Annotated in this window: 40 protein-coding genes and 1 tRNA gene (2 of these 41 only partly in view); 8 read left to right on the top strand and 33 right to left on the bottom strand. The window is 40.3% G+C overall.

Annotation, left to right across the window (positions count from 1 at the left end):
* The 3 genes from WG989_RS14845 to WG989_RS14835 all read right to left on the bottom strand — a co-directional run.
* On the bottom strand, window positions 1-238 hold the 5' portion of the coding sequence (locus tag WG989_RS14845) for a 4-alpha-glucanotransferase (protein ID WP_340430507.1). 2,453 nt of this gene lie to the left of the window's left edge; the window shows 238 of its 2,691 coding nt (coding positions 1-238); it begins with the start codon at window positions 236-238; its stop codon lies beyond the left edge, outside the window.
* Between the two features lie 159 nt (window positions 239-397).
* Window positions 398-482: transfer RNA gene (locus WG989_RS14840), tRNA-Ser, on the bottom strand.
* A 110-nt stretch (window positions 483-592) separates the two neighbouring features.
* Complete coding sequence (locus tag WG989_RS14835; RefSeq protein ID WP_445298483.1) at window positions 593-2,707, bottom strand: endonuclease MutS2; 2,115 nt, start codon at window positions 2,705-2,707, stop codon at window positions 593-595.
* Window positions 2,708-2,855: 148 nt separating this feature from the next.
* Between WG989_RS14835 and WG989_RS14830 the strand changes: the two genes are divergently transcribed.
* A complete protein-coding gene (locus tag WG989_RS14830; protein ID WP_340430503.1) occupies window positions 2,856-3,434 on the top strand; it encodes a DUF1684 domain-containing protein in 579 nt (192 codons plus the stop codon).
* Here the strand turns inward: WG989_RS14830 and WG989_RS14825 are convergent, their stop codons facing one another.
* Window positions 3,435-4,088 (bottom strand): transmembrane-type terpene cyclase, encoded by a 654-nt coding sequence (locus WG989_RS14825; protein WP_340430501.1) that lies wholly within the window; start codon window positions 4,086-4,088, stop codon window positions 3,435-3,437.
* Between the two features lie 179 nt (window positions 4,089-4,267).
* On the opposite strand from WG989_RS14825, the gene msrA reads away from it, so the two are divergent.
* On the top strand, window positions 4,268-4,951 hold the full coding sequence (gene msrA, locus WG989_RS14820; RefSeq protein WP_340430499.1) for a peptide-methionine (S)-S-oxide reductase MsrA: 684 nt from the start codon (window positions 4,268-4,270) through the stop codon (window positions 4,949-4,951).
* Between the two features lie 48 nt (window positions 4,952-4,999).
* Here msrA and WG989_RS14815 read toward each other — a convergent pair whose 3' ends face one another.
* A complete protein-coding gene (locus WG989_RS14815) occupies window positions 5,000-6,703 on the bottom strand; it encodes an ABC transporter substrate-binding protein (protein WP_340430497.1) in 1,704 nt (567 codons plus the stop codon).
* Between the two features lie 30 nt (window positions 6,704-6,733).
* Between WG989_RS14815 and WG989_RS14810 the strand changes: the two genes are divergently transcribed.
* The gene (locus tag WG989_RS14810) at window positions 6,734-8,455 is read left to right on the top strand and encodes a M1 family metallopeptidase (RefSeq protein ID WP_340430494.1); all 1,722 of its coding nucleotides are present in this window, start codon (window positions 6,734-6,736) and stop codon (window positions 8,453-8,455) included.
* A gap of 15 nt (window positions 8,456-8,470) precedes the next feature.
* Window positions 8,471-9,964 carry a lipopolysaccharide biosynthesis protein gene (locus WG989_RS14805; RefSeq protein ID WP_340430493.1) on the top strand — a complete coding sequence of 498 codons (1,494 nt, stop codon included), beginning with the start codon at window positions 8,471-8,473 and terminating at the stop codon, window positions 9,962-9,964.
* A 1-nt stretch (window position 9,965) separates the two neighbouring features.
* Here WG989_RS14805 and hisA read toward each other — a convergent pair whose 3' ends face one another.
* The 12 genes from hisA to WG989_RS14745 form a co-directional block, all read right to left on the bottom strand.
* Window positions 9,966-10,682 carry a 1-(5-phosphoribosyl)-5-[(5-phosphoribosylamino)methylideneamino]imidazole-4-carboxamide isomerase gene (gene hisA, locus WG989_RS14800; protein ID WP_340430492.1) on the bottom strand — a complete coding sequence of 239 codons (717 nt, stop codon included), beginning with the start codon at window positions 10,680-10,682 and terminating at the stop codon, window positions 9,966-9,968.
* A gap of 27 nt (window positions 10,683-10,709) precedes the next feature.
* Complete coding sequence (gene hisH, locus WG989_RS14795; RefSeq protein ID WP_340430490.1) at window positions 10,710-11,369, bottom strand: imidazole glycerol phosphate synthase subunit HisH; 660 nt, start codon at window positions 11,367-11,369, stop codon at window positions 10,710-10,712.
* On the bottom strand, window positions 11,366-12,136 hold the full coding sequence (gene trpA, locus WG989_RS14790; RefSeq protein WP_340430488.1) for a tryptophan synthase subunit alpha: 771 nt from the start codon (window positions 12,134-12,136) through the stop codon (window positions 11,366-11,368). The genes hisH and trpA overlap by 4 nt, the downstream gene beginning before the upstream one ends.
* Window positions 12,137-12,208: 72 nt before the next feature.
* Window positions 12,209-13,393, bottom strand: coding sequence for a tryptophan synthase subunit beta (gene trpB, locus WG989_RS14785; RefSeq protein WP_340430486.1), 1,185 nt, complete (start codon window positions 13,391-13,393; stop codon window positions 12,209-12,211).
* 86 nt (window positions 13,394-13,479) lie between these two features.
* Window positions 13,480-14,442, bottom strand: a complete 963-nt coding sequence (locus WG989_RS14780; RefSeq protein ID WP_340430484.1) for a hypothetical protein — start codon at window positions 14,440-14,442, stop codon at window positions 13,480-13,482.
* Window positions 14,443-14,724: 282 nt separating this feature from the next.
* Window positions 14,725-15,360 (bottom strand): phosphoribosylanthranilate isomerase, encoded by a 636-nt coding sequence (locus WG989_RS14775; RefSeq protein WP_340430483.1) that lies wholly within the window; start codon window positions 15,358-15,360, stop codon window positions 14,725-14,727.
* An 89-nt stretch (window positions 15,361-15,449) separates the two neighbouring features.
* A complete protein-coding gene (locus tag WG989_RS14770; RefSeq protein ID WP_340430480.1) occupies window positions 15,450-16,076 on the bottom strand; it encodes a phosphoribosylanthranilate isomerase in 627 nt (208 codons plus the stop codon).
* A complete protein-coding gene (gene trpC, locus WG989_RS14765) occupies window positions 16,073-16,864 on the bottom strand; it encodes an indole-3-glycerol phosphate synthase TrpC (RefSeq protein WP_340430479.1) in 792 nt (263 codons plus the stop codon). Before trpC ends, WG989_RS14770 begins: the two co-directional genes overlap by 4 nt.
* Window positions 16,865-16,957: 93 nt before the next feature.
* Window positions 16,958-17,953 carry an anthranilate phosphoribosyltransferase gene (gene trpD, locus WG989_RS14760; RefSeq protein WP_340430478.1) on the bottom strand — a complete coding sequence of 332 codons (996 nt, stop codon included), beginning with the start codon at window positions 17,951-17,953 and terminating at the stop codon, window positions 16,958-16,960.
* Window positions 17,950-18,393 (bottom strand): GxxExxY protein, encoded by a 444-nt coding sequence (locus tag WG989_RS14755; protein ID WP_340430476.1) that lies wholly within the window; start codon window positions 18,391-18,393, stop codon window positions 17,950-17,952. The genes trpD and WG989_RS14755 overlap by 4 nt, the downstream gene beginning before the upstream one ends.
* A gap of 59 nt (window positions 18,394-18,452) precedes the next feature.
* Window positions 18,453-19,031, bottom strand: a complete 579-nt coding sequence (locus WG989_RS14750; protein ID WP_340430475.1) for an anthranilate synthase component II — start codon at window positions 19,029-19,031, stop codon at window positions 18,453-18,455.
* A gap of 21 nt (window positions 19,032-19,052) precedes the next feature.
* Window positions 19,053-20,468 carry an anthranilate synthase component I family protein gene (locus WG989_RS14745; RefSeq protein WP_340430474.1) on the bottom strand — a complete coding sequence of 472 codons (1,416 nt, stop codon included), beginning with the start codon at window positions 20,466-20,468 and terminating at the stop codon, window positions 19,053-19,055.
* Window positions 20,469-20,797: 329 nt separating this feature from the next.
* Here WG989_RS14745 and WG989_RS14740 point away from each other — a divergent pair, with 329 nt between their 5' ends.
* Entirely contained in the window at window positions 20,798-21,247 is a 450-nt protein-coding gene (locus WG989_RS14740) for a DUF2147 domain-containing protein (RefSeq protein WP_340430472.1), read from the top strand.
* A gap of 93 nt (window positions 21,248-21,340) precedes the next feature.
* Here the strand turns inward: WG989_RS14740 and WG989_RS14735 are convergent, their stop codons facing one another.
* Window positions 21,341-22,705 (bottom strand): exonuclease domain-containing protein, encoded by a 1,365-nt coding sequence (locus WG989_RS14735; protein WP_340430471.1) that lies wholly within the window; start codon window positions 22,703-22,705, stop codon window positions 21,341-21,343.
* A gap of 469 nt (window positions 22,706-23,174) precedes the next feature.
* Here WG989_RS14735 and WG989_RS14730 point away from each other — a divergent pair, with 469 nt between their 5' ends.
* Entirely contained in the window at window positions 23,175-25,847 is a 2,673-nt protein-coding gene (locus WG989_RS14730) for a valine--tRNA ligase (protein WP_340430469.1), read from the top strand.
* Between the two features lie 18 nt (window positions 25,848-25,865).
* Window positions 25,866-26,336, top strand: coding sequence for a hypothetical protein (locus tag WG989_RS14725; protein ID WP_340430467.1), 471 nt, complete (start codon window positions 25,866-25,868; stop codon window positions 26,334-26,336).
* A gap of 12 nt (window positions 26,337-26,348) precedes the next feature.
* On the opposite strand, the gene WG989_RS14720 is transcribed toward WG989_RS14725, so the two are convergent.
* From WG989_RS14720 to WG989_RS14650, 15 genes are all read right to left on the bottom strand, one after another.
* On the bottom strand, window positions 26,349-27,389 hold the full coding sequence (locus WG989_RS14720) for a UDP-glucose--hexose-1-phosphate uridylyltransferase (protein ID WP_340430465.1): 1,041 nt from the start codon (window positions 27,387-27,389) through the stop codon (window positions 26,349-26,351).
* Between the two features lie 2 nt (window positions 27,390-27,391).
* Complete coding sequence (gene galK / locus WG989_RS14715; RefSeq protein WP_340430463.1) at window positions 27,392-28,591, bottom strand: galactokinase; 1,200 nt, start codon at window positions 28,589-28,591, stop codon at window positions 27,392-27,394.
* A gap of 204 nt (window positions 28,592-28,795) precedes the next feature.
* Entirely contained in the window at window positions 28,796-30,382 is a 1,587-nt protein-coding gene (locus tag WG989_RS14710; RefSeq protein ID WP_340430460.1) for a RagB/SusD family nutrient uptake outer membrane protein, read from the bottom strand.
* A 5-nt stretch (window positions 30,383-30,387) separates the two neighbouring features.
* Window positions 30,388-33,444 (bottom strand): SusC/RagA family TonB-linked outer membrane protein, encoded by a 3,057-nt coding sequence (locus tag WG989_RS14705; RefSeq protein ID WP_340430458.1) that lies wholly within the window; start codon window positions 33,442-33,444, stop codon window positions 30,388-30,390.
* Between the two features lie 324 nt (window positions 33,445-33,768).
* The gene (locus tag WG989_RS14700; protein WP_340430457.1) at window positions 33,769-35,289 is read right to left on the bottom strand and encodes a sulfatase; all 1,521 of its coding nucleotides are present in this window, start codon (window positions 35,287-35,289) and stop codon (window positions 33,769-33,771) included.
* A gap of 57 nt (window positions 35,290-35,346) precedes the next feature.
* Window positions 35,347-36,849 carry an alpha-L-fucosidase gene (locus WG989_RS14695; protein ID WP_340430456.1) on the bottom strand — a complete coding sequence of 501 codons (1,503 nt, stop codon included), beginning with the start codon at window positions 36,847-36,849 and terminating at the stop codon, window positions 35,347-35,349.
* Window positions 36,850-36,933: 84 nt separating this feature from the next.
* Entirely contained in the window at window positions 36,934-38,079 is a 1,146-nt protein-coding gene (locus tag WG989_RS14690) for a formylglycine-generating enzyme family protein (RefSeq protein WP_340430453.1), read from the bottom strand.
* A gap of 37 nt (window positions 38,080-38,116) precedes the next feature.
* Window positions 38,117-39,649, bottom strand: coding sequence for a sulfatase family protein (locus tag WG989_RS14685; protein ID WP_340430451.1), 1,533 nt, complete (start codon window positions 39,647-39,649; stop codon window positions 38,117-38,119).
* 5 nt (window positions 39,650-39,654) lie between these two features.
* Window positions 39,655-42,801 (bottom strand): beta-galactosidase, LacZ type, encoded by a 3,147-nt coding sequence (gene lacZ, locus WG989_RS14680; RefSeq protein ID WP_340430449.1) that lies wholly within the window; start codon window positions 42,799-42,801, stop codon window positions 39,655-39,657.
* Between the two features lie 179 nt (window positions 42,802-42,980).
* Window positions 42,981-47,078: a hybrid sensor histidine kinase/response regulator transcription factor gene (locus WG989_RS14675; protein ID WP_340430447.1), complete on the bottom strand. Its 4,098-nt coding sequence runs from the start codon at window positions 47,076-47,078 to the stop codon at window positions 42,981-42,983.
* A 241-nt stretch (window positions 47,079-47,319) separates the two neighbouring features.
* Window positions 47,320-48,774 carry a sulfatase-like hydrolase/transferase gene (locus tag WG989_RS14670; RefSeq protein WP_340430445.1) on the bottom strand — a complete coding sequence of 485 codons (1,455 nt, stop codon included), beginning with the start codon at window positions 48,772-48,774 and terminating at the stop codon, window positions 47,320-47,322.
* A 38-nt stretch (window positions 48,775-48,812) separates the two neighbouring features.
* Entirely contained in the window at window positions 48,813-50,252 is a 1,440-nt protein-coding gene (locus WG989_RS14665; RefSeq protein WP_340430443.1) for a sulfatase-like hydrolase/transferase, read from the bottom strand.
* A 16-nt stretch (window positions 50,253-50,268) separates the two neighbouring features.
* Entirely contained in the window at window positions 50,269-51,918 is a 1,650-nt protein-coding gene (locus tag WG989_RS14660) for a right-handed parallel beta-helix repeat-containing protein (protein WP_340430442.1), read from the bottom strand.
* A 157-nt stretch (window positions 51,919-52,075) separates the two neighbouring features.
* Window positions 52,076-53,473: a sialate O-acetylesterase gene (locus WG989_RS14655; protein ID WP_340430441.1), complete on the bottom strand. Its 1,398-nt coding sequence runs from the start codon at window positions 53,471-53,473 to the stop codon at window positions 52,076-52,078.
* A 65-nt stretch (window positions 53,474-53,538) separates the two neighbouring features.
* The gene (locus WG989_RS14650; RefSeq protein ID WP_340430439.1) at window positions 53,539-54,381 is read right to left on the bottom strand and encodes a glycoside hydrolase family 16 protein; all 843 of its coding nucleotides are present in this window, start codon (window positions 54,379-54,381) and stop codon (window positions 53,539-53,541) included.
* Window positions 54,382-54,694: 313 nt separating this feature from the next.
* Between WG989_RS14650 and WG989_RS14645 the strand changes: the two genes are divergently transcribed.
* Window positions 54,695-57,671, top strand: partial view of a glycosyl hydrolase gene (locus tag WG989_RS14645; RefSeq protein WP_340430437.1) — the 5' portion only. 935 nt of this gene lie beyond the right edge of the window; 2,977 of the gene's 3,912 nt are visible here — the first part of the coding sequence; the start codon lies at window positions 54,695-54,697; its stop codon lies off the right edge, out of view.

The raw sequence follows: 57,671 nt of genomic DNA, 5'->3' as shown, positions 1-57,671 counted from the left end.
GGTCATCGCCCCATTCAATTACCTGCTCACCGTCCTCGTTTTGAAGAATATAATTGTATTGAAGGTGGTTTTCGAAATCTTTATTTAATTCAATGGTTACTGTCCAGAATTCATCCGTCAGGTATTGCATGGGTAGTGCGGCAGCTAAATCGTTATTACCAAGCCCGTCGCAGTTTCCTGAAACAAACAGGGTTTGGCCATACTGCGTAGAGAAACGCAGATAGAATTGAATCTTCATAATCAACAATTGGGCAGTAAAATAGTGAAATTCCGATGGTTATACTGCATTAATTCAACAAAAAAACGGTTGCTGTGCAAATAAAAAGTCAACAAACGTTTGCGGGCAGAAGTACAAAAAAGCCGACCGGTTTTCTACACCGATCGGCTTGTAATTCTGCGGAGAGTTAGGGATTCGAACCCCAGGAGGCTTTCACCTCAACAGTTTTCAAGACTGCCGCAATCGACCGCTCTGCCAACTCTCCGGCGCAAAAATACATTTACAGGTTATACGCCCCAAATATTCATCGAAAAGAAAAAGAAAAGGCGGCTGAAACAGCCGCCAGTAAAGACTTTCAGAAGAAAATTAATTTTATTATTTCGTTTCCGTTTCCTCCACTTTATCAACCACCACCACCAAATCATTCAAACTAACAGTGATGGGGATAGCACCTAACTGTACCACAGCATTCTTGCCTTTGATCTCTTTTACAATACCTACCTGGCGATTCTTCGTCATTTTCACCTTTACGCCGGGCTTTATTTCGCCGCCCACTTCCTGGAATTTTTCGTTGAGCTTTTTATCTTTTTTCTCGGCTACCTGTTTTTGTCGTTGATCGAACAGTAATGCATTCATCTGCTTCATTACTTCTTCTTTCTTATCGCTGCGTTTCCACTCATGTACCAGAGCCTTGAGTTTTCGGTCCATGTCTTTGAGGTAAGCCAACCGGTCTTCAGTAATTTTATTCTGCTGCTTCAACAATTCAACCTGTTGCTGATGTTTTTCTTTGTTGAGCACCTGCTCCATTTCTTTTTTTAACCGTTCATTTTCTTTCAAAAGGCGATGCAGGTCTTTTTCTTTCTTTTCAATTTGTCGCAGATCACTCTCCGCCGTATTCAATAATTTATCCAATCGAAAATGATCTTCTTCTACCAGTGCTCTTGCCCGATCGATCAATTGTTTACTCAACCCGATACGTTCGGCAATGGCAAATGTGTACGAACTGCCGGGCTTGCCCAATATGAGTTTGTACAAAGGCTGCAAACTTTTTTCATCAAAACTCATGGCACCGTTCACAATACCGGGTGTATGGTTGGCCATTACTTTTAAATTGAGATAGTGCGTTGTAACAATGCCGAGGGAATGTTTTTTTACCAACTCCTGTAAGATCACTTCTGCAAATGCGCCGCCCAGGTTGGGATCACTACCACTACCTAACTCATCAATAAAAAATAATGTGCGACCATTCGCTGTTTCCATGAAATGTTTCATGTGCAGCAAGTGACTACTGTATGTACTCAAATCATATTCGATGCTTTGTGTATCACCAATATGGATCATCACCTGTTTGAAAATACCAAACTCACTATCCGGATGCACCGGCACCAGCAAACCACTCTGCACCATCAACTGCATCAAACCAACCGTTTTCATGGTTACTGTTTTACCACCGGCGTTGGGCCCCGATATAACGAGTATCCTGCTCTTTTCATCCAAACGTATTTGTGTTGGAATGGTTGGCTTTTGATTTTTCTTATTGTACAACAGCAATAATGGATGATACGCATCACGCAACGAAATCAATGCTTTATCAGTAAGCATGGGAAAGTTCGCCTGCATGTCTACTCCCAACTTCGCTTTCGCTTTTATAAAATCATATTCACCTAATACGGTATGGTACGTTGCAAGCAACGATGCATATACAGAAAGTTGTTCTGTCAATACTCGCAGAATACGATATACTTCCCGTCGCTCTTCATTTTCCAAACTGAAGATGTCATTATTCAGTTCAATCGTTTCTTCCGGTTCAATAAAAACAGTTCTTCTTGTTTCACTTTCGCCATGTAGAATTCCTTTCACCTGCCGCTTCTGTTCAGCAAACAAAGCCACTACCCTTCTTCCACTTAAAAACGATTCTTCAATATCTGCTACATAACCTTGCTTCTGTAATTTCTTCAACACCTTTTCAAACTCACGACGCAACTCATTCCGTTTGCGATACAAACTCATCCGAATATCACGTAACTCTTCACTGGCATCATCTTTTACAACACCTCCATCATCCAGCACATCATTGATCAATTCAAGGATTACTTTTTCGTAATACGTTCCTTCAATTACCTGTGTTAATGCAGGATAAGCCGACCTTCGATCTGCATCAAACCAACGGAAAATGCTTTGTGTATTCTCTGCCAGTTTACGGATATGCACCAACTGCTCTTCTGTTAACACTGCCCCGGGAATTGATAACAACTTCAACTCTCTTCCTAAATTCAAAATATAATCAACGGGGAAATATTGGCCTTGCTGTTGCAGCAGCATCATTTCATAACTCTGCCGCAACTCTGTGTGAATATATTCTTTTCGGGTATGGATACGGAGATTCTCTGCCTTGTCTTTCGCATACTCCGTTTTGCAATGCGCATGTAACAAAGCCTTCACTTTATCAAACTCCAACTGAACCAAGGCCGAATCGGGAAAAAACTTAATCACTGAAAACCACTTTTTTGTTGCCGGCAAAGGTAATTCTATTCATCGTTCCTTGCGTCGCACTCTTTTACTGCAACAAGCGCAGCAGCGAACGGCTTCTACCTTGAATTGCTGACTGTTTCTTAAATTGCCTCAAATAACAGCACCCATGCGATTTTGTTTACTTGTTCTGCTTTCTCTTCCCTGCCTTGGATTTGCACAGAGCAGCTATGAAGATTCGCTGAACCTGTTTCAGGAAAAATATATTGCCGATCATGAAGTGGTAACCGGTGCCGACAAAAAGAACCTGAAGTTTTATCCAGTCCGGAAACAATACAGGATCACAGCAGCATTTGAACGAAAAGAAAACAGTCCGTGGTTTTTAATGAACAGCACCGGAACTGAAAAGAAACAATACCGGGTGCACGGCATTATACGATTTAACATACATGATACCGCTGTTGAATTGCAGATCTACCAATCACGTTCATTACTGACTTCAGAAAAATATCGTGAACATTTATTTATTCCGTTTACCGATAAAACATCCGGCATCGAAACCTATGGCGGCGGACGATACATTGACCTCAACATTTCCGACATACAAAACACAGTGTATGTGCTCGACTTTAACAAAGCATACAATCCCTATTGTGCTTATGCTGCGGGTTACAACTGTCCTATTCCACCAAAGGAAAACGATTTACCTGTTGCAATAAAAGCAGGCGAATTGAATTTCATGAAATGATCAGGCTTTCAAACGTCGGGTTATCAAATGCAGATTTAGTTTTTTGTACCGGTCTGTCATTAATATAATGTAGATCATATCCAGTATAAAACAGAGTACACCCATCATCTGCAAAAACTGACTGTAACGTAGAAATAAAATAATGGTTGCAGCAGCCGTGCCGAGCATTTTAAAAAAAGCAATGCCAAATGCCTGCCCTTTTAAGTCCTGCTGTTTCAGGAACATTGTAATAAACATCCACGACATTAACACATTCATGGTAAAAGCAGAATAAGTGATTGCACTGTCGCCAAAATCAAGCTGCAAGAAGTACAGCAACGAAAAAGCTGCCAGTACCATGGCTACTGCATACGGAAAGAAAAACTTTTGATACAATTTGTTCCACTGTTTGGCTCCGTACATCAGAAAAGCAACAAAAATGAGCACATCAAATACAAACCACACCCGGTTGATCCATAACTGCAGGTTCGATTGGGCATCGTAAAACATAAAGGAGTACAGAAATTCCCAGGAAAGGTTAAAGGCCATGGCCACTGAAGGCATACCGCACTGCTTATCTTTAAACGAACGATAAATCACGAGAAGATATACAATTGTCCAGGATAATCCCATGGTGGCAGCTACCAGCAGGGATAGCAGTTCGGTTGACTCCATACGTTGTAAATGCGGTGATGAATGTATCTGTGCGGAAAGATAAAAGATGCAAGCCAAAATTCAACACAAACGTTAAAGCATTTCTAAAATCCCTAAATTGTCATCCGTACTACAAGGCAATCAAAACTTTCGGCACAGTTTTACACGTAAATTGCATGTTGCTTAAAATTACAAACGATATGTGGAGTAAACTTCTTTTCAATACAAGTGTGGCACTAGGTTCGTTCCTGTTTTTTTCCTGCGTTACCAGTGAACCGAATAATAAAATGATGAACGACAATTTAAATACAGTTGCCTTTACCGGCAGCACAGGCAATGAAGCCGCAATTGATACCGCCACGTTTGGTGCCGGTTGTTTTTGGTGTGTGGAAGCTATTTTTCAACAGGTGGAAGGTGTGTTGAAAGTTACCAGTGGATATTGTGGCGGACACGTAGTAAACCCAACGTATGAACAGGTAAATACAAAAACCACCGGTCATGCAGAAGTAGCACAGATCGTATTTGATCCAAAGAAAATTTCGTTTGATGAACTGTTGGAAATTTTCTGGCAAACGCACGACCCTACTACATTAAACCGTCAGGGTAACGATGCAGGTCCGCAATACCGCAGTGCAGTTTTTTATCATAATGCAGAACAAAAACAAAAAGCAGAACAATATAAAGCAGCCTTGGATAAAAGTGGCGCCTTCGATAACCCGATTGTTACGACCATTGAAGCATATAAAAATTACAGTGAAGCAGAAAACTATCACCAGAATTATTACAACAACAATAAAAATTCAAACCCGTATTGTTACTATGTAATTAAACCTAAACTGGAAAAGTTTGACAAAGTGTTTAAAGACAAGAAGCGGAAGAATTAAGTTTAAAGGAATCAGGAATTCGTGATTAGTAATTGGGACTGATACTCACTATTCACCTCTCACCAACTTTACTCGTCGCAGCTCCAGCCAGTTCAATGCATTGGGCTGAAATCCTGTTACCTCCGGTTGTACTAAATGAATCACCATATCATACCAAAGGGGAACAACCGGCGCATCGTTCATGAGTAATTGATCCATTTGCTGGTATAAACGATAACGGAAGGAATCGTTGGGTTCTTTATTCGATTGTTCGTACAAGGCATCAAACACAGGATTCTTGTAGCGGGTATAATTCGGTGGTGCTGGATTTTTCCCATAGAACACGCTCAGGTAATTTTCTGCATCCGGATAATCAGCGATCCAGCTACCACGAAAAAACAACGCTTCGCTCTTCGCCGTTTGAGTCAACAGCAAACTTTTTTGAACGATCTCCACTTTTACATTCAATCCAATATCCTGCAACTGTCGGGCAATATAACTTCCCAGATCAGCATAGATCGGAATCGTCAACAATTTTATTTCAGGAACTTCCTGTATGCTTTTGAATCCGGCCTGCTTTAGTAAAGCAGCAGCTTTCGCCGGATCATAATGATAACCTTTTACAACAGCGGTATCAAAACTGGGCAAGCCCATCGGCACAAAACCACTTTCTGCAGCAGTACCAATGGAGTTGCGCAAATACAACATCATCTTGCGTCGATCAAACCCATAGTTGATCGCCTGCCGAATTGCTTTTAACCGCAGCGGCGAATTCTTCACCACATCTTTCGATGAATCAACCAATATGCCGAGATATTCGATATTGAGATACGGATGTTTGTTCAACTGCACTTTGTTTTTCCAACTTTCACGCAACTCACCTTTCTTACTTAATACTTCATCTTTAAACGAAGGATCAATATCGTTGATGAAATGCAAACGGCCTTGCCGGAATTCCATAAACTCCGCTGCTTTGCTTTCAAGAAAGCTTACTTTAATTCCATCGACATACGGTAATCGATCTCCTGCACTATCTTTTTCGAAATAGTTTTTATTCTTCACAAGTATCAATGCCTGCCCTTCTTCCCACGCTTTGAATTGAAACGGACCGGTACCGCAAGGGTTCCGACGAAAATCAGGTCCATATTTTTCCACCACCTCTCTCGGAACAATGGAACAATATACATTGCTGAGTACACCCAATATTTGTACAAATGGGCGTAGTAAATTGATTTGAAAAGTAGAATCATCTACAGCAACAAAACCATTTGCCCCATTGACCCGGTTGTTAAAGATCCATGCACCGGGGCTTGCTGTATTCTTATCCATCAACCGATTAAAGCTGTACACTACATCTGCAGCAACCAGCTTTCTCCCTTTTCCATTCGGGAATACAGGATGATCATGAAAAACCACATCATTCCGTAAATGAAAAATGATCTGCAGCCTGTCGTCACTGATCTCCCAGCTTTTTGCAAGTGATGGCACAATGTGCAACTGCTGATCGGTTTCAACCAATGTGTTATACAACTGATGTGTAGCCCAAATCACCGATTGACTTTTGGCGAATGCAGGATCCAGCGAACTGATACCACTTACTTCATTATACCGGAAAATCTGTTGTTCGTTTTTTTTAGCCTTGCCGCAGGAAAGAAGTACGAGAAATGAAAAATAAACAATGAAAAATGAGAAATGAGAAAGTATTGAACCTACAAGCAACATCGCCCTTTGGGTAGCCGTTCGTACTTCTCTTATATTTTTCGCATCTGCCATAAAGAATTACTGCTAAATTTAGGGTCAAATATGAACCCGGTGAAAAAAAAGAATCAATTAGCCCTTATCAGCATCACTCTTTGTTTGTTGTTACAATCTGTTTCAACGCAATCCCAATCGTTTCATAATAACGAAAAACTTACGAGACATGATACATTACGTGGCTCAATAACTCCTGAACGTGCCTGGTGGGATGTGGTGAAGTATGATCTGCATGTAACGCCCAACTTTTTAAACTTTACAATCAAAGGACACAATACGATCTACTTCCGTTTGGTTAAAAAGAAAGCCGCAAGGATGCAGATCGACTTGCAGGATCCATTGATCATTGACAGTGCTATTCTAAACGGCGTTTCTATGAGTTTTTCACGTGAAGGAAATGCATGGTTTATTGAGACACCCAAACGCAGATTACCAAAAACAATCAGCAGCGATAAAGATCTGCATCAGTTACGCATCGTTTACCATGGCGTACCAAAGCCAGCCTTACGTGCCCCTTGGGATGGTGGCGTTGTGTGGAAGAAAGATAAAAATGGAAATCCATGGATCAACGTTGCCTGTCAGGGTTTAGGTGCGAGTGTTTGGTGGCCTTGTAAAGATCACCAAAGCGATGAGCCCGATAATGGTGTAAACATCAGCATCACTGCTCCTGATACATTAGTGAATGTTTCAAACGGCCGATTGCAAAACGTAGCAGCCGATGGCAAAGGAAATAAAATATGGACATGGGTTGTAACACAACCGATCAATTTATACAATGTAACCATGAACGTGGGCAAGTATGTGAATTTCAGCGATACATTGAATGGTGAGAATGGAAAACTGGATATCAATTATTATGTACTTGACTACAATCTTGAAAAGGCAAAAAAACATTTTGATCAGGTAAAGCCAATGCTACATGCATTTGAACATTGGTTTGGGCCCTACCCTTTTTATGAAGATGGATTTAAACTGGTGGAAAGCAATCATCTTGGCATGGAACATCAGAGTGCGGTTGCTTACGGTAACGAGTACATGAATGGTTATAAAGGCAATGATCTGAGCGGCTCTGGTTGGGGATTGAAATGGGATTTCATCATCGTTCACGAAAGTGGTCATGAGTGGTATGGCAACAACATCAGCACAAAAGACATTGCTGACATGTGGGTGCATGAGGGCTTTACCAATTACAGCGAAACATTATACACCGATTATATTTTTGGAACCGAAGCAGGTGATGCGTATGTGCAAGGTGTTCGCAAAAATATCCGTAACGATATTCCGATTGTTGGCAAATACAATGTGAACAAAGAAGGTAGTGGAGATATGTATCCGAAAGCTGCCAATATGATCCATATGGTGCGGCAGATCATTGGCGATAAAAGTACGTTCCGTTTATTGCTGCGTGATATGAATGAAAAATATTATCACAAAACAGTAACCGGTGCCGAAATTGAAGACTTTATCTCCAAACGTACAGGATTTAATTTGAGCAAAATGTTTGATCAATATCTGCGCACCACGCAAGTACCCGTACTTGAATATTACCTGGAAACAGAAAACGCTACTCAAGTTTTAAACTACCGTTGGGTAAATTGTGTAAAAGGATTTAATATGCCAATACTTCTACCTGACAGCAATAGGCCAAAATATGGATTAATGCTGGCTACAGAAAACTGGCAGAAACTGCGTACCAATTTTCAGCCCGGCGAAGACATCAGTAAGTTGATGGATAAAAACTTTTATGTGACTTATAAAAAGGTAAAATAATATCTTCGACTGAATATGGGTCAAATCAGGAAACAAGCCATCGTATCCAGCATCGTCATTTACATTGGCTTTTTTATTGGATTTATCAATACCTGGTTTTTTACCAAGAATGGTAGTTTTTTACCAGAACAATATGCACTTACCCGTTTGTTTTTTGATGTCGGGCAACTCATGTTTGCCTGCGCAAACCTTGGTGTGATCTCCGTTATTTACAAATTCTATCCTTATTATAAAGACAACCTTGCAGCGAAAGACAATGATCTGATGACATGGTCGTTCAGTGCTGTACTCATTGGTTTTTGTCTTGTTGTTGCCGGCGGATTGATCTTTGAGCCATTGGTGATTCAAAAATTTATCGGTCGCTCTCCTTTGTTTGTTGACTATTATAAATGGGTATTCCCATTTGGTCTCGGAATCCTTCTATTTACTGTGCTTGAAGCATTCAGCGGCAGTGTTCGTAAAACAATTTATCCGGCTTTTTTACGGGAAACTGCTTTTCGATTGATCACTACCCTGTTGATCGTGCTATACCTGTTTCAACTGGTCGATTTTGATCTTTTCATTAAACTGTTTGCCTTCAGCTTTCTCATTATTGCAATACTGCTTGTTGTTTCACTGGTAAAAAATAAACACCTGCACTTAAACTTTACCGTTAGCAGAGTTACAAGAAAATTCAAAACAAAGATGTTGACGCTGGCCGGCTTTATTTTTTCCGGTCAGATCATTTTTATACTGTCGCAGGTAATGGACAGCATTTTCATTGCAAGTATTATGGGGATGATCCCAACAGGCATTTATGCCCTTGCTTCTTATATTGCCAACCTGATTCAGATACCGCAACGTAGTATTAACGCTATCGCCATTCCTACGTTGGCGCAGGCATGGAAAGACAAAAACATGGCGGAGATCGATCGTATTTACAAACGCTCCTCTATTAACCTGTTGCTAGCTGCCATGTTTATTTTTTGCGGCATCTGGCTCAATATCGAAGATGCATTTCGGTTGTTGAATATCCAGGCCGAATATGCAACCGGTATATCGGTGATTTTTATTTTGGGACTTTCACGCATCATCGATGCCGGCACGGGTGTTAACTCTCAGATCATCGGTACCTCTACCCAATGGCGCTTTGAATTTATTACAGGCGTATTGTTATTACTGATGATACTGCCGCTGAATTATATTCTCATCAAAAAAATCGGCATTGAAGGAAGTGCGTATGCCAACCTGATATCGTTCACAGTTTATAATCTTATCCGTTATGTTTTTCTCTGGAAGCGTTTTCAGCTGCAACCATTCAGCAGCAAAACAATATTCAGTATTGTAACTGCTGTCATTGCTTATTTCATCAGCTATTATCTTTTCAGCGAAATGAATGGATGGATGGGAATTATTCTGCGCAGCACCTTGTTTACCGTTCTATTCTTCATAAGCATCTTTGCATTCAAGCTTACGCCTGATGCGATGCAGTTGGTAGACATAGCGAAAAAGCGTTTTGGAAGAAAATAACTTAACTGAACTTCTTTAATTCATTCAAAGTTACTCTGCCTTCATAAATGGCTTTGCCGACGATAGCACCATTACAGCCGATCTCGGCTAATTCATCCAGGTCTTTCATGGAGCTAACACCACCACTGGCAATAAAATGCAGTTGAGGGAATTTTTGAAGAATGTTTTTATAGAGTTCAGTTGATGGGCCTTCGAGACGACCATCTTTACTTACATCGGTGCAGAAGATCTGCTGAACACCGTGATTGATGTATTTTTCTATAAAGTCGTATATCCAGATATCTGTTGTTTCTAACCAACCGCCTACAGCAATTTTTTCATTCTTTACATCAGCGCCTAATAAAAATTTCTCTGCACCAAATTGCTCCAGCCAGCTTACAAACTTCGTTTCATCTTTCACAGCAATGCTTCCAACAGTTGCCAATGCTGCACCGGAATTGAGAACGATCTTTACATCTTCTTCCTGCTTAATACCACCACCAAAATCAATAATGAGTGAAGTTTTAGAAGTAATTGTTTCTAATACTTTCCAATTCTTAACTGCACCTGCTTTTGCTCCATCAAGGTCAACCAGGTGCAAACGTTGCAGACCTGCTCCTTCAAATTCTTTGGCTACCTCTAATGGGTTTTCGTTGTAAATAATTTTCTGAGAATAATCTCCTTCTGTCAATCGAACACATTTGCCTTCAATGATATCTATCGCCGGAATAATTTGCATTATCAATTATCAGTTATAAATTATTAATTAGATGGAGAGAAAATTGCTGAGTATCTGGTCTCCCACTTTCGCACTTTTCTCCGTGTGAAACTGGACACCGTAAAAATTATCTTTCTGTACAGCGCCTGCATATTCTAACCCGTAGTTTGATGTTGCAATGCAATACGGATTCATTTCCGCATAATAACTATGCACATAATAGATATAACTATGTTCCGGTACATTCTTAAAAAGATCGGTTTTCAGATTGTAAATATCATTCCAACCAACCTGCGGCACTTTAATAGGAATGTCGGGGCTGATCTCTTCGCTCTTGAATAACTTCACCTTCGCTGGAATAATTCCCAAGCATGTTGTATCGCTTTCCTCCGAATGTTCAAACAGCAACTGCATACCTACACAAATTCCCAGCACAGGTTGCTTTAATTGTTTAATGACAGCATCCAAACCTTTCTCTTTCAAACTATCCATAGCGCTGCGTGCAGCACCCACACCGGGGAAGATAACTTTATCAGCAGCAAATAATTCATCCTGATCATCCGTCACTTTTGCATCAACACCCAAACGTTCCAGTGCAAACAGCACCGACTGAATATTCCCTGCGTTGTATTTTACAATTGCTATAGTGCCCCTTCCGCCCCCTGAAGGGGGAACTGAAGAGACTCCGCTATTTTTATCTTCACTCATGATAATACGGTTTCAAGAAATGCTTTTGTTGTTGCAGCCACATCATTCGTTCCATCCAATGCTTTAATATAAGCTGTACCAATTATAGCTCCGTTTGAATTGGCGCAAGCAGTATCAAAAGTCTGTTTGTCTTTAATACCGAAACCAACCAACACAGGATTTTTCAACTGCATGTTTTTTAATTTCAGCAAATATGCATTTACATCTGTCATGTTCTGATTGCTGCCTGTTGTAGATGAAGATGAAACCGCATATAAAAAACCTGTACTCAAGCTGTCTAATTTCTCAATCCGCTCTTCACTTGTTTCAGGAGTAACTAAGAAAATAAAATCCAACCCATTTGCTTTGATGATGGCACCATACTCTGTTTCAAATTCATATTCCGGCAAATCAGGCAGTATTAACCCATCCACACCAACCGCAGCCGCCTCTTTACAAAAACGATCAAAGCCGTATTGCAATACAGGATTCATGTAACCCATTAAAATGATTGGCACGTTAATTTCCTTTCGTGCATCTTTCAATTGGGTGAACAATGTTTCAATCGTCATACCATTTGCCAATGCAACTAATCCACTGTTCTGTATCACCGGACCGTCGGCTAACGGATCGCTGTACGGCATACCAAGCTCAATTAAATCTGCACCGTTTTCCTGTAACGCTTTCATGACTTCAATTGTACTGTTCAACTGCGGATAACCTGCAGTGCAATACACGTTGAGAACGTTCTTTCTTTTTCTTTCAAATAATGTTTTAATTCTACTCATTGTTTTTACCGCTAAGTCGCAAAGTCGCTAAGCACAAAGTTTACTCTTCTTTGCGCCTTCGTGCCTTTGCTGTTATAAATGTTTCATATACGTCGCCAAATCCTTATCCCCTCTTCCACTCAAACAAATGATCACCTGGTCGTCTTCTTTAAACTTGTAAGTATGCAACACTGCAAACGCATGCGCTGTTTCCAACGCCGGAATAATTCCTTCCAGCTTACTTACTTCAAAAGCAGCGTCCAATGCTTCTTCATCTGTTGCACTTAAAAATATACCACGACCGCTGTCAAATAAATTTGCATGCATGGGGCCTATACCCGGATAATCCAATCCCGCTGAAATACTGTGTGGTTCTACCACCTGTCCATCTGCTGTTTGCATCAACAAACTTTTGCTGCCGTGCAAAATACCCGGCTTACCAAGTTGTGTGGTAGCTGCACTCATTCCGCTGTTCACACCATGACCTGCTGCTTCAACAGCAATAATTTTTACACTCAACTCATCTAAGAAATGATAGAACGCACCGGCCGCATTACTGCCACCACCCACACACGCCATTACATGCGTAGGTAAATCTTTGCCCGTATGTTCTTTTAACTGCCAACGCATTTCTTCACTGATCACACTTTGAAACTTCGCCACCATATCAGGATACGGATGCGGTCCTACTACACTGCCGATGATATAATGTGTATCGTTGGGATTATTGATCCAGTCACGAATGGCTTCATTCGTTGCATCCTTTAATGTTTTACTGCCGCTTGTTGCAGGTACCACAGTTGCGCCCAACATTTTCATACGAGCCACATTCGGCGCCTGGCGTTCAATATCTTTTTCGCCCATGTACACAATACACTCCACGCCTTTCAACGCACACACTGTTGCCGTTGCCACACCATGTTGTCCCGCACCTGTTTCTGCAATGATGCGTTTCTTACCGAGACGTTCAGCCAGCAAAATTTGTCCCACCGTATTATTGATCTTATGCGCACCGGTATGACAAAGATCTTCACGCTTCAGCCAGATGTTGGTGTTGAATTGTTTGCTCAACCGCTTTGCATAAAATAACGGCGTGGGACGACCTACATAATCTTTCAGCAAAGCCCTGAACTCTTTTTGAAAAGCAGCATCGCTCATTATATCGAGGTAACGGCTCTGCAATTCCTCCACATTTCGATGCAGCATTTCAGGAATATACGCTCCACCGAATTTTCCGTAATAACCTTGCGAAGAAGGTTTTTGATATGTTGTTTCCATCATTTTATATTTTAATGATACCAGCTTTTGTTTTTCATGGCATCAACTGTTGCGTCGCAATCCTTTCATCGGTTGTGCAGAGGGCATCAGTTAAGCTTCAGTTTTTTCTGAGGTTGATATTCAATTTTCGGTGGAATCAATAAAGTCCATTGGGCCTCATCGCTTAATCTATTCAAAACCTTATATAAAGCTCCCAACCCAAAATTCCCCCAATGGCCATAATCATCAATTGTCTTTACAACACCCCGATACCCAATAACGAGATGCGATGTACCTGCATCAGAAATAGATTTCATCTCGTAGCTTTCCTTTAAATTCCAAAGGTTAACCTGGCAGATAAGCTTGTATAAACTATCGAACACTTCAACCTTTAATGAACACGTATAAATTCTCTTCTTACCGTCATTAAAATCCTCTCGTTTCATTGTCATATTTGAGAATACCGTCAAATGACTATACTGATAAGATGACGAAACCCAATTTGATGTTCTATAATATTTTATACTATCAAAAGCCTTCACACAAGCATCATTCACATTTATAAATTCTCCCTGAAAGTATTTCAATGTATCATATCGTATTTTCTCTTCTCTGAATTCGTATTCAAGTCGTGCTAACACAAAATACAATGGATTTGAAAACAATCTGACTGGACTGCCATACAAATGATCATACTCATTCCAAAGATTCTTCTTTTTGTAATCCCCTGATAATGTCGATACAAAAGTCATTACATAAAACCCGTCAACATACTTTTGAGACGGTGTTCGCACCGCATAACTTACAACCAAATCCTGTTTACCATCTTTATTAAAATCTGCAATCAAGCTTTTCTCCGTTTTAATCGAATCCAATTTTGAATTAACCCCAATTACTCTTCTATCTCTTAATTCTTTTAAGGTCATAAAATGCAAATCCTGAAACTTTTTTCCCGTTTGCTGGCTTATGAATACTTTCATCAAAGAATCATTCTTCAGTTGTTCAACTTTTAATTGAGCAATCGCATAATTAGCGTAAAACAAGATCAACAAACAAATAGTCTTTTTCATAATAGTTGTTTATCATAGTTGATGAATAAGCACATTTATTTACACAAACTCACCATCCATTTATACTTCTACCACTTAAATTGTAAATTTTAGTCTGAGTGCGTCATGCCGAGGCACGAGGCATCTCTAAAATCTCATATTGTATTCTTTAATCGGGTTGACAAACATTCAAGCAACTTCAAACTTCAGAGATGTCTCCTTCTTCGACATGACGGTTCGATCTCTCAAAATAAATTGAATCTTTACTAAATCTCTGTACCTCCGTGTCTCTGTGTTTCAACCTCATCTTCTCAACTCTCCCACAAACCTCTTCACCAATTCCATATCTTTTACTCCGGGCATCGTTTCAAACTTACTGTTCATGTCCAATGCAAACAGATCTTTTGCTACTTCTTCCTTTGCAAATTCCTTGATCGCTGCTGCATCGGTTGGCTCAATTCCTCCGCTTAAGAAGAACGGTTTGCCGATGTTCAAGCCTTTCAGCATGTTCCAGTTAAACTTTTTTCCTGTGCCGCCGTAACCTGCACCCATCGTATCGAACATGTACATATCCACCGCTTCCACATAATCTTTGATCTTCCAGGGAATATTATCATCATCAGTGATGCGGAATGCTTTGATCACCGAAATGTAATCCGATACCTTTTCACAGAACTTCGGCGTTTCATCACCATGCAGCTGCACCATATCCAACCCAAAATTTTCTACATGATTAATGATCTCATCATACGACGCATTTACAAACACACCCACCTTGTACACTTTCAGCTTCGCCCGTTTCACCTGTACACCATTTAAATGCTTTAACACAAACCTCGGCGATTTGTGGTAAAAGATCATTCCGGCAAATTCAACACCCATTTCTCCTAATTGGTGCATCTGTTGCAAATCGGTCATGCCGCAAACTTTAATTCTCATACGCTTTGCCTTAATTGGTTGGTTGTAAGCATACGCAATCGTTATTCATCGTCCCAACAATCCTGTCATCCCGCAAATCACAGTTCCGACTATTTCATCCCTAACTTAAACTGCAGCACCAAACTCATATCTTTTTCACCGGGTGCTTTCTCAACTTTGCTGTTAACATCCACACCATAAAAATCAGGGTGCTTAAATGCTTTGATCCGTTTTACATCTTCAATACCAATACCACCACTCAGGAAAAACGGTTTTTCAATTTTGCTTTTTGCAATAACATCCCAGTCGAATTGTTTGCCGGTGCCACCTTTCTTGTCTCCGCTTTTTGTATCGAACAAATAATAATCACAAGCTTCATCATAAGGTGCTACCAACGCATCAATATCTTTCACCGATTCATCAATATGAAATACTTTGATCACTTCCACATCTTCGTTAAGATCAGAACAAAACTCAGGTGTTTCTTCGCCATGCAATTGCACTACATCCAAACCGTAATCTTCAATGGCATCGAGGATATCGCTGTATGATGGATTCACAAACACGCCTACTTTCTTCATGTCGTAATCCGCTTTCTTGATCTCTATCTTATCCAGCTTTCCTTCTACATAACGGGGAGAATTCTTGTCGAAAATAAATCCGACAAAATCAATATCCAATCCTTCTAACTGTTGTACCTGTTTCAATTGGGTAATACCGCAAACTTTAATATTCATGCTTCTGCTTTTTTTAATTGTTGTGTGAATTGTTCAAATGCTTTTCCGGGATTTTCTTCTTTCATAAAATTCTCACCAATCAAAAATCCTCTGAACCCGTTTGCTTTGAACAATAATATATTTTCAACGGAACTGATGCCGCTCTCCGCTACTTTAATTTTATCTGCCGGAATTTGTTTGGCCATGCGCAAACTACGTTCAATATCCACTTCAAATGTTTTGAGGTTGCGGTTGTTGATGCCAACGATTTCCGTTTCCTCACAAATATGCTCCAGCTCTTCTTCTGTATGCAGTTCCAGCAACACTTCCAGCCCAAGCGATTTTGCAAAGGTCGCTAATCGTTTCACTTCTGCAGGGTTTAAACAGGCAGCGATGAGCAAAATTACATCAGCACCCATTGCCTTTGCTTCTGTGATCTGGTATTCATCAACAATGAAGTCTTTCCGTAAGATAGGAATTTCGTTCACTCTTGCTTTCAGCAGATCATTTGTGCTGCCGCCAAAGAACTGTTCATCAGTCAACACACTCAAACAGGATGCACCGTTGTTTGTGTAAGCAGTTGTTACTTCCACAACATCAGCTTTGCCATTGATCACACCTTTGGATGGCGATTGACGTTTGAACTCTGCAATAATACCTGTCTTTGTATCATCGAGCAGAAACTGTTTCAACGAAAGAACAGGTCTTGCATACAGTGGCTGTTGCTGCAATTCAGCCACACTGGTTTTTGCTTTACGCTCTTCTACTTCAATTCGTTTCTGAACTATGATCTTCTCTAAAATATTCATATTTTATTTCTTTGTTCCCTTTGTGCATTCTTTGTGTCCTTTGCGCTATAGTTACACAAAGTTCACGGAGGCGTGCACGGAGAACACAACGTTTTAATTATTCAACTCAATCAGTTTTTTCAAACATCCATTCGCTCTTCCACTTTCCAAGCTTTCAACTGCGGCTGCAAATGCATCATCATAAGTTTTATAAGCACCAGTGCAATACAAACCCATAGCTGCATTCGCCATGACCACCGCATTCTGTGCCCATGTGCCTTCGCCACTTAATATTTTCGTGAAGATCTTCGCTGCTTCTTCAATGCTGTTGCCACCATGTATATCAGTTTGCTGTACCATACGTTTGCCTAACTGCTCAGGTGTCATGATAAACTCGCCTTTATTGGTGATCACTTTTGTATCGTTGGTCAATGAAATCTCATCATATCCATCAAGACTATGAATAATGGTGAATGCACCACCTGCTTGCTGCAATAAATAATTGTACACTCTCGCCATCTCCAAACTAAATACGCCCACCAACTGATACGCCGGACTTGCAGGATTCACCATTGGGCCCAGCATATTAAAGAAGGTACGCATCCCAAGATTCTTACGGATAGGGCCAACTGTTTTTAATGCCGGATGAAACATCGGTGCATGCATGAAACAGATATTTGCTTCTTCCACTTCACGTTTCAACTGATCAACATTGTTCTTGAATTTATAACCCAGCTGCTCCATTACATTACTTGCACCACTGATGGTTGATGCACCATAGTTACCATGCTTGGCAACTTTTTGTCCGGCACCTGCAACAATAAAACAAGAGAGTGTAGAAATGTTGAAGGTGTTTTTTCCATCACCACCAGTGCCAACAATATCAAGCACTGCATGTCCATTGAGATCAACCGGTACACAAAGCTCCAGCAATGCATCACGGAAACCCTGCAGTTCTTCTATTGTAATGCTCCGCATGAGATACACCGTCATAAAAGCAGTGATCTCATGTTCGTTGTACATGGCTTTGCCGATGTTCAACAACACTTCTTTCGCTTGTTGACGATCAAGGCTTTTATGTTCGAATAGTAACTGAAGTATCTTTTTCATTTGTCTGAACTGGGATTTTTAGGATTTGTTGGATGATTGGGATGTAAGAAAACTGCAGGGTTATATTTCTTGTTTGCAAACCGGTGAAATTCCATTCGTTTACTTCCGAAATTAATCAGCAAACCTACTTCAAGATTATACGCTTCTAAATAATTCATCGCCTGAGCAAAATGAACATCCTCCAATTTTATGATTGCTTTCAATTCAACACTTATTTTATTGTCAATTAAGAAATCTACCCTTCTCGTTCCTATCTGCTGATCGAGATAATAAATCGGCATTTCAAACTCACGGGCATAATCTAATGGAATTAATTTCAACTCCAGCTCTAACGCACGTTGATAGATAACTTCCTGGAATCCATTCCCGAGTGTGCTATGTACTTTAAAACAGGCGCCGATAATCTTCTCAGTTATGTCACCATATTTAAATTCCGGCATAATATCACTTTTAAAAATTATCTCAATCCCACTAATCCCTTCATCTCATTCATCCCAGTTCAGACCAGCCAGTTTCGAAGAATACTTTCACCCACCGGCGTCAACACACTTTCCGGATGAAACTGTACACCCTGCACATCAAATGTTTTATGTTGCAATGCCATGATCATTCCTGTTTCATCTTCTGCGGTTATTTCTAATTCAGCTGGAAACCCTTCTTTATTTACTACCCAACTGTGATAACGACCTACTTCAATTGTATCGGGCAGATCATTCAACACAGCATTTTGTTTTTTGGATCTTGGATTTTGGATTTTTATCGGTGTAGCTATTCCATGAAATACAGTTGACAGATTCGTCAACGTTCCACCAAATGCTTCACCAATTGCCTGGTGACCTAAACATACACCCAGAATAGATTTTGTTGCTGCATATTCTTTGATCAATGGCAACAACAAGCCTGCTTCTTCAGGAATACCGGGACCCGGTGATAAAATAATCTTATCATAGTCTTTCACCTTTTCCAATGGAATCTGGTCGTTACGATACACATCTACTTTTATATGTGTGATCTTCTCCACCAAATGGACAAGGTTGTATGTAAAGCTGTCGTAGTTATCGAATACTAAAATTTTCATTGTGTTATGGTTCATCAACTATTAACGAATGCTTTCCGCAAACTCAATTGCTTTCTTTAATGCTCCTAACTTATTATTCACTTCCTGCAATTCACTTTCAGGTTTACTTGCTGCTACTACACCTGCACCAGCTTGATAGACCAATGTATTTTGACGGCTCATGAACGTACGGATCATGATGGCATGATTGCAGCTACCATCAAAACCCATAAAGCCGATACCTCCACCATAATAACTACGGGCTGTTGGTTCGTTTGCGTCAATCAATTGCATTGCTTTAATTTTTGGTGCGCCACTTAACGTACCTGCAGGAAATGTTTTGGCTAATAATTCAAACGGATTAGAGTTGGGACGAACCTTCGCCACCACTTCACTTACCAAATGAATCACATGACTGTAATACTGTACCTGCCGGTAATGTGCCACACTTACATCATCACACACCCGACTGAGATCATTTCTTGCAAGATCAACCAACATTACATGCTCGGCATTTTCTTTTGCATCTTCCAGTAAACGGGCTGCTTCTCGTTGATCAATTTCATCATCACCTGTGCGTTTAAATGTACCTGCGATGGGATGAACAACAGCTTTACCATTATTAATGATGATCTGCGATTCAGGCGATGAACCCATTAATTTATAATCGCCATAATCGAAAAAGAATAAATAAGGAGAAGGATTGATGCTGCGTAATGCACGATACACATTAAACTCATCGCCACTGAACGATTGCTGAAACCTTCTGCTCAAAACAATTTGGAACACATCACCACGATGGCAACTGGCTATGCCTTTCTTCACCATCTCCACATATTCTTCATTGGTTACATTGGAACTTTCTTCACCTTTTACTGCAAACGGATAAACAGGAACATCTTTACTGCGGATCAAACTTTCTACAACCGCCACATCGCTTTCAATACCTGCGATCTTGTTTTCACAAATGAACAATTCATCTTTATGATGATTGATAGCAATCACGTATTGATACAAACGGTAACGCATTAACGGAATAGCAGCCGGATCTTTTCGTTCTGCATTCAGTTTGATAGTATCGAAGAATTGTACTGCATCGTAAGTTGTATAGCCATAAAGACCCTGTGCAAATTTTGCTTCTTTGCAATCGCCGCTTGCTTCAAAGCGATTCATGAAATCATACAGTTGCTGCGGCACCTCCGTTGGCTGTTTGATGGCAATACGTTCAGGCTTTTGTCCGGGCAATTTAAATTCAATGCTTGTGGTGGAGCTGATCTCCATCCCCGCTATCGCATTGATACCAATAAACGACCAGCTGTTTTCTGCTGCATGATGATCTGTACTTTCCAGCAGGATGGTATCCCTGAAGCGATCCCTCAGACGTAGATAAATACCGACAGGAGTGAACACATCTGCCAGCATTTTTTTGCAAGTCGTTTCTATCTTAATTTTCTTCATGATCCGTTTAATTCATTTCAGTTTCAGCAAATAAAAAACCCCGAAGTAATTCGGGGTCAGAATATGATTGGAACAATCACAGTAATAGTATTACAGACCCCTTAGAGTTGTATGCCACCACCACTGATTATTTACAATTGCTTTGTTCATTGTGTTGCAAAGATGTTGTATGACAGTTAAATAATCAAATTTTTTTTCAAAGAGGCGTTACATGTAACAAATTATACTAATGGTTGTTTACTTTTGAGTAGTCAGACCTATGAGGTTTGCAGCGCAGCGACCCCGTCCGGCAAACCTCATAGGTCTCACGTAAATTAAAAATTTGTCGTATGAAAAAAATCATTCTTGCAACTCTGACTGTTTGCTTTTTGTTAGTCATCTCTTCGTTTGCTGTAAAACAAGATAACCCTGATGCCATTGTTGGTAGCTGGAAAAATGGCGAAGGCACCGGCATTATCCAGATCTATAAGAATGGTGACAAGTACCAGGGGAAGATCACCTGGTTAAAAGAGCCCAACGATCCTAAAACAGGCAAACCAAAAACAGATATCAACCACCCTGAAGAAAAGAATCATTCACGCCCTGTTTTGGGTCTAGTAAATATGTGGGGATTCAAATACACTGATAAAAACGAATGGACGGGCGGAAAAATTTATGATCCAAAAAATGGCAAAACGTATTCTTGCAAGGTTGCCATGGAAAGCAATAATGTAATCAAAGTGAGGGGCTATATTGGTGTATCATTGATTGGAAGAACAGATACGTGGACAAGGCAATAAAACAAGTTCTAAGTTCTTCAGTTCTAAGTTTGTGGTTTGAATCTTTAAACGGCTCTCTGGGTTTTGGAATTTGGAATTTCCTGCTTTTTATTATTACAACCAAACCACTTTATCCGGTTGTTCTAATGCATATCGTTTGATGATGTTTCGTACAAAATCATATTCTGGGTATTCCTGCAATTGGTTTCGGAGTTCGTCTTTTGCACTGAGATCAAATTCAGTTGCCACATAGCCCATTCCATAAAAGCGGCCACCTTCCATTAAAATGCAACTGTCTTTTTCATTGAAATAAGATCGTTCCCGTATGGCAAAACTTGGTAACTCCTGTTTCAATTGATCAACTGCATTTTTAACTCTTTCATTGTAAGCTGCTGCAGTTTCGGTCCCATTGCAGGCACCTTTACATCCTTCTGCACTGCAAACAGGATCAGTAGACCGATCGATAAAGCAAAGCCTGTTGCACAAATTAAATTCTTTAATTAGTCGTTTTAATTCTGTTACCCCTTCGTACCTGCTGTAAAACAAATGCACGGCCGGGAGATGTTTATGTTTCCGGTCAACCGCCAGGCGCATGTAACCATTTCCATCTTCGTACAAATACAAACCATAGCTGGCTTCATAACCCTTAACGGCCCGGTTATACTTTGGCCACAGTCGTTTGATCTCGATCGTTTCTAATACCGAAGCCATCAACTCTGTGCCACATTGCTGATAAGAGATGCGATGGATGTTTCGTTGAAATTCCTGTTTCTGGCGTGAAGGTTTGTTATTGGAAAAATGACTGGTTACACGCTTCTTTAACTGCAATGCCTTACCCACATAAACGATCTTATCTTTTGCATCATGGAAATAATACACACCGGGCGTAAGCGGTAACTGATCAATATCTTCTTTATTCAGATGCAGTGGCAGGTATTGTTCTTTCGATTGCTTCCCGATCATTGTGTGCAAATGATTATTCACATCATTCTTACGCAACAGTTCCAGCAATTGAACAGTTGCTTTTGCATCACCCGCTGCCCTGTGACGGTTGTACAATGGAATTTCAAAATGCCTGCAAAGATTGCCTAAGCTGTACGATGCAAGTTTTGGAAAGATCTTTCTTGCATAACGAACGGTACATAATTTTTTACAGTTCAGATTGTAGCCAAGCGATTGTAGTTGATGGTTAACAAACGAATAATCGAAGTTGACGTTATGAGCTACAAACACTTTGCCTTGAAACAATTCCATCAAGCGTGGGGCAATTTCTTCGAAGGAAGGTGCCAGCTGTACCATATCGTCGGTGATGCCTGTTAAAGACTGTACAAACCTGGGAATGGATTGATGCGGGTTTACAAGCGTTTCAAAACTATCCACAACCTGCTGACCATCATGGATATAAACTGCTATTTCAGTAATACCGTTTGAAGCTGCGTACCCTCCTGTTGTCTCAATATCTGTAATAGCGTAAAGCATAAGTACGTAAAACCACGTATGGCAAATTAAAATAAAAAGGGCATATTTTTTGTTGACTGCTTAAACTAAAGTAAATTCGTATAAGATTTACCTCTACCACTCCTGTAAGAACTCAACAGTACGATTAGAATTCCGTATTTCCTGTGAAGTAATTTGTAACCTTTTAAACTTAAAAGTTATGGCATCAAATTCATCACAAATGAGTGACACAGTGAAAACTACAATTTTTGTAATTGTATTTTTCGCAGCGATTGCATTGATTACCTTATTAATGTTCGGTTAATCAATTGCCTATGATAAGAAATTTACTCAATCGCTGTTCGTAAGAACAGCTCAGTACCTTTTTCACCTTTTTTAAAGCTCCGGTAAAGGAGCTTTTTCATTTCTATCCCCTTCTCAACCAGAGGATTCCTTCAGCCAATCAACCTCGCTTTCCTTAACTTTGCCCACCAAAAAAGATACATCCTGCATGGAACTGAGCAAAAATTTTGAGCATAAAGCATCCGAAGAAAAATGGTATAGCTACTGGAACGAACAGAAGTATTTCAATAGCACTCCCGATGACCGGGAGCCTTATACGATTGTGATTCCCCCACCCAACGTAACGGGTGTGTTGCACATGGGGCATTGCCTCAACAATACCATTCAGGATGTGCTTGTCCGTCGTGCCCGTATGCAGGGCAAAAATGCCTGCTGGGTGCCCGGTACCGACCATGCATCGATTGCAACCGAAGCAAAAGTGGTACAGATGCTTCGTGAAAAAGGGATTCAGAAAGCTTCTATCAGTCGTGATGAATTTCTTGGCTATGCCTGGGAATGGAAAGAGAAATATGGCGGTATTATTCTGCAGCAGTTGAAGAAAATGGGTTGCAGTTTAGACTGGGATCGTACCAGCTTTACGATGGACGAAGATTATTACAAAAGCGTTATCAAGGTTTTTATTGACCTGCATAAGAAAGGTATAATCTACAGAGGATTGCGCATGGTTAACTGGGACCCCGTTGGCAAGACAGCCCTGAGTGATGAAGAAGTGATCTTTAAAGAGATCGATTCAAAACTGTACTATGTAAAATATCAATTGGTTGAAAACAGCAATCAGTTTATTACCGTTGCAACAACAAGGCCTGAAACGATTTTAGGTGATGTTGCAATTTGTGTAAACCCAACCGACGAACGTTATAAAGCGTGGATAGGTAAAGAAGTGATTGTACCGATCATCAACCGCAAGATTCCTGTTATTGCAGATGAATATGTAGATGCAGAATTTGGAACAGGTGCATTAAAAATAACACCTGCGCATGATAAAAATGACAATGAGCTTGGAAGGAAGCATAACCTGAAAGCTTTAAATACATTGGATGCGGAAGGAAGATTTACAGCTGAAGAACTTGCAGATGACAACCCATCTGAACTTGTACTTTCTTATAACGGCATTGACCGGTTTGAATTAAGAAAGAAAATTGCAGACGACATTGGACAACTCAATCAAGTTGAGAAAATTGAAGATTATAAAGGACAGGTAGGAACAAGTGAACGAACTGGCGCCATCATTGAATCGAGATTGAGCCTGCAATGGTTCATCAATATGAAGGAGTTTTTAAATCGGAATCCTGAGACCTTATCGGCTGTAATGAACGATGAAATCAGGTTCTATCCTGAAAAAACAAAAAACACCTACAGCCATTGGCTTAACAATATTAAAGACTGGTGTATTTCACGTCAATTATGGTGGGGACAACGGATACCTGCGTGGTATTTACCAAATGGTGAGTTTGTTGTGGCAGAAACCGCAACAGAAGCTGTAGTTGAGTTTAAGAAACAATACAACTATGACTTATCAACGGAAGCCATTCATCAAGACGAAGACTGCCTCGACACCTGGTTCTCATCATGGCTTTGGCCAATGGAAGTGTTCAAAGGCATCAGCAATCCTGGGAATAAAGATGCTGAATACTACTACCCTACCACCACTTTGGTAACGGGTCAGGACATTATCTTCTTCTGGGTAGCCAGAATGATCATGGCCGGTTTCGAATACAAAAAAGAGCAGCCATTTAAGGATGTTTATTTCACCGGAATGGTAAGAGATAAACAAGGGAGAAAAATGAGTAAGCAATTGGGCAACTCTCCTGATCTGTTGAACTTGATCGATCAATATGGTGCTGATGCAGTTCGCTTCGGTATCCTCATAGCATCACCCGCCGGCAACGATCTTTTGTGGGAGGAAAGCAGCAATGAGCAAGGCCGCAACTTTAATAACAAGTTATGGAATGCTTTGAAGCTCGTGAAGATGTGGGAAGGAAGGACCAAAGACAATGGACAAAAGACCACGGCTGAAAGCAGCTTTGCAGTTGAATGGTTCGACAATAGATTGAACGAAGCGAAATCAGAGATCGATCAGTTGTTCAAAGAATTTCGTTTGAGTGAGGCTCTGAAAACGATCTATTCACTGATATGGGATGATTTCTGCAGTTGGTATTTAGAATGGGTGAAGCCTGGTTTTGAGCAGCCCATTGATGCTGCTGTGTATAACAAAACAGTAAGCTTCTTTGAAGAGCTGATGCAACTGCTTCATCCGTTTATGCCGTTCATTTCAGAAGAGATCTACCATGCATTGAAAGTACGTGCAGCAGGTGACGATATTACTATCAAACAACTTTCAGCAGCTGCAAAAGCAGATAAAGAAGTATTACAACTTGCCATACAGTTGAAAGAAGTGATCACTGCTTTGCGTGATATTCGGGTGAAGAACCAGATCAAACCAAAAGAAGCCATCAAGCTTTCAATTGAAACAGATCAGCAAACGTCGTACAAATCAATTGAATCAATACTTGCAAAACAACTGAACGCAGAAAGCATTTCTTATGTTTCAGCACCAGTTGCCGGCTGCATTTCAACGGTGATACAAAAGGATAAATTCTACATTGCAACTGAACAGGCAATTGACACGTCTTCTCAAAAAGAACAGATGCTCAAAGATCTTGAGTATCTCAAAGGGTTCCTTCTTTCTGTTGAAAAGAAACTCGGCAACGAACGTTTTGTGCAGAATGCAAAACCCGAAGTAGTGGATATTGAAAAGAAAAAGAAAGCTGATGCCGAAGCCAAGATCAAAGCAATAGAAGAAAGCCTTGCATCGTTATAACACAAATCAAATTGATCCATGTTGCTGAAAAGACCCGTTCGTTTGCTTTTGTTCCTGTTTGCCACTTTCATTACAGTTGCTGCAGCCGCACAGGTAAAACCGAAGCCTACCACATTGAAGCCACCACCTCTCCAGAGTTTTTGGGGTAAAACAAAGGGTGGCGACCTGCCACTGGAAATTGTTTTAACAACGATCGATTCTGCAATTTGGGTGATTGATGATAAAAAAGCACGTTATCATATTTCCCGTTTTATTGTGGTGCACCGCAGCAAGGATAAATATGAAGATGAAAAAACAGGTGAAATAAAATCAAGATTTAATTCATCGGCCGATAACGTGAGCAACTCCCCTTTTCTTTCAGCATTATGGCAAAAGAATCTCTATGAGATCATCAAGAAAGAAGATGAGATTTTGATCACCGATATTATTGTAAAAGACAAATGGGGCTATTACTACACAGCTCCCGATATCAGTATCAAAGTGAAATAAAGTTCGCTGCTGTTATGCATTCTTATAATGCACTATGCTCAGATCTCTTAATCGCTCAGCCGCCCACTCTGCTGTAATATCCCGTTGCGGATTTGCAAGCATTTCATATCCAACCATAAATTTCTTTACCGTTGCACTCCGCAAAAGTGGCGGATAAAAGTGCATGTGAAAATGCCATTCAGGATGATCTCCATCATTTACCGGTGCCTGATGTATACCTGCACTATACGGAAATGATACGTTAAATAAATTATCGTATTTAGCGGTGAGTTGTTTTAAGATATCAGCAAAAGCGGTTTCTTCTTCCGCAGTAAATTGTGTAATGGTTTGAATGTGACGTTTACTGATGATCATGGTTTCAAAAGGCCACACTGCCCAATAAGGAACCAATGCAACAAAATGTGCATTCTCCACTACCAATCGCTCCTTCTGCTGCAATTCCAGTTCGAGATAGGCACTCAGTAAACTCTTACGGTGTTGTTCGTAATAGTTTTTTTGCTGTGTGGTTTCTTTACTTAACTCAAGCGGTAAAGAGGAAGACGCCCAAATTTGTCCGTGTGGATGCGGGTTACTGCAACCCATCACATCGCCTTTGTTTTCAAATATCTGTATGTAGCGGATCTGTTTGTTTTGTGCCAACTCAGTAAACTCTTTTTTCCAAAGTTGAATGAGTTTTACAATTGCTTTTTCTTCCATCAATGGAAGCGTAAGACGATGATCGGGTGAGAAACAAATTACTTTGCAAATCCCTGTTTCACTTTTACTGATCAACAATCCATTCATATCATCACCTCCTGTCGGAGTATCGGGTAACAATGCAGAAAAATCGTTGATGAATGCATACGCATCTTCATATGCCGGGTTTTGACTTCCATCGGATCGTTTATTACCGGGGCAGAGATAACAGTTTGGATCATATGCCGGTCTGTTATCTTCAGGCAAAGCTTCCACTTTACCTTGCCAAGGCCGCTTCATTCGATGCGGCGATACCAATACCCAATCGCCTGTAAGAATATTTAAACGTGTATGCGAATGTTCTTTTTTATCAAACATGATCAAATAATTTCTGTTCCGTTTTCAATGGAAGCAATATAATAATCCAATTCTAAATGCATAGCCAAGCTATAAGCAGGTTTTATCTCGGCAACCAATTGTTCAATTGCTGATTCTTCAACAAGGTTGATGGTACAACCACCAAAGCCACCACCCATCATCCGTGCACCGATCACACCCGGACGGTTGCGTACAAAATCAACCAGGAAATCAAGTTCTTTGCAGCTAACATCATACATTTTACTGAGACCATCGTGTGTTGCAAACATTTTTTTGCCGAGTGCTGCTATATCAGCCTGCTGCAAATCTACACAGCCTGCCAGTAACCGCCCAATTTCTTCCACAACAAATCTGCTTCTACTATCGATCGTTCCATTTCTTGGTAACACCAATTCATCCAGCATCGGAATTGTTGCGTTTCGCAGAGAAGTTATTTCTGTATGCTGTTCTGCGATCCATTTCACCGCCTGCGAACATTCATTGCGACGGGTATTGTATTCAGATGATGCCAATGAATGTTTGACGTTTGTATTCAGCAAAAGTATTTTGATGCCATCCAGTTTAAACGGAACATATTCATATTCAAGTGAACGGCAATCAAGTTTGATCACATGATCTTTCTTTCCCATCATCGATGCAAACTGATCCATGATGCCACACATTACGCCGGCATACTCATGCTCGGCTTTTTGCGCCATCTTCACCATACTTACAGGGTCGATGTTGGTTTGCAGTAATTCATTCAACCCAAATACAGTTGCACATTCTACTGCTGCGGATGAAGATAAACCTGCTCCCATCGGTACGTTGCTGGTGAGTATGGCATTAAAGCCGGGTAATGGAATTCCAAGTTTGATGAATTGAGCCGCTGCTCCTAAGATATAATTGGGCCAGCTGATATCATTCACCGGTTTCAGATCCGATACGGCTGTTGAGAACGATTCATTCAAATCGGCTGCCTTAATATGTATTTCATGATCATCACGAAGTGCTATAGCTAAATATGCATACTTATCAATCGCTGCAGGCAATACAAACCCTTCGTTGTAATCAGTATGTTCACCAATAATATTCACACGTCCCGGAGAACGTATGATCAGCGGCGTACTGCCGGTTTCAAAAAAAGTTTGAAAAGTTGCTGTGAGTTTCGTTTTAACTTCAGCTGCACTACCCGAAACAAGATCGATCGTTTGGTCCATCATAAAAACAAATTGCTTTTCTGATTCATACTGCAATGAACAGTATTCCGTTTTTGCTTATTTACAACTACAGAGTTTAATAAAACCCTGTAGTTGTAAACTGCCTTGAACTGTGCTATTATACATGGAACAAAAGACATGCTGTTAAACACATTTCTTTGCCCATGGTGAATTTCATTGGATCGGTTTTCCCGGGAATAATATTTTTTATTGCCAAAGCGGGTTCTGTACAAGATTATTATTGGCGGTCAATTCTGATAATGGAATTGCAAACACCTCCGATTTTCCTCCCGGCATAAATGTAGGGTTGTAAGCCGGCACAGCATCTGCTCTTGCTCTAAGATAAGCCTGCTCCAACGTACCCCAACGTTTCAGATCGAAATAACGCAGTCCTTCAAATGCAAGCTCCACTCTTCTTTCATGACGCAACACGTCTCGCAACGCACCCTGACTTAAGCCGGCACCTTCCACCGATTCAACAGTAGGCATATTTACTCTGGCACGCACCTGGTTGATCAATGGATAAGCTGTTGACAATTGATTTAATTCGATCATTGCTTCTGCACGCATTAACAATACATCTGCATAACGGACCACATAAAAATCCTGACCACCCGGATTACCTGCACTTATACCGGTTACAGAAACAGATGATTTGCGGATATACTTTTTCAGTCCGTATTTGGTAGCTGTATTTGCTGTAAATCTCCGGCCCAGATCGGTAAGGAATGTATCCTGATTAAAATATACAGAGGCGGTTAAGCGTGGATCTCTGTTATTTTTTTGTGGAGCATTATTCGCTGCAGTACCCGGACTGTACAATGGATTATAAGTTAAAGGACTTCTGCTTAAGATTGCAGGTCTGCCATCCGTACAATAATAATCTTCCACCAGATTTTTCATGGGCTGGTAATTTACCTTCGGAACTCCCAAAAATGTAGCAGATAACAATTCGCCATTATTTGATACATCCTGGTTAAACCGTACAGAAAAAACCACTTCATTCGAAAACTCACCCTGCTCAGAAAAAAGTTGTGCATAATTTGGGTTAAGACCATAACCCAATGTCAACATTGGTGTAGTAGCATCCAATACACCCTGGTAATTTTTATTATAAAGATGAAAGCGTGCCAACAAAGCTAATGCCGCTCCTTTAGTAGCATAGCCATAATCTGTTGCAGGATAAGATGCAGGCAACAAATCCACGGCTTCGGTAAAATCTTTTATAACCTGGGCAGACAGTTCAGCATAGGAATTCTTTGCTACGTATGCATCTTCTAATTTCTGCACATTCAGGATCAACGGAGCTTCCTGGAAATAAACAGCTAGATGCGAATAAAATAAACCACGTAAGAATTTCGCCTGTCCGATAAATGAATTTTTACTGGCATCTGAAATATTCTCTGCAGGAATTTTTTCAAGATTCTCAATGGCAGCATTTGCACGGGCTATTCCTTTGTATAAAGAAGTCCATAAGTTGCTAAACAGGAGATTCGATTGATCGATATTCGATTCCATAAAATTACCCGGCCCTTCATACTTGTAGTTGTTAAAAGCATTGTCGCCAAAGCAATCATACATATGAAAACTCGCCCCTCCTGTTGCATTGAGGGTACCGCTGTATAAAACACGATCCTGCAATGCATCATAGATACTATTGATTCCTAAACGGGCTTCCTGCTCATTTTTCCAAAAGCTGGCATCACCCAATTGCACAAGAGAACGACGGTCTAAAAAATCTTTTGAACATCCCGTTACTGCCAGGATTAATATGATGGTGATAATTTGTTTCATTTGAATTAAAATTTAACGTTTAAGCCAATCGTGTATATCTTATAAAGAGGCGCTGACTGATCGGTATTACCGCCCCTTGCCCTTTCCGGATCAAAGTTCTCCAGCTTGGTAAAGGTTAATAAGTTTTGTCCGCCTACGTAGATGCGCAGTTTCGACATACCTGCCTTTTCTGTGAAACGTAACGGTAACGTATATCCAATTTCCAGGTTACGCATACGGAGGTATGATACATCCTCAATATAGAAATCGGAAGTTACTTGATTGTTTACTCCACCCAAACGAGGCAGTTTGGTAGAAGGATTCTGGGGAGTCCAGCGATCGATCCAATAAGCAAGCGCATTATTACGATCACCTTCCATCGGTTGCTGACCATTGTCGTTGAGTATACGATCCAATCCATTCAACCCTTCAAGCACTACATTAAAATCAAACCCTTTATACGATAAACTGGTGTTGAAATTATAGATCATGCTGGGGTAAGGATTTCCGATAACTGTTCTGTCCTGTGCATTGATAACACCATCAGGCTTACCGTCCGGTCCGGACAAATCAGCATATTGAATATCGCCGGGTGCTGTAAAATTGCTGCCAAACTGTTTTGGAGCGGCTGCTACTTCAGCCGCTGTTTGAAATATACCGATAGCTTTGTAGCCAAAATAAGCGTTGAAAGGAACACCAATACGGATGATACTTTCATTATTGATGGTTTCAATACCTCTGTCGCCTAACCCTGTTACCTGGTTATCTGCAAATTTGCTCATGCTCGCACCAACGCTGTAGTTGAGACCTTTGAAATTCCCTCTGTAATTCACTGCAAGTTCAACTCCGCTATTCACCATGCTGGCTGCATTTTGAGCTGCAAGACTAGTGACGCCTATTGATGCAGGAATCGGGAAGTTGCCATACAATACATCTGAACTCATTCGCTTGAAATAATCGGCGGTAACGGATAAACGATTACGGAAGAAGCCGGCATCTAATCCAATATCATACTGCTCTACTTTTTCCCAACGAATTGTTGGATTAGCCAATCGTGTAACTGCTACTGCACTCACAATTGTATTGGTGCCTAAGAAATAATCCAATCCTGTATTATAGGTTTGATCAAAAATATAATTTCCGATATTGTCATTGCCGGTAATACCCCAGCTCGCTCTTAATTTTAAATCAGAAAGCCAACCTATCTTACTCATAAATTTCTCATCGCTGATTCTCCAGCCAGCAGAGGCTGATGGGAAATTTGCATAGCGATTTGTAGGTCCGAATTTAGAAGAGCCATCTCTTCTTACATTAAATTCAAGCAAGTACTTCCCGTCATAGATATAATTGATACGGGAGAAGAACGATTGAACCGCTTCTTCAGATGCACTACCATTTACGTTTGGATTGAGTACACCACCTGCATCAAACTCTTGTAAAGCATTTGTGGGAAACGATTGTAAAGAACCGGAGAAGCCATCGTTCCTGTTATAAATTACAGAGTGACCTGCCAATACAGAAAAATCATGTCTGTCTCCGAATTTTTTAGCGTAGCGTAAAATATTTTCATTTAACAACCGGTAATTAAAACTTGTTCCGTTATTCAAACTATTGACTGCGTTTTGACCTACCAGATTTCCCGCCCAGTCGTAGGTTGTATTTGTTGGATTAAAATTAGATGTGTTACCAAAACTCATGTTCACACTTCCACTGGTTTCAAACGAAAGTTGTTTGTTGAAATCCACTTTTATTCCAAACCGCTCTGCTATATTAATATCATCACTACTGTAATCGCCCAACACGCCTCGTTGAAGAGGATTGGTAGAAGGATAACTGAAGTTGGTATATTGGTAAGAGCCATCCACAATACCATACGCACCATTGGAATAATAAGCAGGAATGGTTGGAGCCGAACGTTGAAACTGATTGATGATCCCCCCTTCACCCGTAATGGCATCAGCACCACCAGATGGCCCTTTGAAACGGGTCCAGTACATATTGGTAACGTTGGAAATGGTTAACCAATTCTTTACGTTTGAATTAATATTTAAACTTAAGTTGAAACGCTCGTTTTTGAATTTACCTCTTACAATGGCCTCCTGGTTCAGGTAACCAAGTGAAACTCTGTAAGTGGTCTTCTCGCTTCCACCAGAAAAGGCGAGGTAATGATTTTGAATGGGCGCTCTTCTTAAAATTTCTTTTGCCCAGTTTGTATTTGCATATTGATCCGGATTGGAACCATCAATGATGGCCTGAATATTTGCCGGCGTATAACGGATATTGGTTGGATTGGGAGACGTATTTGCATTAATATCTTTTTCGTTTTTCAGTGTAGCATATTGCACAGCATTGAGGTACTTCGGCACCACTGTTACTTCCTGAAAACCGGTATAGCTATTATAGATAACACTCATAGCACCGCTTTTCCCTTTTTTGGTAGTAACAACGATGACACCATTAGCGCCTCTTGCACCATAAATTGCACTGGCAGATGCATCTTTCAATACTGAAATACTTTCAATATCAGAAGGTGCTAAATTATTGAACACTTCCAAACCACTGTACTGAATATTATCGATCACCACCAACGGAGTAACTGATCCAAATGTTCCTACACCACGAATCGTAATGGTAGAACCATCTGCTCCGGGCAATCCGTTGCCTTGTGTAAGTTGTACGCCGGAAAACTTTCCGTACATCAGTTGTGAAGAATTGGTTACCGGTTGGTTTACGGCATCGTCCAATTTTAACGTTTGTGTTGCACCTGTTTGATTAATTTTTTTCTGAGTACCATAACCCACCACCACAACATCCTGCAATGCTGAAACTTCAGGTTCCAGTTGAATGGCAATGGCAGATGAGCCATCCCATGTTAATGTGTAGGTTTGAAATCCAACACTACTGAACACAAGCACGGGTTTGCTGCCGATTACACTCAGGCTGAAAGAACCTTTCTGGTCAGTTGAAGTACCTTTTGCAGAGCCTTGTTGTACAACTGACACACCAACAACAGGCGTATTATCACCTGCATTCATAACTGTACCGCTTACAGTTCTTGTTTGTGAAAATGACTGAAGGCTCATTAAAAATAAGAGACAGAATAAGCCAATGTGAGAGGGTAAATTCCTTTTTAGCACAAGCATCGTTTCAGTTTTAGTTTAATTTAGAATTACACAACTAAGTAAGCAACAAAATTTAATATGGTAGGTGGGTTAGTGCTTCAAAAATGCGGTGTATTCAGTTCATTGGGTTGTACGTGACGAGTGTAAAAAACAAGCAAGTTTTGCAGCACTGAAATGTTTTACATTTTATTGCCGATTATACTGAAACTATTAAACAAACAACAACGGATTTTGTTTAGAATAATTTGATATAAGAATCAAATACACTATGAGGAAATGAACCAATTATTCATGCACCTTCTTTGCACCCGCAACTGCTGATGGATTATATGCGGTGTTCTTGTATGGCATGAGTGCTTTATTTTGCTTGAGCCACTTTTGCAACTTCTTCCTGAGTTGATTTGTTTTTTTCTTATTGACAGATGCGATATTATTTTTTTCAGCAATATCATTCACCACATCATACAACTCCACACTTTCATCTTCATAATTATAAATGAGTTTATAATTTCCTGAACGTATTGCTGATCCTGGTTTACCACCCTGATTGCTGTAATGCGGATAATGCCAATAAAGTTTCCTGTTTTGATAAGCTTGTGGTTTATTCAACAACTGCAAAATATTATCACCATCAATATTTTTTTCTTTGCGATAATTTACATTGATTGCTTTGGCAATTGTTGGAAACAGATCGGCTGTAGTTACCGGCAGATCAGAAGTTGTTCCTGCAATAATTTTTCCCTTCCAATACATGATCAATGGTACACGGATGCCACCTTCGTATAACCAACCTTTGCCTGCACGTAACGGACCATTTGTGGTCGGGCTTCCTTCGGCAGTACTTAACCCGCCATTATCAGACGTAAAGATCACCAATGTGTTGTCATCAAGATTGAATTGCTTCAGCATATTTAACATTCGACCGATATTCCAATCCATATTTTCAATCATAGCTGCATACACCGGATTATCCTGCACCAATCTTCTTCTCCATCCGTTTTCATATTTCATCCAGTCTTCGTCTTTTGCAAACCGATCTTTGTTTTGAATGCCAAGCACCTTTTGTTTTTCCTGATATTTTTTAATTAATGCAGCTGGTGCCTGCAATGGATTATGCACAGCGTATAACGAATACATTAGAAAGAAAGGAGTTTGCTGATTACGCTCTATAAACGACAAACATTCATTGGTCAACCTGTCGGTTAAATATTCACCAGTTGGACCATCTGGTAAGGTTGGATTTTTATACGGTGTAAAAAAGCCACCGGTTGTATCATTAACTCGTCCGGTAGGTGAACCTTTACTCCATCCTCCTAAATTGGTTTGAAATCCCTGGTATTGCGGCCAATACTTTTCTTCTTCACCTAAATGCCATTTACCTGCGAAAAAAGTTTTGTAATTATTTTCCAACGCATACTCAGCAATTGTTTTTTCTTCCAATGCCAATTGATATGCGGTTGGTTGTGCTATTAATTTTTCATACGGCATTGCTTTCCCATCTTCCTGCCGTCCTTTTATCCAATCTGTAACACCCGTTTTCACTGCATACTTTCCTGTCATCATGCTTGCACGTGTAGGACTGCATACCGGACAAGTAGCGTAATTCTGTGTAAAACGAATTCCGTTTGATGCAAGTTTATCAAGATTGGGCGTTTCGTAAAATGTACTTCCGTACGAACCAAGATCGGCCCACCCAAGATCATCAGCAAGAATAACGATCACATTCGGCTGCTTGCTTTTGCTTTGGGCTTCTGTAGTATATTGAACAAAAAGAAGCGGGAGCAGGACAATAAAATTTCTATACATAACTTCTTCTGTTTGATCGTTTGTGTTTTAGATTTTCAAGAACTCTGTTTATAACATTTACAACAGCTTTATCACCGATAACTCATACAAAGAAGGCGGCGCTGTTGCCTTTCGTATCTTCAACCGCAACTTCGTTGTTTGATAATTTCGTGGCAACCTGATCACTTTGCTATCACCCATCGGCTCAGTGCCTAAGTAAATCGTTTGCCATTGCTCATTCTGTAAGATATCAATGCTATACTCCTGAATTCTTCCGGTTCTTATTTGCGAAAAGCCGTCAGGCAAATTCTTTGTGTCTTTGTATTCAAAAATGCTGATCTTATTAAATGCTTCAGCAGGATTGAGATCGATCGTTACTTCAGCTAATGTATCTGCTGCAAGCCATCGGCTGTCAAGACTTCCGTCGTTGACGAATGACGCACTGTAGGTAATGTCTTTGTCAGCAAACACACTTGATGCAGCTGTAGGTTTTAACAGTGAAATGAATGTTCCGTTTTTGGGTAATGGCTTATTAGCAGCTAAGCCCAATCGTTTTCCTAATTCAATTACTGTTAACGCTTCATACTCTCTTATTCGTCCGGTTTTATCCGGCGGCACATTTATCACCAGTGAGTTATCATTATCGGTACACCAATAAAATAATTCCTGCAGTTCATCCAGCTCTCTTACCGGAAGTTGTGCTGATTTTTGAAACCAGTTCCAGCGACTGCTGAGACAAATCGTATGTTCATACGGCAGGTAATACGATTTCCCTTCGTGCAGGTATTGCTTCTTATCAAATTTGGTGATGATCTTCGGATCCCACAGTCGGAAATCGCTTGGGAAGTAATGAAAGAAATATTTATTGTCTTCTGTCATTAGCGAAGGCAAGGTGAATTTTCGTTTGCCTTCTTCATTTACGATTGTATGATTAACACTTACAGCACATTTGGGGTTATACTGTTTCACCAGTTTATACACCTGATCAATGCCCCAATCGGTTGGACTTCTTTTCCAACCACCGTCGAGCCACAATTCACAAATAGAACCGTAGTTGGTGAACAATTCCTTTAATTGATTGAGCATAAAGTCGATGTATGCTTGCGGATTTTTATCATTAAACGAAGGTTCGTGCCTGTCCCAAAGAGAATAATAAATAGCAAACTGTAATCCGTATTTTTTGCAGGCATCTGCAACAGCTTTTACCACATCTGTTTTAACCGGTGAGGAAGCCACATCATAATCGGTGTACTTGCTGTCCCACAAACAAAAACCATCGTGGTGTTTTGTAATCAGCAACACATAACGAAAGCCTGCTTCTTTTGCAGTACGCACCCATTGATCAGGATCGAGATTGGTTGGATTGTATGCACTCGCAGGTGTAGTACCATCCGACCATTCCAGATCGGTAAATGTATTAACGCCAAAATGAATGAACATACCATAACCACGCTTGATCAATTCTTTTTGTGCAGCGTTTGGCGTGGTGGCCGGTTGTAATACTTGTGCAGACGAATGAATGCAGACGAATGTCAGCAACAGAAGAATAAATACACGTTGAAATTTTATGTTGAAATTCATCAAACAATTTTTGAGTACCCGTTTAGGATAAATAGAAATGCGTTTACTTCTGCCGGAGATATAAAAAAGAAATTACTGTATCTGTTATTTAGCCGTTACATCCTTCACACATCTGAAACCAGTATGTTCAAGTCCTGTGTCGGGACTGCTTTTCATTCTTCTTGCAACACGATAACCACTGCAATAACTGTCGTTGCAAAGAAAACTTCCGCCACGCAACACCCGTTTGGGTGTATAAGGATCCTGCGGATCAAAACTTTTTTGCGGACCGGTTGGATTAACAGTTGTGTTTTTTGCTATTGTTTGGTAATAATTATGATCGTACCAATCGCTGCACCACTCCCATACATTGCCGGCCATATCAAACAAACCATACCGGTTGCAGTTGTATGTTTTTACAGGAGCGTATTTTAAAAATGCATCACGTTGTTCATTTAAGTAAGGGAACTTTCCTTCCCAGCTGTTTGCTTTCGGCGCACCAACATTTACATGTTCATTGCCCCATGGATAAATATTGTTGTTCAACCCACCTCTTGCAGCAAACTCCCACTCTGCTTCTGTTGGCAAACGTTTGCCGGCCCATTTACAATAAGCCATTGCATCGTCCCAGCTAACATGTACCACAGGAAAATTTTCTTTTCCTGTGATACTGCTGTTCGGCCCTTCGGGATGTTTCCAATCGGCACCTGCCACCCAACTCCACCATTGCGAATAATTATTCAAATCAACAGGGCCATTGCTTGGTTTAAATACCAACGATGCTGCTACCAATAAACTATCGGCTGGTTTTTCTGTACCGGGTGGTACTGTTTTTTTTAATTCTTCCCAATCGGGTTTGCGTTCTGCAGTAGTAATATAACCTGTGGCATCAACAAATTTTTGAAACTGTGCATTGGTCACTTCTGTAACATCCATGTAAAATGGATTAACTGTTACTTTGTGTTTGGGATATTCATCTTCTGATGCCTGTTCATTATCGCCTCCCATTTCAAATGTGCCGCCGGGAATAAACACCATTCCTGTTAACGAAGTATCACCACCGAAAGCTACGGAAGAACTGTCTGCACCGGCACCAAACCTCGACGGAAGTTGCATGCAGGAGATAGCCGAATCTTTTTGTTGCTGAACCTGTTCTTTATTTTCGTTGTTTCTACAACCGTAGTTGATAAAAATTACCGCAAAGAAAACAGCAAGCCATTGCGTTTTCCTTTTTCCTTTTACAGTTTTCAAGCAATCGTTATTCAGCATGGGTTGTTTCAATACAAGTTTATTTTTGTTTGATGTTATCTAACTTAAGCTTCATTTCAGCTACACGCTCAGGGTAAACTTCCGCCAGATTTTTTGTTTCACCCGGATCAGTTGCTAAGTTATATAATTGCGGCTTTGGATCGTTGCCCAATTCCGTATTTGTATCCTTATTGATCTTCGGGCCTTTTGACGGCTCAATGTATTTCCAGTTACCAACTAACAACGAAAGCGTAGAGTTAATGGATTGCTCAATTAAAAATTCACGTGGCTTGTTACTTTGATTGAGCAATACTTGCAAATAGTTTTTACTGTCGGGTGCCTGTCCTGCTTCCACTTTAACGCCGGCCAAAGCTGCTAAGCTTGCATACAAATCAACCTGGCTGAATAATGCATCGTTTACTTTACCTGCTTTTACTTTTCCTTTCCAGCTCACAATAAACGGAACTCTTGTACCTGCTTCAAACGCACTGTATTTGCCACCACGATAAATACCGTTTGGTTTATGATTACCTAATTTTTCAACGGCATCATCTTTGTAACCATCATCAATTACCTGCCCGTTATCGCTGGTGAAAATGATCAATGTATTTTCCAACAAACCATTCTTCTTCAATACTTCTTCAATTTGTCCAACTGTCCAGTCTAATTGTAATAACACATCCCCTCTCGGGCCAAAGCCACTCTTTCCTGCAAAACGCTCATGTGCAACACGTGGCACATGAATATCGTGTGTTGAAAAATATAAAAAGAACGGATTTGCTTTTTGTTGTGTGATATAAGCTGTCGCCTTTTGCACAAGTATGTTGGCAAAGTCTTCATCTTTCCAAAGTGCAGCATTGCCGCCTTTCATATAACCAATACGGCTGATGCCGTTTACAATCGTCATGTCATGCCCGTGTGATGGATGCATTTTCAACAACTCCGGATTCTTTTTTCCGGTTGGTGCGTTCGGATCAACAGGGCCCGTATAACTTACGGTTATCGGATCATTCTTATCAAGATTCACCACTTGCTGATTTTCTACAAATACGCAAGGAACACGATCACCCGTTGCAGGAATTAAGAACGAATAATTAAATCCAATCTCTGCAGGGCCGGGTTTGATTTTTTCATTCCAATTAATACCTTTTGCATCACCCAAACCAAGATGCCATTTACCAATCACCGCCGTATTGTATCCTGCTTTTTGCAGCATGCCTGGCAATGTTGTTGTTGTAACAGGAATCAGCAATGTTGCATCACCGGGAGCAATACCTGTTCCTTCTTTGCGCCATGCATACTTTCCTGTAAGCAACGAAAAACGGGATGGCGTACATGTGGCAGATGTCGCATGTGCATTGGTAAAACGCACACCATTCTTTGCCAGGCGATCAATATTGGGCGTTTGAATAGCCGATGTACCGTAACTACTTACATCACCATAACCGAGATCATCGGTATAGATCAAAATAATATTTGGTTTTTTATTTTTACCAGTTTGACTGTTCGTTGTTACTGCAAACGAAAGTAACAGCGTCGCAAGCAGGAATCGATTCATGATTGTTGTCTTCATATAATTTATTTTGAAACAGGTTCAATTATATAACTGTAAGTATACTTATTATTCGTTAATAAATAAGATGCATGCGGATAAGCTCCCCAGCTGTTATCGCCTCCTACTCCACGTTGATTTAAATCAATATGCACCGACATGAATTTTCGTTCATTCAAATCAGATGGATGACGTTGTTTTTTTGTTATACCGGGATCAAGATCTTCTGTTGTATATGGCAAGGCACTGAAAGAGATGGGTTGTACACCGGTTATTTTGATACCATTCATCTGTTCATCATAAAACTGCACCCAGCGGATATCTGTTTTGTATCCATTCTCCTGTGGCCGGATATAATTTTTTACAAACTGATCGGCAGCTTTTTGTTGATACAACCCAACAAACGCAGCGGTGTTGCGATCGCTGTAGTTTTCCCATGGACCTCTTCCATAGAAATCAATTTGCTCATACGATTTGAGTAATGTTAACCGCATACCAAAACGAGGCATCTCCGGTAATTTTTTATTCTGAAGATCAATAGCGGCAGTTATTTTAACTGCACCATTGTTCAATAATTGATAGCTGATGATGTATGGAATATCAAGGCCGGTCATTCGATAGTAGCAATCAATCACCAATCCTTCTTTATTTTGCTCCTGCACTTTTACAGTATCGAGTTGAATGAGATTATGTGCATTTCGCCAAAACCCCAAACGTTGCGGCATCTGGTTACCAAAATCATTATCCGTTGGTGCACGCCAGAAATAGGGTTCAGGAAAAGAAGTGATCAACGACACATCACCAATCTGATAAGAAACAAACTTTCCTGTTTTGCTGTTGAAACTGCCGCTCACTGCACCCGATTTAAAGTTGATTACATTCTCAACTTTATTCACTTCAAGTTTGCCTTGTATTGTTTTGCTTTGTGTGAAAAACTGTTTACTGTTTCCGCCAAATTGCTCACGAGCTACTTCATGCCTCGCAGGTATTGATGCCGTTGCGGTTCTTGTTACGGCAAATACATTCAACATCAGTTCATCATTGTTATCTGTTGCATTAATATTTAGTTTTACTTCAGCAGTTGATGATGGCAATAAGTTCAGCGAAAAAGTATCTGATTGAACCGGTACTCCGTTCTTTAATAATTCCCATTTGAATTGATAACCCGACAAGTTTGTGAAATTGAAATTATTTTCAACCACAATCACGCCGCTCTGCCAATTCTTGTCTTTGAAGATAATATCCTGGTACACTTTCTTTACTTCATAAATACCGGGATGCGGTGAACGATCAGCAGCCACTAATCCATTGGCACAAAAATTTTCATCGTTCTGCAAATGGCCTGCACCAAAGTCGCCACCATATCCCCAATAGGGTTTACCGTTTTCGTCTTTGGTTTTAATGCCCTGATCCACCCAATCCCAGATAAATCCGCCCTGCATATGTGCACTTGATTTGATGATATCAAAATACTCCTGGAAATTTCCGCTGCTATTGCCCATGGCATGTGCATACTCACACATAATGAAGGGACGCTTTTTGCCTGCATCCTTTGCATAATCTTTCATGTATTTGATACTGGGATACATCGGGCTCACAATGTCTGTGTTCCATTCCTCCATTGCCTGTTCAAACAACACAGGCCTGCTTTTGTCACGCTGTTTCATCCATTGATATGCATCACGAAAAACATTTCCATTGCCACACTCATTACCCATGCTCCAGATAATAACTGATGCATGATTTTTATCCCGCTCCACCATTCGTTTTATACGATCCATGATGGCAGGCGCCCACTCCGGCTGATACGCCGGGTGATTTGTTGTATCAATTTTTCCCGGCAAAACACCCATGCCATGTATTTCAACATTCGCTTCATCCACCACATACAAACCATATTCATCGCACAATTTCAGCCATAACGGATCGTTAGGATAATGCGCTGTTCGTACAGCGTTAATATTGTATTGCTTCATCAACTGAATATCCTTGATCATTAATTCCCTCGTGGGCACATGACCAAGATATTCATCATGTTCATGACGGTTAACACCATGCACCATGATCTTTTTTCCATTTACCAGCAACTGTGCATTTTTAATTTCTACTTTTCTGAAACCAACTTTTGCTGCGGTCGTATGAATGATGTTACCTGAAGCATCCTGTAGAGTGATGATGCAATGATACAAGCTGGGCATTTCTGCACTCCATTGTTTCGGTTGTGAAATTTTCCCTTGAAATGAAATTTGCTGCAAACTATCGGCTACATCTTTTATTTTTTTCTTCTGGTTGTAAACAACCGTTCCATTTTGATCCTGCAACTGAACAGAAAGCACTGCATTCTTTATCGCATTCGTTTGAAACTTCCGTAACACGATATCAGCATTGAACAAACCGTTCTTATACGTTGCATCCAAATCAGCTTTCAGAAAATAATCCCAAATGCTGAGCGATGACTGTGCATACATAAACACATCCCGTTCAATTCCGCTCAAACGCCAAAAATCCTGATCTTCCAGGTAGCTTCCATCGTGCCAACGAAAAACCTGTACGGCCAATAAATTTTTTCCCTTCTGTAAATACTTGGTGATGTTAAATTCAGCAGCTGTTTTCGATGCTTTGGTAATTCCAACCTGTTGTCCGTTCACATAGACCACTGCACAACCGGTGATAGAACCAAAATGCAGCAACACATCTTTATCGTTCCAGTTATCCGGCACTGTAAATTCTTTTCGATAAGAGCCAACAGGATTATCATTTCCAACAAACGGTGGATTTTTGGGGAAGGGATAAATGATGTTCGTATAAATCGGAATTCCAAAACCCTGCAACTCCCAATTGGAAGGCACAGCCAGGTTATTCCAGCCTGCATCATTAAAATTTGTTTTGAAAAAATCAAGCGGACGATTCCTGAAGTTATCTGTATAAGAAAATTTCCATGTGCCGTTTAATGAGCGGTAAAACGGAGAACTCTTCATATCATCTGAAAGCACGTCTTCCTTGCGGTCGAAAAGAATAAATGGAGCATGCGGTGCCTCCTTGTTCGCATCAATAAGTCGGGGATTTTCCCAGTCGTGAGATGTGCTTTGTGCATGACAAAAAGAAAATTGTACAAAACAGAAAAACGATAGACAAATAAATTGGAAGTAAATATTATTCAGGCAAACTTTCATTACTACGTTTTTTGAATCTTACTTTACTGTTAGTGCAAACTAATGCGTATGCGGTTCAGCAAGAATGGCATGATGGCAATTGCAGCTAAATTATTATAACCGGATTACCTGTTCCTCTCAAAAAGGGGGGACAAACGTAGCAATACACTTGATGCTCAGTATTCAGTTTTAGCGCTCCGCTATTTCTTATACTCGGAAGGAGAAACTGAAAATTGTTCCTGAAAACGTTTCCTGAAATATTTAATGTCGTTGAACCCTGCTTCATATGCAGCTTCTGTTACAGAATACTTGCCGCTTTCAAGCAGCTTCGCCGCATAATTTAAACGGGCTGTTCGTATAAATTCATTGCCCGACATACCTGTTACTGCCTTTAGCTTCCGGTAAAACGTTGACCGGCTCATGAACATTAAATTCGCCAGATCATCGTTATTGAAATTGCTGTTTGAAATATTTTCTTCCACCAGCTTCATCAGCTTTACCAAAAATTCTTCTTCAAATGTTTTGATTTCAAAATTTCCCGTGCCGAGAAAAATACGTTTTGCATAAAATTCCTTCAGCGTATTCCTGGAGTTGATCAGGTTGTGAATATGTACCAGCAACAGTTGCGAGTTGAACGGCTTGGGCAAATACACATCAGCCCCCTCACGAATGCCCTGCACATGATGCGCCATATCCGACAATGCGGTTAACAGAATAATCGGAATATGCGATGTGTCTTTATCCGATTTTAATTTCCGGCACAATTCAATACCATCCACTTCAGGCATCATTACATCACTTACAATCAAATCAGGAATGGTTTCAAATGCTTTTTCAATACCCTCTCTTCCGTTTGTTGCAGTTACTACTTTAAACGAAGGAGATAATATTTCATAAACATACTGCAGCATATCAGATTCATCTTCCACCACCAGAATAATCGGCAGCTCCTGTTCCAGACTCATCTGATCATTTTCTTCAGGCATAGTATCTGAGTTTAAATTTGTTTCAATGTTTTGATTGGTATAATTCAAAGGCTCTGCAGACATGTTCAGTAACGATTCAGTAGCGGTTGACGAAGGTAATTGAACAGTAAACAAACTGCCATGCTCACCATCACTTTCAGCAACAATTGTTCCTCCGTGCAGTTCCGTTAATTCTTTTACAAACGAAAGTCCGATCCCGGTTCCGGAGATGGTGGTGGCATCTTCTGCCCTTCCTCTATAAAACCGATCGAATATCCGGTCAATTTCATTCAAAGGTATCCCTCTCCCCGTATCCCGAATACTTATTTCACAAGACTGATCTGCGTTTTTCTTTACGTTGAACTCAATGCGACCACCACTAGGTGTGAATTTAAATGCATTCGATAAAATATTAAAAACAATGATCTCAAGTTTATTATGATCGAACGTAAACGAAAGATATTTTTCCTGTGAGTAAAATTTGTAATCAATGTTTCGTCTGCTTGCTTCATCATTAAAAAGAATATAAATATCATGGCAAAACGAAACGATCTCACCCGGCTGTAACGATAGTTTTAGACTTCCTGCCTCTGCCTTCTGAAAATCTAACAACTGGTTCACCATCCGCAACATTCGCTTCGATTGTTTTTGAATAAGGCGAAGGCTTTTTTCAACAGGCACTTCAAATTTCTTCCGTTGCAGCAGATCATCCAGCGGCCCAAGGATCAACGTGAGCGGCGTACGGAATTCATGCGAAATATTTGTGAACAACCGCTCTTTAAAATCGGCCAGTTTATTTTCCTGTTGCCGTTCAAATTTACTCAGCGTTAATTGATTTTTTAATGCAACCTGTCGCAACCCCAGGTGTCGTGTTAGCCAAAGAAGAAAAATGAACACAGCAATATAAATGCTGTAGGCCCACCATGTTTTCCATGGTGGCGGCAATATTTTTATGGTTAATTGATGTGCAATCGGATTCCATGTTTTATCACTGTTTGTTGCTTTCACTTGCAACTGATAAGTACCGGGCTTTAGGTTGGTAAATGACACCAACCGATTATTGCCTGCATATACCCACTCTTCATTAAACCCTTCCAGCTTATACATGTACTCATTCTTATCGGGCGCATGATAATCGAGTGCAGCAAATTCAATGGAGAAGATATTTTCTTTGTGGTTGAGCGTTATACTTTCCGTTTCATAAAATGGTTTGCGAAGAATAGAACTGTCTGTTGTTCCTGTACCAAATTCGTAAGGCGTATTGTTGACGGTTAAATTGGTAAAGTAGATCGGCGGATAAAACTGATTGATTTGAATACTATCAGGAAAGAAATAAGTCAGTCCTTCCAGCCCACCAAAGAAAAAGCGACCAGCTTCATCTTTACACGAAGCATTTTCAGAAAAAACAATTGACTGCACACCATCACGCTTATCAAAAACAGCAAATGAATTATTTGTTTGATTATATCGTATGATGCCCTTATTCGTACTCGCCCAGATATTTCCTTTCGCATCGGGAACAACCGCATGAATATAATCGCTTGGAAGACCTTCCTTGGTTGTATAACTGGCTACATTTAATTTGTTGCCATCGAAGCCGGAAATTTTATTCAACCCATACTGTGTACCAGCCCAGATGTTTCCAAATTTGTCTTCGGCCAAACAAAGAATTGTATTGTTGCTGAGAGAGTTTTTGTATTCATCGGTTTGAACAAACACATCAAACTGATCTGTTGATGGTTGATACAGATGCAGACCTTTGTACGTTCCGATCCACAATCGTTTTTTCGAATCAACCAATAAACAACTCACCCGTTCATTTTGTAATGCACCTTTTACACTATAAGCCGGTAGATAGTTTTTAAAAATTGGTTGATTCTTTTTATCATATCCTGCAATATAACTGAGTCCACTTTCCTGTGTACCGATCCAGATTCTGCCGAAAGAATCTTTCACAAGCATATTTATTTTTTTACCTCCAATGGACGTGGAATCTTTCAATCGGGGTTCAAAAATTTCATAAGCCCCTGGCTTGCCAGCTTTATTGAGAATACGAATCAGACCTTTGTTTGTAGCAACCCATAAATAATCGCCTTCCTGCATAAATGAACGACTTTCATAAGGCAATTCCTGAGCGGTGCTTATCTCCGGTTCTTCAATGTTGAGCCCGGTAAATGCTTTCCAATTGCCTGAATATTGTATACCGCCGCCTTTTGTTCCCAGCCAAAGTTTATTAAACGGATCTACATACACTGAGAGCACATGCGTACTTCCCAACAGCGGGCTTCTTAAATTTTCATAGCCAATATTTGAAAACTTTTTCTGATTGAGATCAAATTTAAAAACACCCGTACCGTCAGTACCCACCCACAACAACCCTGAAGGATCTTCCTGTATGGTTAAGATGATTTGATTATCGTTTGTAAATAGGCCAGGAATATTTAAATGTATTTTTTCAAACGTTTCTGTTTTGCGATCGAAGCGGCTTAATCCACCACCCCATGTTCCAACCCATAAATTGCCTTTCGAATCGAGTAAAATACGATACGTGTTATTTGAACTTAAAGAAGCCGGATTATTTTTTTGATGACGGTAATTTTTAAACGCTTTTGTGGAGAGATCAAATTGAAGCAAACCTTCGTTCCATGTACCCAGCCACAAACAGTTATTCGACTTATCATTTACAATAGAAGTGATGTTGATATTGTTTACAGCAAAGTTGTACGAAATATCGTTAACCAGGTTTTGATTGAGATGCTTTAACCCACTATTTGTAGCCACCCAGTAACCGCCATTACCGTCGGGTTGTATATCAAACGTTTTCCAAATGCTGTTAAGGATTTTAAATTCACCGGTTTTTTTGTTGAGGTATTGAAACCCTTTCCATGTACCGATGAATAACTTTTCACTGTCTGTATCTAATATGGAAAGAATATAGTCGGCATTAAAACCTGTGGTGTTGGGATTATTGTTAGGGTAGTTGGTTATTTTGCCGGTCTTCAGATCATAACCGCTCAATCCGCCCGACTTTGTACCGATCCAGATATTACTCTGCTTCCCGTTTTGCAACACTTCAATCGACTGACTTAACAGGTTACTGCCCTTGCCAAAATCATTCTTCAACAATTTCATTTCATAACCATCAAAGCGTTGCAACCCACCCCTTGTACCAAACCAGATAAAACCATTTTTATCCTGGATGATGGAAGTAACTTCATTATTCACCAACTGATCGGAAATACTGATAAAGGAACTGGCTTGCTGGGTATAACCGGCAACAGTTACCCAAACCAACAAGAGCAGGCAAGCATATTTTTTTACAGAGGAAGGCAAAGCATTTCTAAATTAATCGTTAACTCGAACTTACAATTTAGATGAATTCCACGTTAGTTGAAGGTATTTTAAAAGCTTGCTACAGAATAACTATAAAAATACTAACAATGAGATAAACAGAAGCACCAATAAAAAATAAATTACTGCCAGCTTTATGTTTATCCGTTGATTGTTTTTTTCAATATTCTCACTTTTGGGTTTTGTAATCATACGATTGTGCTATTTATCAGGTTACAAATGTCTATTTTCTTAAACGGAGTTTGTCCAATTCCTCCGGATTGTGGACTCTCACCTTTCTGTTATTCATTAAATCATCATGGATCATCCATGTGATGGTGTCCCAAACTGCGCCTTCTGTCCAGACAGGTTTCATTTTATCTTTTTCCCATGTAAGCAGTTGTTGCTTCATGGATGAGAATAGCTGCGGCTGTTGTAACTGCAGATCGTTTGTTTCGCCAGGGTCTTGATTCAGATCATACAAACGCTCGCCCAGACCATTTACACGTATCAGTTTGTATTGATTCAAACGAATAGCTGCTTCTGCATCTTTCCGCCAAACCAATTGCTCATGCGGACTTTTGTTTTTTTCAACTGTTAAAAAAGGCAAGAGGCTTACACCATCTAAACCCAACGAAGCATTCATTTGAACACCGGCTGCTTCAAGAGCAGTTGGAAAAATATCCAATGATGAAGTGAGTCCGTTGAAATCTGTTCCGCCTTTAAATTTCTTTGGCCAACTCACTAAAAACGGAATCCGGTGACCGGCTTCATACTTGTTTCCTTTAAAACCCTTCAAAGGCAAATTGCTGGATTGATTATTGTGCGCCCCGCCGTTATCGCTTAAAAAGAAAATAAGTGTGTTTTCAAATAATCCCTGCTGCTTTAATTCATCAATCATTTTACCAATTGCTCTGTCGAGCGAAAAAGTCATTGCCGCCAGCTTTTGTCGTGGATGCCCGGCAAACTTTTTCATATCAGCTTCGCTTGCTTCCATTGGCGTGTGCACCGCATTGGGCGCCCAATACATGAAAAACGGGTGATCATTGCTTTTTCGGATATAGTCCACCGCTTTGTCGCCAAGCACATCAGTAAGATAGCCATCAAATTTTATTTGCTGATGATTTTCCAGCAGGACATTTCTTGAACCTTTCCGATCGTCTTTCTCGGGTTTGTAAAAATAACTTCTGCCACCAGCTAAAAAACCATAGTAGTATTGAAAGCCTTTTTGCAACGGATGTTGACTTGCTTCAAAACCAAGATGCCATTTGCCAAACGCTGCAGTTCTGTAACCCTGTTGTTGTAATAGTTTCGGGATGATTGTCTGCGCAGTATCCATACCTGTATATCCTTCGCCTTCATTACACTCGTAACCAAAGCGCTGCTGATATTTACCCGTTAACAATCCTGCTCTTGAAGGACTGCAAACAGATGCTGTAACATGTGCATCGGTAAAACGGATCGACTGTGCTGCCAGTTTATCAAGATTGGGCGTTTGCAGATCTTTTGAACCCATGAAACCAAAATCAGCATAACCTGCATCGTCAATCAAAATGACAATGATGTTAGGTTTTGCATTCGGTGTATCTTCTTTAAACCCGCAGCTGATGATAAAAAAAACGATCAAGGTGAAAGCCAGCAATGAGCCAGCTGCAATAATGCTGCGCCTCTTTTTATCTATTGATTGAATACATTTCATTCCTAATTTCAATGTGCTGTTAACTATTTTCTGAAAGCTTACTGTTTTTTCTGTTGTGCTTTCTTTTCACGTTCGTACTGTTCTTCCTGGTTCAAGCCATAGAAAAGTGGTGCAACAGTATTCGCTTCCCATTTTTTGCGTTGCTGTTCGAATGTGCTCATCATTTTTGCATCATCCACCTTGGTCTTTTCTTCAATGTCTTCTTTCAAATTGTAAAGAGTTAAACTCGAATCTCTCAGAATCACTTCTTTAAAACCCGATTGATGAAGTACTGCATAATTCTTCTGATCAAATTGTCGCCAAAACAAATACTCATGTGGTGATCCTTGTTTTGCTCCTTTGAGATAAGGCAGGATGTTTACACCATCCAGCTCATTTTTTGGCGCAGCTGCTTTACCGATGTTAGCAGCAATGGTTGCAAAAATGTCTAATGAAATAACCGGTTGCTCGTATTTGGTATTTGCTTTGATCTGGCTTGGCCACTGCATGGCAAACGGCACTCTGATTCCTCCTTCAAAAAGTGATCCTTTGCCGGCACGCAACGGACCGTTGTCACTGCCATTATCAGTTTCAGGTCCACCGTTATCCGATAGGAAAATAACAATGGTATTTTCTGTAAGATTTAATTGCTGCAGTTTATCCAACACCGTACCTACCCCATCATCAACAGCACTCACCATTGCTGCGTAGGTTTTGCGTTTGGGATTTTTGATATGATCGAAACGACTCAAATATTTTGGCGTAGCCTGTAACGGCGCATGCGGCGCATTGTATGCGAGGTAGAGGAAGAATGGTTGTTGCTTATTTCTTTCAATAAATGAAACAGCTTCTCTTGACAGTGCATCAGTTAAATAGTCACTTTCCTCAACTAATTTATTATTGCGTATAAGTTTGGTACGATAACTCTCGCCTTCGTTTTTTGCACTATCCTGATTTACGATCGTATATTCTTCCGGCAGATAGCGATGTCCACCACCAAGGAATCCAAAAAATTCATTGAAGCCTCTGTTCCATGGACGGAATTTTTCATGCACACCCAAATGCCATTTACCTATGCCCATTGTATTGTAACCGTTTTGCATTAACAGCTCGGGTAATGTTTGTTCAGTAAGCGGAAGACCAATGCTTGCGTCGAATGGACGATACAGCGGATTACGACTGTAACCAAAACGATCTTGATATCGACCGGTGATAAGACCCGCACGGCTCGGAGCACAAACCGCATAACTTACATAACCATTGGTAAACACAACGCCGCTTTTTGCAATGCGATCGATATTTGGTGTAGGAATATCTTTACATCCATTAAAACCAACATCAGCATAACCCTGGTCATCGGTAAGAATGATAATGATGTTCGGTTTGTCTTGATTGACAACTATCTGCTGCGTTGATTTTCGTGTAAAAGCCCATGCTGTTGCGATCAGCAAGATTGCAGCTAATCCAATTACACCAGTTTGAATTCTTTTTCTGTTCACCGATTGTTATTTTAAATTATTTCTTTTTCTTATCACTCAATTCAATGGCACCCATGTCCGGTTTTCCCTGAATTGGATTTCCTAAAATATCATGCTGCACTTTCAAGCCAACACGAATACCGATACTGTCGTTTGGAATGTGTTGAACAGAGATCCCTTTGTTCAATATCAATTTTGTATTTGCAGGCACATAATCTTTCAACTGTACGCTTCCTTTGTTTTTAAACAACGGATCGCCATACATCGGCGTAGCATCTTTGAAAGCAAAATCAGTTGGCCAGTTATCGGCACGTAAAAAAAGATTATTGGTAAACACCACATTCGGCACTCCATCAACATCTACTTCTTTTTTCTTCTGATCACCTGCCACCGTTTGAGCAGCCGTTTCGAAATAAAAAATGTTATTGGCAATCAACACTCCATCCGCACTGCTGCTCACTGCTATCTTCGGAATAATATTGGCAGCAACATAAATAGTATTGTTGTAGAAATAGCTGTTATAGGGACCTGCATTTTTCTTTTGATCCCCTTGGTAACCGCTTAGCCAGAAAATCTTTCCTTCCTGAAAAGCTCCATTCACACCTTTTACCCGATAGCCATCATTAATGCTGATGTTATAGCGGTATGCACAATTGTAGTTGTTACCTAAAATTTCGCAGAAACCGCCGGCATTGTTTGCACTTACATTATATTGTATTATTACATCATTACAATTGTAATCAATATGTACACCTGCAGAATCGCCGGGGCCGTTTGCATTTTCAAAGCGATTGTGTTCAATTACAATGTTACTGCAACTCCATGTCCACAAACCACTGCCACGACCCCAGTTTCTGCTATCGGCCGTTGAACCTGAATGATCAATTTTGTTATGATGAATATGTCCATCCGTTACTCCCGAAAACTGCATGCCAGGTCCGCCGGTTTGATACAGCTTACATTCAGCAATTTCCAACTGTTGAATGCTGTTCACAAAACCTGTCGCTTTTATTCCTGTATGACTCACGTTGAATACTTCACACTTTAATATCTTCAAATTTGTTAATCGTCCGGCCTTTGTATTATTGATAACACGGATTCCCCAACCATAATTCTGCGTACCATTTGCTGTTTTAATTTCAGCAGCTGAACGTGTAAAGCCTTTTGGATTGTAATACACATCATGCACAACAATATCGTTCAACTTTATGCTTTCAAATACGTCGTCTTTCGTTACTTCAACCAAAATACCGCAACGCATTTCAGCTTTGTTAGCTGTGGTACTTTTTTGATAAGGTAACATACCAGTAAATTCAATTCCGCTTACCTGTATGAAGGAAGAATTTTGAATCAACAATGCATTCAATTCTTCACCCGCATCTAAAACAGGTTTTGATTTACTTCCTTTAAATGAGTAACTGCTGATAACAACAGGATGTTGGGCACTCCCTTTTACATTGATGAGTGATAACATGCCGGTGAACTTTTGTCCTGTTGCAAAAAGAATGGAATCGCCGGGTTTTAATTGAATTGACTTTACAGGCGAAATAGTTTTCCAGGAGTTCGTTGAGCTGGTTCCCTTATTCGAATCATTACCATTTGCTGAGTTGATATAATAATTGGTTGCTTTTAAAGAAAAACTAAAGCAAACAAGTGCTACTAAGAAGACTATTTTTTTGACGTTCATTGGATTGATAATTAAACCTTATTCGATATACTTCAGCAAGAACATGCTTATACCGTTAACTGTCTAAAACTAATCGTAACTGCCTACAAAGGGCGAAATCACACCGTCAAAAAAAGGGGGTATTCTATTCAAATAAACAGTCCAAAGAGGAAAATCATCACCAATTATCAGTTCTGAAAGAGGAAGCAGGCAAACCCTGCGTATTAAACAAACTGCCTTCTGTCCAATTTTTAAATGCGTAGCGAACACTTACAGGGTTTTTAACTGCATCGCTCCAAACAACGAGTACACCGTTTTTATCATTCCGTATCATTGCCTGTGCAGGATAAAATATTTTGTCTTCACCAGCTATTTCAAAATCAGTAAGAGGTTTACCAAAACTCGTTAACCCTTGATCACAGTAGTCAAACGTTAACATTAACCTGCCGTTAGCTGTCTTGTCCACTTGTTTATACACAGGTCCGCTGAAAGCAATGCCTTTCACACTGTAATCTTTTGCCAGTGCCCAATACGCCAAGCGGTTTCCTACTTGTTCTTTTTGCGCAGGGTGTATTACTGTTCGTTCACCAATATCCATTGTAACGGCCATCCCTGTATTTTTTACTGACAACATTGTTTGCAGCTGTGCTTCACGCAAAAAAGCAGCATTCACTTTTCCCGGTTCAATTGGAGCTATCTGTACAAAGTAAAATGGAAAGTCTCCCTGCTCCCATTGCTTTCTCCACGAGTTGATCATGGAAGTAAACAACGCATGATATTCATTTGCATTTTCACGGTTTGATTCTCCCTGGTACCAAAGCACGCCTTTAATGGTATAACCAATGTATGGATGCAACATGGAGTTGTACATAATTGTAGGAGTTCTGTTGGGGATACTATCGGGAACTTTATCTGGTATGACTTTGTTTTCAAACGTTGATAAAGTTTGTTTATCCATCCAGCTCTCAATAGTAGAGGCACCCCATGCCGATTGAATAATACCAACGGGGACATTCAATACCGCCTGCAATTTTTTTGCGAAGTAATAAGCGGTGGCACTGAAATTTCCGGTGGTTGCGGGACCGGCTGATTTCCACTCTCCTTTTACATCATACAAAGGAGTTATACTTGTTGAACGGGGTGTGTTTAAAAAACGAATATTGTCATTAGCAGAGTTGAGTATTGTTTCGTTGCTGCCAATGATTGGTTGGTTGGAATAACCTTTTACCGGCATTTCCATATTTGATTGTCCTGAACAGAACCACACTTCACCAATCAATACATTTTTCAATGTTACTTCTTTGCTTCCTTTAATAACTACTGTGTAAGGTCCACCTGCTGAAGGCGTTTGTAATTTTAGTTTCCAATGCCCTTTTACATCGGCAGTAGCAGTGGCATTTCTTCCCCAACTGCCACTTACAGCAATTTTTGCATTGGGATTATCAACTCCCCAAACTGAAACCATTTGCTGTTGCTGCAGCACCATATTATCACTAAACATGGCTGGAACCCGGGTTTGCGAAAACGACATATTCGCAATGAAAAATGCAAACGATAACAAGAAATACTTTAGCATGTGTTTCGATTAATGAAGATTGAACAACGAATCTGCTGATAGCAGGTAACGATTAAAACAATTGCTTACTGCTTCTGATAAATCCTTACATAATCAATCATATACTTCGAAGGTAAAATTGTATTGGCTAAACTCCCACCGCTGTTGCCACCCATGGCAAGATTCAGCAACAGGTAATGTGGTTGACGAAATGGATTCTTCCCGTCAATTTTATTGAATGTCTGATTCAAATCGATTGAATTCATGAGCTGTCCATCCAGCAAGATTCGCATCATACTTTCATCCCACTCCAATGTCCAGATATGAAATTGATTCGCCCACAATGCACCTCCAAAAGAAGCAACCGACTTGGACGCACCGTCCCAAATAGCTTGCCAACGTGTAGCACTTCCGTATGCGAAATTTGCCAGTATCTTCTCGTCATAATATTCCATTACATCCACTTCACCATTGGATGGCCACTCGCCAAAGGTTCCCAATGTCCAGATCGCTGGCCACAAACCCGTTTGCGCATCAATTCTCGCCCTTACTTCCATTTTGCCATATTGGAACGCATGCTCTTTTTGCATCACCACACTGGCTGACGTATACTCGATAAACTCCCGTTTGGTTTTCCAATCTGTACTTCCGGCAACATAATTCGGATTTGGCTTACGCTCTTTGTTGCCGGTAATTACAAGCTGCCCATTTTCGCACACCGCATTTTCACGCTGGTACCATTGAGCTTCTTCGTTTCGCAAAAAACCGTGTTCAAATCTCCATTTGAGTGAATCAGGAGGACCATTCGTCGTAAAATCATCCTGCCATACCAGTTGATAGGTTTTTGTTTTTGGAGTTGAAACCGTTTGATCTTTTTTAACACAGGCAAGCAAAACAAAAAACAAAACAGTTGAGAAAATATATTTCATAAAAACGACATGTTGTATTGTGTATAAAGTTATGCTTAGAAAATCTGTGCAAGGAGTTGAGCGGTTCAAAAAGCAGGTATAAACAAATCAATCAACATTCAAATTCAATTGATCTTATAACAACTCAAAACAAATCTGGCGATAAACAATACTTCTGAAAAACGAAAAAAAATTGCTGTGTAACATAATTATTGCTTTTATTAAACATCTTCTGAAAAAACAAATAGACCCTTTTAATGAATTGATTGTCCCTGTCAAAAAAAAAGCAAGAGAATACATTTGGGCATATCAAAATTATCAAAACGAACTTGCCATGTACAACTTCTACAAACTTAAGCGAGCAGGTATTTTACAGTTTCTTTTACTGTTGCTCTTTATTCCATCTATTTACGCACAGGATCAAACTGCATGCGACACTTCTGTACGTTACATTTATTGGACGGGAGAAGTAGACAGTGATTTCTTTAATGAAAAAAACTGGAGGGTAACCATAGAAAAACCATCAACCGATGATGGCACACCCGGTAAGCCTACCTGTTTACCCGGCGGAGGCTCACACCTCTACCTCATTTGCCCCAATGTGCATGATCCGGTGAATGATAAATATCCAAAAGACAGAAGCCTCGAACCCGGCCAGCCCATTCGTTTTAATTTATACATCGAGTCGGCCAGTGTTGTAGCGAATGGCGGAATCAGTTTCGCCTGTTCACAAAAAGGTATCACACTTACAAACTCACAACTAACAGTACAAGGTGGAACTGTTAGCCAGGGCGCTTTGTCTTTGTTAAATGAAAGTACTGTTCATTTAAAAGAAGGAGGCATGTCGCCCACGTTGTTACTTAATTTTTCAGATCCTGCATCATGGGTTTATATGCACAATGAAAATCCGGATGCATTAATGACGAAGCTGGGCAATATCCGCATCAACCATGTTACAGGAGTTTTAGATAATAATTTCCGCATCAATCAATATTATCAAAAAGGTTCAGTTGTAAGACCTCTTTCAACCGCACACTTACCATTAAAAATATTTAGCGGTACAGCACAAAGCGGCACTGCTGCCAGTTTACAGGAAGACATTATTTATGCAGGCGCAACAATTCCAGGCGGAGATAATGCAGCCCGTTCATTCATTCTCAAACGTGGGTTCATGGCTACGTTTGCCATCAATAGTAATGGTACCGGAAAAAGTAAAGTGTATATCGCATCAGAAAAAGACTTGACAATTGATGCATTGGATATCGCCTTACAGGGAAATGTAAGTTTCATTCGGGTTGTTCCATGGAATTGGGTGATCAAAAAAGGAACCGGTGGTTTTTATGATCAATTGAATACAGGTTGGTTCTATAACTGGAACAATAATAATAATCCGTTGCCTAACTATGAATATGTACCAATGGCATGGGGAGCAGGCGGTGCATTGCCTGCCGCTATCAACTTGGTGACACAAAAGAAAAAAACAACACATCTTTTAGGTTTTAATGAATCTGATAACTGCGAAGATCAATCTGGTCAATTCAATAATTTATGTCAACCTGCCGTTGCAGTTGCTTATTATGAAAACCTGATGGGTCTTGGTGTTCGACTTGGAACTCCGGCTCCACGTGAAAATGGACCAACAACATGGTTACTTGAATTTGCACGAATAGCAAAAGAACGAGATGTACGTTTTGATTTTGTTGCTGTGCACTGGTACGATTGGGGAAGTAATCCGGCAAACAGTCCGAATGCAGATCCGCAGCAGATCTTCAATCGCTTCAAGGCATATCTTGAAAATGTGTATCGCATTTACAAACTTCCAATATGGATCACGGAGTTTAATGCTAATCCAAATCGTGGCAACCCAATACAGGATGCATTTTTAAGATTAGCACTTCCATATTTGGAAAGTTTAGATTACGTAGAGCGTTATGCATACTTCCAACCCAATCCACAGTATGCTACTGTTCCGCAAACACCGGCGAATTACTATGAGAATGGCGAACTAACTAACATTGGCGAATTGTATATGAATCATACATCATCGCCTTCAATACCTGATTCAACTGTTGAATGTCCGAACAATTTAGAAGGGCTTGATCTTACTTACGTTTCAGTACCAACAAACAGTTTGGTATTTGAAGCAGAGTGTGGCAAGTTTATCGGCAACCAATGGGATGTTTTGGAAAACACAAATGCATCGAATGGTTTATACATCAGAGGGAATAATAATTTGGCTGGTATAACTGCGTTGGCGAAACAAGTACACTTTGAATTTGAATTAGCTGAAGCAGGAACTTACCGTGCATGGATCCGTTCTTCTTCAACAGGTGCAGGCACCATTCGCATTAGTATTGATGGAAAAACAATGGAACAAATTACTCCTTTCACCAGCGGCAGCTTTACCTGGTTCCAAGTACCACGCTTTTATGCGTTGGGTGAAGGCAAACATCGTTTAACAATTGAATATCCAAACAGTAATATCATGCTTGATCAGGTTGCATTAACCAATGGGCCTGAAAACATGGAACAGTTTATCAACGATGCAGGCTATTGTACTCCATCAACAAACAAATTTGGATTAGACGCAACCGACTTCACCGGTTTTTATGAAGCTGAACAAGCTGCAAAAGGTGTTTCATGGAAAACAGAAACTTCACCGAACGCAATCGGCGGTGCGTACACAGCGAGTGAAGAAAATATTACTTCAACAGAAGTACCTGTTGGTGATGACAAAGTGCTTTCCTTCTCGTTCAATATTGACAAAGCAGATGAATACGATATCTGGGCGAAGATCCAGGCATTGAAATCAACGGCAACAAGTTTATGGATCTCTGTTGATGATGAGCCATTCAGAAAGTGGAGCAATCTTGGTAGTGCAACGTTTGAATGGTACTGGAAAAAATTCTATTACAGCTATGAAATAGAGGATAGAAACTTTACCTATTTCCTTTCTGCCGGACAGCATCAGGTAAAAATTGCGATCAACAGCGGCGATGTTTTTGTAGATCGCTTAGCAGTTGTTACAAAAGGTAAATTACCTGAAACAACTGATCCGAATGTGTTGGCTATTTCTGAAAGTCTGGAATTTGAGGCAGAGGATGCCAGATTTATTCAAGGAACCGGAACAACAGGTACATTAATAAGTACGGTAAACTGTTCAACTTCTTCCAATCTCCAGCAAGTCAATTTGGGAAATCGATTGGGCAACTGGATCGCTTTCGAAACTGTTGTAGCTGATGCGGCAGGTCCTTATAAATTGAAGGTTTCGTATATGAGTAAGGTTAACAGACCTTTCCGTATAAAAGTAA

This window comes from Lacibacter sp. H407 (assembly GCF_037892605.1).
Taxonomy (GTDB): Bacteria; Bacteroidota; Bacteroidia; order Chitinophagales; family Chitinophagaceae; genus Lacibacter.
The sequence above is the reverse complement of the archived record's forward strand: the minus strand, read 5'-3'. Positions and strand labels throughout refer to the sequence as shown.

Excerpts from the sequence above, each read along its gene's own strand:
- hisH (WP_340430490.1), bottom strand. The coding sequence starts at position 11,369 with ATGAGTGAAGATAAAAATAGCGGAGTCTCTTCAGTTCCCCCTTCAGGG.
- WG989_RS14705 (WP_340430458.1), bottom strand. The coding sequence starts at position 33,444 with ATGAGCCTTCAGTCATTTTCACAAACAAGAACTGTAAGCGGTACAGTT.
- WG989_RS14735 (WP_340430471.1), bottom strand. The coding sequence starts at position 22,705 with ATGCTTTACGCTATTACAGATATTGAGACAACAGGAGGGTACGCAGCT.
- WG989_RS14825 (WP_340430501.1), bottom strand. The coding sequence starts at position 4,088 with ATGGAGTCAACCGAACTGCTATCCCTGCTGGTAGCTGCCACCATGGGA.
- WG989_RS14730 (WP_340430469.1), top strand. The coding sequence starts at position 23,175 with ATGGAACTGAGCAAAAATTTTGAGCATAAAGCATCCGAAGAAAAATGG.
- WG989_RS14650 (WP_340430439.1), bottom strand. The coding sequence starts at position 54,381 with ATGAAATATATTTTCTCAACTGTTTTGTTTTTTGTTTTGCTTGCCTGT.
- WG989_RS14695 (WP_340430456.1), bottom strand. The coding sequence starts at position 36,849 with ATGAATTTCAACATAAAATTTCAACGTGTATTTATTCTTCTGTTGCTG.
- WG989_RS14775 (WP_340430483.1), bottom strand. The coding sequence starts at position 15,360 with ATGAGAATTAAAGTTTGCGGCATGACCGATTTGCAACAGATGCACCAA.
- WG989_RS14710 (WP_340430460.1), bottom strand. The coding sequence starts at position 30,382 with ATGAAACAAATTATCACCATCATATTAATCCTGGCAGTAACGGGATGT.
- WG989_RS14700 (WP_340430457.1), bottom strand. The coding sequence starts at position 35,289 with ATGTATAGAAATTTTATTGTCCTGCTCCCGCTTCTTTTTGTTCAATAT.
- msrA (WP_340430499.1), top strand. The coding sequence starts at position 4,268 with ATGTGGAGTAAACTTCTTTTCAATACAAGTGTGGCACTAGGTTCGTTC.
- WG989_RS14740 (WP_340430472.1), top strand. The coding sequence starts at position 20,798 with ATGAAAAAAATCATTCTTGCAACTCTGACTGTTTGCTTTTTGTTAGTC.
- WG989_RS14685 (WP_340430451.1), bottom strand. The coding sequence starts at position 39,649 with ATGAAGACAACAATCATGAATCGATTCCTGCTTGCGACGCTGTTACTT.
- trpD (WP_340430478.1), bottom strand. The coding sequence starts at position 17,953 with ATGAAAAAGATACTTCAGTTACTATTCGAACATAAAAGCCTTGATCGT.
- WG989_RS14805 (WP_340430493.1), top strand. The coding sequence starts at position 8,471 with ATGGGTCAAATCAGGAAACAAGCCATCGTATCCAGCATCGTCATTTAC.
- WG989_RS14750 (WP_340430475.1), bottom strand. The coding sequence starts at position 19,031 with ATGAAAATTTTAGTATTCGATAACTACGACAGCTTTACATACAACCTT.
- WG989_RS14770 (WP_340430480.1), bottom strand. The coding sequence starts at position 16,076 with ATGAATATTAAAGTTTGCGGTATTACCCAATTGAAACAGGTACAACAG.
- WG989_RS14810 (WP_340430494.1), top strand. The coding sequence starts at position 6,734 with ATGAACCCGGTGAAAAAAAAGAATCAATTAGCCCTTATCAGCATCACT.
- WG989_RS14655 (WP_340430441.1), bottom strand. The coding sequence starts at position 53,473 with ATGCTAAAGTATTTCTTGTTATCGTTTGCATTTTTCATTGCGAATATG.
- WG989_RS14670 (WP_340430445.1), bottom strand. The coding sequence starts at position 48,774 with ATGAAATGTATTCAATCAATAGATAAAAAGAGGCGCAGCATTATTGCA.
- lacZ (WP_340430449.1), bottom strand. The coding sequence starts at position 42,801 with ATGAAAGTTTGCCTGAATAATATTTACTTCCAATTTATTTGTCTATCG.
- trpC (WP_340430479.1), bottom strand. The coding sequence starts at position 16,864 with ATGAATATTTTAGAGAAGATCATAGTTCAGAAACGAATTGAAGTAGAA.
- trpB (WP_340430486.1), bottom strand. The coding sequence starts at position 13,393 with ATGGAAACAACATATCAAAAACCTTCTTCGCAAGGTTATTACGGAAAA.
- hisA (WP_340430492.1), bottom strand. The coding sequence starts at position 10,682 with ATGCAAATTATTCCGGCGATAGATATCATTGAAGGCAAATGTGTTCGA.
- WG989_RS14780 (WP_340430484.1), bottom strand. The coding sequence starts at position 14,442 with ATGAAAAAGACTATTTGTTTGTTGATCTTGTTTTACGCTAATTATGCG.
- WG989_RS14660 (WP_340430442.1), bottom strand. The coding sequence starts at position 51,918 with ATGAACGTCAAAAAAATAGTCTTCTTAGTAGCACTTGTTTGCTTTAGT.
- WG989_RS14830 (WP_340430503.1), top strand. The coding sequence starts at position 2,856 with ATGCGATTTTGTTTACTTGTTCTGCTTTCTCTTCCCTGCCTTGGATTT.
- trpA (WP_340430488.1), bottom strand. The coding sequence starts at position 12,136 with ATGAGTAGAATTAAAACATTATTTGAAAGAAAAAGAAAGAACGTTCTC.
- WG989_RS14755 (WP_340430476.1), bottom strand. The coding sequence starts at position 18,393 with ATGCCGGAATTTAAATATGGTGACATAACTGAGAAGATTATCGGCGCC.
- WG989_RS14745 (WP_340430474.1), bottom strand. The coding sequence starts at position 20,468 with ATGAAGAAAATTAAGATAGAAACGACTTGCAAAAAAATGCTGGCAGAT.
- WG989_RS14815 (WP_340430497.1), bottom strand. The coding sequence starts at position 6,703 with ATGGCAGATGCGAAAAATATAAGAGAAGTACGAACGGCTACCCAAAGG.
- WG989_RS14725 (WP_340430467.1), top strand. The coding sequence starts at position 25,866 with ATGTTGCTGAAAAGACCCGTTCGTTTGCTTTTGTTCCTGTTTGCCACT.
- galK (WP_340430463.1), bottom strand. The coding sequence starts at position 28,591 with ATGATGGACCAAACGATCGATCTTGTTTCGGGTAGTGCAGCTGAAGTT.
- WG989_RS14720 (WP_340430465.1), bottom strand. The coding sequence starts at position 27,389 with ATGTTTGATAAAAAAGAACATTCGCATACACGTTTAAATATTCTTACA.